A 57671-nucleotide genomic window follows, 5' to 3' on the forward strand; every position below is an offset into this window, starting at 1 on the left:
AAGCAGTTCCAAGCGACACGCGATCGCCAGATATGTCGTGCCTGGCGGGTGGAAAGGCATGACAAAACGGGCCGTCAGCACCGATCAGCACGGTGGGTTTTGGCAATAACGGGCTTGCGAAAGCCAACTTGCACGGGCGAAGGATCAAAAAGTGCTCGCTGGCGGTGATAGGGAAAGTGTCGGCGCCGGCTTCACGGATTCAGGGAACTTTATGGGCAATCTGGGAGAAATCTCGAACCTTCTCACTCAGGGTGAATATAGAGTCTAAATGCGTGTCTTTTGAGTAAATATAATTGTTTTCACTATCAATCGAGTCGCCTAGAATACTTGCAAGGCTTCCTCTGGCATCAAAACAGTTTATGAAAGAATCGAAACTATTGTGATCGAATTCCAGGCTAGCTTGAAGCGTTATATTTTCATTGTCGATCTTCGCAGCACCATTGAAAAGCGCCTCTATTTCACCATATGTGTCAAACAACTGCTCATACAGGGCTTTAAGCTGATCAGAAGCTGCTTTCCCTTGTTCGAGAGTGCTTTTGACCTTCTTGCCTGCTTCTTGAATAGCTCTAAGCTTAGCTTCTTCCCGTTTTTGCGCCTCTAGAAGTCCCTTCAATTCGTTTTGGCTTTTTACTTTAGACGAGAATTTTTCAAGACTTTCCGTGGTATTTATAATTCTTTCATCTAGCGAGCCTATCAAGCTATTAGCGCGGCGAATGTTCTTTCCCGCTTCTATTGGCAGGTCATCAATGATTTTCTGAATCTTAGCCAGTGTTATCTGAACAAGGCGGCTTCCAGTGTGAAACCGTTTTTTTTCTGACTCTTCAGAATTCGTCATAAGAGCTACGTTTCTAAACGAATCTTCCATCTCTCTTACTAATTCATTTTTTAGCTCAGTGTGTATTTCAATATATCTTAAAAGAGACGAACGCCTTTTTTCGCTAACTGACAATCTGTCGCTAAGCTTTTTATAAATTTTTCTTTCGTCAGGAGTAAAACCTGATGATTTTTTTATTTTTTCTATTTTTTCTTTTATTTTTTCTTTTTCATTATTTACCGAGTTCTCAGCTCCTATTTTTTCCTTTTCGCCCTTTTCTTTTGCATACTTGTGTCTGAGCGATACAAGTTTTGTAACCTGTGTGCTGATGCTCTCATTCAACGAATCACATTTTTTAAAAAGCTCTTCAGCACCTAGCTTTATTTCCCTGTCTTGATATAGAATTTCGAGTACAAGCTCATTGAGTTGATCTCGACCACTTTCCTCGGCTAATTTATTTATATATAGCTGAGGTATGTAGGTTATTGGTCGTTGTTCGTTTGTTTCTCTAAAGCTTTGTTTAGTGTTGTCGTTCCAAGTGATTTCAAAGTCGAAATTTGATTCATTTTCAAATTCTGGATAAGTACTTGCCTTTGCTAGATCACACTTCTTTACGGTTTCCTCTTTATTTGCCGTCCTTGAAATATGATAGAGTAAAAGCGATTTCCCTGAGGATTTGCCACCAATAATCGAATTTAAATCCGAATTTAATTCTATTTTATATTCAGGAAAAATATTTTTCCCACTGGAATCTTTGAATCGAACAGAGTCTATAACTTCATAGCTTACCTTATCGCCAGGGCAAGTATCTTGAATAGCAACCCGTGACCTCGGCTCAAATACTACCTGCTTGAGGCCCTCAAAAGTAAGATCAGCCTTTATCCAAGTGTTATTTTCTTCGTCAGGCTCAAAAAGTGTTTCGTATGCATGTGCATCGGAGCCCCATATACAAGCTTTAGGTAAGCCAAACTCTTTTCTGAAAGAGGAAGGATTATCGTGATAATCTCCGAGCAAGAAGCTTCTCGTACGCTTGTTAGATGAGAATATCAGTTGGCTCTGTTGAATAAGTGTCTTCCGCGTACCGTGACCGGCCGAGTTCCAACTTACTCTGCTAAGGTCTTCGTCACAAGGCAAAGCTAACAAGTAGTTTTTTTTGAATCTTCCATCTTCGGTGAGTAGTTCAGCTATTTCGCTTGTATTGACCGACGCATTGCAGATCCCTACCGCAAGGGCAGATTGGCCTCTAAACTCGGGGTGTTCTTCAATTAGTCTGTTACCATATTCTATCAAGTTTTCTTTGGTTAAGACTCTTCGCTCTGCTTTGAGCCCTGTTTCAGCGTGAGTTTCAAACTGTATTCTAGATAAAAACTCGCTTTGGATTAATGTGGGAGACAATTCATTGGAAAGGATAACGTGGAAGTTGGTCCGCCTATTCCATTTTAAGTCGACCTCTTTGCCTACTACTAGTTTGTCCAAGCGAAACTCGAGATTCGGGAAAATAGCAATATTCTTAATTTTCCTGATTTCATCCTCATCAAATAGCTCAGCTAGTTTATCATCGTTGAGAATATAGTCTTCGACTACTTTTTTATAGCCGTCAAGAAGGCAATAGTCGGTCAGGCCAATGGCACTTACATTATGATCTATTGCTGATCGAAAGAGTTTTCTGACGTAATTGTCGAAGTCGTCGCCGAACTGGTTGTTCAGAATTGAAAATGGAGTATGGACATGGAGGTCCCACTTTCTCCAAATTGATCCTTTTGAGCAGTTTTTCACATATCCCTCGCAGTCAACCGTAAGAATTGCTTTTTATTGTCAAACTATCGTATACACAGGTCGGCGCGAATACAAAAAAATCTAGGCCTTTCGACAAGTCTTGTACCCAGAGCATTACGTAGTTCAAGCCAAATACTGTTTGTAATCATCCTCTAAAATAGATGCATAAAGCCCGTCGGAAGGGGACGGGCCTGAATGGTTTTTTGTTTAGGATTCCGGGGGCTGAAGGCCATCGAAGTGCGCCTCCAAATTGTCCAACTGCTTCAGGTTTGCCCTGACGAGACGTCGCATGTGAGTGAGGTTTGCATTCATGATACGCACTATCTCAAACCCGGCTTCGGTCTCCTCAATGATGGGCCTTTCCCAGTCGTGAGCGCGGTTAAATGCGGGTTTTGAGTACCGATGTTTCAGGGCTCGGCGGATGTGTTCACTGAAAACCGCATGCCCTTTACCGTTTTTCACTCTTACGAAGGTGTTGTAATACCAGTGCATCTCCAAGCTGCCGTGCAGCATTCTCACCCGGCAGCCGTGATGGCCAGGGTAGCCTCTCGTTTCCTTGGTTCGATGAGCCTCATTATGTGTCCAGAAATAGTCCGACAGTCGCTGAGCGAGATAGCGTAGGCGTGCTCGCTCCATATCCAGACTTTTGGATAGCGATTGTAGATACTGTCTGCATTGATCAAGCGCCATTCGGCGCCCCTGTTGATGGTCAAACTCCCCGGCGCGAGCCACCTCATGCCACTTATCGGTGATTTCCTGAATGGTTTTGGGTTTGCTCATTAGCATTCTCCTGTTGGTTGATGTTCAAGAGAAATGCTACTGGCCGCAGAGACAAACCCACGGGTCTGTAATTTGCCAATTTGGGCAAAAGTAGCCGTTTACCCCCAGATTATCTGGAATTTTTATCGACCTGGCGGCGTGTTTTAAACTTCCGGTTGAGAAATGCTTCCAGCTTGTCAGCATTCAGGTATGTGATGCCGCAGATCGCCAGGATAACGGCGACAAAGCCGAGGAAAGCAATGAGTGTGACGGACATATCGATCATGTGAGTTCTCCTGTTTTCGTTCTTTGATTGCAAATTGCAGCCTATGCTGCATCTGACTGCTTTTGTTCCTTTGCGACAGAGGCAATCAGATGGCGCGAACAACCCAGGATGTCCTGGATTTCACTATAGCTATGACCGGTGCGCAGTAAACTGGCGATGTGTTGTCGCCTCTTCAGATCAGGTTGGCGACCCTGATACTTACCCTCGCTGCGGGCCTTTTTGATACCCTGATTCTGGCGGCGGCGTCTGTCCTCGTAATCTTTGCGGGCTACCGCTGCCAGCATGTCGAGCATCATGCTGTTGACAGCCTGCAATATGGAATCGGTGAAGCCGGTGTTATCCTTCTTGTCCAGTGCAAGCCAACTCGTGGGCAGTTCTGGCGAGACAATTGCCAACCGTTTGGCTGACAGCTTCTGTTTGAGCGTATCCCAGTCCCGCTGTTTAAGGCGGGCAAGCCGGTCTATCTGCTCCACCAGTACAATGTCACCTTCACCGGATTCGGCAATCAGTCGCATCAGTTCGGGGCGATGCAATGTGGCTCCGGAGACATTCTCGGTATAAAAGGCAGCAATGCGCTGACCGTGTTGCTCGGCAAACTGGATTAGCGATGCTTTGGCCCGCTCGGCATTTTGTTCCTGGGTCGATGCTCTCAAATAGGCGCGTATAAACATTAATGCCTCCTCAGTCTGTTATAAGTGGTTCCGCTTGGCCGGTCTGTTTTAAATGGTTCCTTGTCATGTTGAACGGCCTGAATTGTTGGTTCTCCTGATGTGTACCCATAAGGAACCACCTCAAGAGTCGAAAAACTGCCCGAACGGATCATCCTCCCGGAGGATCGGATTGACTCTGAAGTCATCGAACAGATCGCCTGCGCCTTCTTGACTCCCGGTGTCGGAGGTTGTCGTGCTGCTTGGACCGTTTTCTTCCCTACCACCGCCTCGACTAAACGACGCCATCTTTTTCTCGAATTCAGGAAACGTCATTTCCCCATCGGGTCCCTTGTCGAAAACCGTCTTGTAAGCATCGACTGCGGCCATTGCGAAGCGAATGAGCAGTACGACCACCCAAAGCAGGAACAATAGATACCATGCGTAAAGCGCTGCATCGGTACCCCTTAAGGCGAGCTCCACAACGCCGATCCCGGCGAGCCCCACTGCTACTATTTTTATCACCCTCACCATGGTTTCAGTCCCCGATAGATCTTTACTTCGAAGCTACCAGAACCTGAGAAAATGCAAGTTTTGCCCGACGTCAGGCCGCAGCGGCTTGCCCGGCCAGCCATGGCAGTTTCACCTTGCTGTAGGCATCATTTGTCATCGCCCTCAAATCTTCCGTGTTCAGGCGTGAAACCAGCCACGCAGTGCCTTGATATCGAACGCGCGGATAGTTGGATGGCTGAAATACGCCATGAGGGAGGTCGTCCTCATCACCCAGCCACTGTCTGAGCCGCAGATCGATACACCAGCCCTGTTCGAGCTCAATCCAGCAATGGGGAGCGGTGGCTATTCGGCTCAGCCGGTCCTCTGCGTATCCGATACGACATTGATGGAAGATGCCTTGCTCGCTCAGGGCATTGCTGATCACAAAGGTCATGCAGTCGCTATCGATTTTGGCGTCTTCAAGCGGCAACAGAGCGAACTCAAGTTCATCATGCCAGTCACTCATGATCTGGCTCCTTGAACATCAGTCGCTGGCCCTGCTCGTAAAGCACAGGGTACGGCAGCGGTTCGCTATCCTGGATGACGGTGCCGGGAGGAAAATACATCAACATCCAGGATGGTAAGGCACCACTGACCGTGCGATAGAACTCATCCACAGGGAAGCTGAGTTGCTCACCTGATTGCCGGAAAACGAGGCGAGAATAATTCTCTGGATGATTAGCCGCGATGTTGTAGCTTTCGGGCTCAGCACCTTCCACGTAGGCTGGAGACTTCCAGAGATTCGGCGTTTTGATGTTGTAAGCAACCACACATTGACCTGCACCGCATCCATGCTCAGTGCTTTCAATGGACCAGAGCATCAGTGGATGGCCATCAATCTCAGGCGTCTCCACGTTACTGAGTTTGGTGGCGCTCAACGCCATATCATTGGCAGCTAATCGGATGGCCTGGTCCACCAGATCCACATACTGCTCATATGCCTGAGCCTCCGAAGTGGCCATCGACGCAGGCATCCATCCCATCAGGCTTGGTCTCGCCGACGGATCATCCGGTGTCATCATGATGTCAGTAGCGTTGAACAGAAACGTTTGGCTACCCGAGAGATGTCGAAGCGGTGCATCGAATGAAGTCGCCAGGCTGGCGAGATTCAGTAATGGCACCGACATGCCTTTGCTGTAGGAGCGAGAGCCATCCCCAGAATCACGCAAGTCCATATCGTAGATGCCACCGGCTCTTGCCAGGTTCAAAGCCCGAGACTCTTCTGGATTGTAGGCTCGTGGGGTGGCCGCGCAGCCAACCAGGGCAGCGGCCAGTATTGCTGTAGTTAAGGGTGCTAATCTTTTCATTATGTCCTCCTGCTTTCATTAAATATTCTCATGAGGTTGAGAATATGCAAGAGGAAAACTAAAAATAATTCTTTTAAATCAATAGTTTGTACTAACAGGACAAAGTTCAAAACCGGACGTAGCGAAAAGTTGGCGGGGCAGGCATATCTTTGGCTATAAAAGAAAATAGCACTTTTGATCAGCAGAGGTTACATATGGACAGCGTCGCCGCAATTACTCTGACGGCGGTGGCTGGTGCTATTCTGGATGACCCGAAACCAAGGTCGCGGGGCCATTCTTATTGACTCCGGCTGTTTACTGGTAAGAAAACGCGGTCATTTGTTTTACTGATTAGGAATCTATATCTGATAGGATCAGTCAAATATTCAAAGAAAGATTATTGTGTTTGACTGATTTAGCGTTGGGAGGCATTTATCCAAGTAGAAGAAGAGCTTGCGGCCATCGCATTGAGGTTATCTGAGCTTGAGAAGGAAAAAGTAGCCTTACTTTCCTGGAGGAACGAGCTTCAGCGAGCTGCACAATCACCCACATCAATGCAATTGACTCCCAATCAAAAAGCTGAGTTATTCCGGGGGCTCTTTCGCGGCCGACAGGATGTCTATGCGGTTCGCTGGGAAAGTAGCTCGAATGGACGTTCCGGTTATGCTGTCGCCTGTGCAAATGAGTGGGTACAGGGTATCTGTCAGAAACCCCGGATCAAGTGCGGCGAGTGCCCTCACAAAAAGTTCAAGCCTCTGGATTTCAGTGCAGTGTATGACCACCTGTCCGGCAAGCATGTAGCAGGGTTATACCCATTGTTGCCGGACAGTTCCTGTTATCTGCTGGCTGTAGATTTTGATAAGGAGGACTGGAGAGCAGATGTTCGTGCGCTGGCCCAGGCTTGTCGTGATGAAGGTGTCCCTTATCTTGTAGAGATCTCCCGGTCCGGTGCGGGTGCCCATCTATGGGTCTTCTTTTCGGACGCCGTTCCAGCCTGGTCCGCGAGGGCTTTGGGGTTCAAGCTGCTGGACAAAGCTATGGAACGCCACCCAGGCCTGTCCTTCGATTCTTATGACCGGCTATTCCCCAACCAGGATACGATGCCCGATGGTGGATTTGGCAATTTGATTGCCCTTCCGCTTCAGCATGAGGCGCGAAGTCGTGGATGTACTGTATTCGTCGACGATAAGCTAACCCCGTATCCGGATCAGTGGGCGCTACTTAGTCAGCAAAAGACCGTTTCGCTGGCTCAGCTTCGAGATATGGTTGGAAATGAGCCTGATTCCGATGCGATAGCAGAAGTTGCGTTACCGTGGGAACAAGCTTTACCGGTCGATACTGGGATAATTTCAGGATGTCCCGAGAGCATCACGCTTACCCTGGCCAATCACATTTATATGAAGTTGTCAGACATACCCGGGACACTGGCGGCACGAATAAAGCGCATGGCGAGCTTTGCCAATCCAGTATTTTTCAAAACCCAGGCACTTCGATTTTCAACTCATGGCATCCCTCGTTACATATCATGTGCCCGGATTGAGCAAGGTTATATCTCGGTACCGAGAGGCTGTTTTGATGATCTTCAGGCATTGTTGCACGAACAGGGAATATCGGTAGAAATCGATGACCGCAGAATGCCCGGCCAGTTGCTGCCTGAAGTCAGCCTGAAAGCAACGCTGCGTCGTGATCAGAAAAAGGCTGTGACGGCGCTTGCCGATCACGATACCGGAATACTTCATGCTCCGACCGCTTTCGGCAAAACCGTAACCGCTATTGGCATTGTCGCCAAGCGGCATGTAAACACGCTGATCCTCACTCACAGTCGTCAGTTACTGGATCAATGGAAGGAGCGCCTGGAGACCTTTATTGAGGGTGCCTCCGTAGGTGTGATTGGCGGTGGCAAAAAGAAACCTACTGGTCAGATCGACGTTGCTACCTATCAAAGCCTGATCAACAAGAAAGATAATACGGTCTCAAGTAAAGTCCGGGAATACGGGCAGGTCATCATCGATGAATGCCATCACATTTCAGCTCCCCGTTATGAAATGCTGCTTAACGAAGTCAGCGCCCGATATGTTGTAGGCCTCACCGCAACGCCTGACCGTCAGGATGGCCACCAAAAAATCATGTTTATGGTCGCAGGACCCGTTCGTCACAAAGTCAGGGCTGAACATGGGTCTAAGTTTGTCCAGCGTGTCATCGTTCGAGAACGTCATGAAACGCCACCGACGGACATCTTTCAAAATAACGGTGAACGACCACACATAGCATCCGTCTACCGTTGGCTCTCCCATAGCACTGCCCGGAATCAGGATATAGTTCGGGATGTCGTACGCTGCGTTCAAAACGAGGCCAACTGTCTTTTGCTGACCGAACGAAGAGAGCATGCTAAGACGCTGGCAACATTGTTGGAAGCTAAGTCTATATCGTCGGTTGTTTTGCGCGGCGGGATGCGCGTCAAGGAACGCCGGGCTGCCGAATCGCAGTTGCACGAAGCTCAAGTTATTGTTGCAACCGGGAAATACATTGGTGAAGGTTTTGACTTGCCTCGGCTGGACACTTTGTTTCTGGCTCTGCCCATCGCCTGGAAAGGAACACTGTCGCAGTATGCTGGCAGGATTCACCGGGATGCCGACGGTAAGCAGGAAGTTACTGTCTACGACTACCTGGACAACAGCCTGCCAATGCTTGAACGCATGTTCCGAAAGCGCGAGAAAGGTTACAAGGCGATGGGATACCAGTTTGCCCAATCCGAGCCGCAAACACGGCTACTGTAAACTTTCCAAAGAAAGGGGAAACATGGCTGAAACGAAATGTGCTTCAGGCCTGCTTCAGAGGTAACTCGTGGGGCTTTACGCGTCTCACGTTCTTAGCTTCTTGTTCATAGGCACGATGACGAACATCCCATAACTCAACCGCGTGCTGAATATTCAGCCAGAACTCCGGCGTATTCCCCAAAGCCGCTGCGAGTTTGATGGCCATGGGTGCTGTCAGCGTGCCTTTGTCATGTGCAATCCGGCTGAGTGTATTTCTGTGCACACCCATTGCTTCGGCCAGTTCACTGATTTCTATTTTCATCGGCTCCAGAAACTCGCTGACCAGCATTTCGCCAACTGTCACTGGACGACGTTTTGTATTCCTCATTACCATAACCTCCTCTAGCCCTTGTAAACATGCGGGTCTAGATATGTATCTTGGGCGGTGCCATCTTCCCAGCGAAAAATCAGGCGATACTGTTTGTTAACCCGAATGGAACACCATCCAGAAAGGTTTCCCTGCAAATGTTCAAAACGGTTACCCGGCGGAATCCTCAAGTCTGACTCCTGCGTCGCGGCATCCAGAATCTGAATCTTTCTGAACAGAGCGCCTTCAATAGTGCTGGGTATTTTCTTGTGGCTTTGGTCTTCGTCGTAGAAAGCCTCCAGCCATATATCCCTGAATTCAACCGCCATAGTTACCTGATCGCTTTTTACTCATTATATGCACAACAACGTTGTGCGTCAAGTCCGTTCAAAATGAGAACGGATCCGTTTGGAAAACGATGTTACTATAATTTGGTCTGACAGAAAGGGACTATCGAGCAACTTCAAGGCGCTGATTTCATAGAGATAAAAGCGTATACAAGGCTCCCAGCTTCCCACTTATCCCAGTTTAAAATGGGTCGTCAGGAGCCGACGCAGAGGAAATTTGCCAATATTTTCACTTTTTTTCGCAAATTTCAGCACTCCAATAGTGCTCCACGAGTTTCATAAACTTATGTTTTTAAAGTATTTTATACATTTTGTATCGGCAAATAACCGAGCCACTCGTAACACATCATCCACCACGACTATCCGTCACTACTCGCCCACCAGCCATTTAGCGCGGTAGTGGCTGTCGCTCCCCAGCAGCGGTGTCACCTGCGACATCGCTGCAGCAAGCTGCTCATCCAGCCCCCAGGGCGGATTGATGACCACCATACCGCTACCGTACATCCCGTGCGCACTCTCCCCCGCGGCCCGTAGCAGCAGCTCGCTGTGCCAAATTTTACGAATACCGCTCGCTTCAAGCCCGCTGAGCAACGTTTCGTGATGCCCAGCAGGCAGCAGCGGGTACCAAATCATCAACACGGCGTGGCGCACTTTTTCCAGGGTATAAGCAACCGCGTCGACAACCTCTTGATACTCCGCTTTGCGCTCGTAGCTAGGGTCTACTAACACGCACATTCGTGGCGTCGCCACCGGCACCAACTGTTTCAGCCCCTGCAACCCATCGCCGTATACGCGACGTGCCTGCTTTGGCAGCGTCTGGCCACTCAAATGTTTATGCTCACCCGGGTGTAGTTCAAATAGACGCAGTTGGTCATGGTCACGTAGCGCCTTAGCAAGCCACCAGGGTGACCCCGGGTAGTGAGATAGCACATCAGCGTTGGGTTGTGCTGAATTCAAAGCGGTAAGCCAACGGCTAAGCAACGGGTCGCTCAGCTGCTGTCGGGCCTGCCAGAGCGGAGCGATGCCTTCCCGATACTCTTGAAGCCGCTGGGTCTCTTTGGTGGCTAGCGGATAGAGGCCTCTCCCCGCATGACTATCAACATATGTAATTGCTGATTTTTTACGTAATAAATAATCAGCCACCGCAAAAAGCGTTAAATGCTTCTGGACATCGGCAAAGTTTCCGGCGTGGTAGGCGTGTTGATACGACAGCATGGCAGCTCGCTAGCAATTGAACAAAAAAAAAGCCCGCTATGTGAGCATAGCGGGCGTTGGACGGCAATGCCGAGATTAACGCATATTACTGGCCGTTGCCGGTAGGCGTCAGGGTGATTTCTACACGACGGTTCTGCGCGCGGCCCTGCTCGGTAGCATTGCTTGCCACCGGCTGGTTAGCACCATAGCCCATGGTGTTCAACCGCATGGAGGACACGCCGTTCTGACTCAGGTAGCTACCAACCGACTGGGCACGGCGCTCTGAAAGGCGCTGGTTGTAGCTGGCATCACCGGTACTGTCCGTGTGGCCGGCAATGTTTACACGGGTATCGGTGTACTGAGTGAGAACATTCGCCACTTCGTTCAGGGCGCTGCGCGCATCAGCTGTGAGTTCAGCGGAATCAAACCCGAACGTGACGCTGCTAGGCATGTTAAGCACAATATCATCGCCACGGCGGTCAATTTCAATACGCGAGCCTTGCAGATTGTCACGCAACTGCTGCTCTTGACGGTCCATATAAGCACCCATACCCGCGCCGGCAGCCGCGCCTACTGCGGCGCCAATTAGCGCACGGTCACGACGGCTCGTACTGCCATCACCGGATAAAGCGCCCGCCGCTGCACCAATCGCTGCACCAATGCCGGTGCCCATGGCGGTGCTCGAGCGCTGCGTTTGACCGCCGTAAGGATCGGACGTCGCGCAGCCAGCCAGTAATATCGCCGCTGCCAGTGGGGTCAGTAGTCGAGAAATACGCATCACTCACTCCTTGCTTATGATTGGGTTATTGCCTTATTGATCGCTGGTCACTTGTACTGATCACTTCACTTGTACTGATCACTCTTCGCTGATTAAGGCCAGCAACTCATTTAAGAATAATAGACCTTGAGGCGATGCACGCAGCTTTTCAGGCATTTCCATTAAAAGTCCTTTTTCTTGAGCACTGTGTAAACGCGCAAGTAACAGTGCCTCTGGTTGGCCAGTGTGAGCCGCCCAATCCGCCAATGGTACCCCTTCGGTTAAACGCAGCGCGTTCATGGCAAACTCCAGCGGTAACTCGTTTGGCTCAATGAGCTGCTGGCCTGCTACGAAGCCACGCGGATCATTGGCACGGCGCAAGTACGCATCGGGCTGACGCGTTTTCCAACGCCGTTCGATCTGCCATTTCCCTTGGAAGTCTATGTAGGAGAGCTTTCCATGAGCACCTGCACCGATTCCCAGGTAGTCGCCAAATCGCCAGTAGTTCAGGTTATGGTGGCTCTGTAGCCCCGGGCGGGCATAAGCGGAAATTTCGTAGCGCTTTAAGCCAGCCTGTTCAAGACGCTGGTGACCTGCTTCCTGAATGTCCCACAACGCCTCCTCCTCCGGCAAAGGAGGAGGGTGAGAAAAAAACGCCGTATTGGGCTCCAGGGTGAGTTGGTACCACGAAAGATGCTCAGGATCGAGGGCAAGCGCCTGATCAATATCTTCCATGGCTTGCTCAGGTGTTTGTTGGGGCAAGCCGTGCATGAGATCGATATTGAGGTTATCGAATCCCGCCGCTCTGGCTTCACCGATGGCAGTCACCGCTTCGTTGCCGGTATGAATTCGCCCCAACGCACTCAGTTGAGTGGGGCGGAAACTCTGCACCCCCAAAGACAATCGATTGATACCGGCTTCCCGATAACCAATGAACCGCTGCTGCTCGGTCGTGCCTGGATTGGCTTCCAGGGTGATTTCAATGCTAGGCGAAAAGGCGAGCCGCTCACGAATGCCATCGAATAACAGTCGATAAAACGTCGGCGATAGCAAGCTAGGCGTGCCGCCACCAATAAAAATGGTTTGAAGAGTACGGCCAGACGCCAGCGCCAAATCGCCGTCCAAATCACTCAGCAAGGCGGCCAAATAGGCCGCTTCGGGAAGTTCGCGGTTGTCGGGCTCATGGGAGTTGAAATCGCAGTAAGGACATTTGCGAACACACCACGGCGTATGAATATAAAGCGAGAGCGGCGGCAATCGATTAGCCATGCGCCACCTTCAGAATGTCCACCAACGTGTGTAACGCACGGCCTCGATGGCTCAAGCGGTTCTTCGTTTCACTGGGCAATTCTGCCACGCTCATCCCCTGATCGGGTAGCCAGAACAGCGGATCGTAGCCAAAACCGCCCTCGCCACGCGGATGAGCCAATACTTCTCCTTCCCAACTTCGTTGAACGATCACCGGTACTGGGTCTTCTGCATGGCGTAAATAGACCAACACACACCAGTAACGCGCCGTGCGCTGGCCTTCCGCGCACTCACTCAGCGCTGCCAGCAGTTTCTCGTTGTTACGCTCGTCACTTTTCGGCTCACCGGCATAGCGAGCAGAGTAAATGCCAGGCGCTCCATGCAACGCATCGACCTCCAGACCTGAGTCGTCGGCGAGCGCCGGTAACCCGCTTACGCGACTCGCTTCACGCGCCTTTAACAGCGCATTTTCAACGAACGTTAGTCCTGTCTCTTCGACATCGTGCACATCAAACTCCGCCTGGGGGCGAACATCCAGCCCAAGGGGTGATAGCAACTGATTGAATTCTTTTAATTTTCCAGAATTTCCACTGGCTAAAACGAGCGTATTGGCTGCATTCATAGGGGTGACTCCTTCACATGATGGGGTCAGTTTACGCCTATAGAGAACACAGCTAAAGGCGACTCAATGTTACTCAGTGTATCTTTTCGCTCAGCGCAGTCATGACCACTATCCACTGTTAAATGCATCTAAAAACAATATCTTGAACTATATATTCCAAAAAAGTAATAACAAAGCGCAAATTACTTTTATGATTATTTTGATAACAAATCTTTACGAAATGCATCTTATAGGCAACACTCATTTGGTCACCTACTCACGCTTTACGCTCATGAGGCCTCCCCAATGTCCCAAGAAAAAACGCACGGCTTGGTGTACATCGTCACCGAAAAAAGCCCCCAGTCGCAGCTTTTTGCCGACTATTTACACGAACACACGGGCTGTACGGTCAGCATTCATTCACCGCGCAGGCCGCTGCCTGCCACCCTTCCCAACAAACTGCTGATCCTTATCGATAGCGATCACATCGGCGTAGAGGAGCTACCCGAGTGGCAGGAAAACCTTCCCGATAGCCTGGCCAAAACCTCACTGGCCGCTTTCAACATCCGCGATATGGACCACGCGCTGGAGGCTTTGTCCTGTGCCCAACTCAAGGGGGTCTTTTATCGTAACGAAAGCCTGGAAGTGATTTGTAAAGGTATCCACGCGCTGTTGGAGGGGGAGCTGTGGATGTCGCGGGATTTGATGGCCCGTTTGATTCTTTTTTACCGAAAGTACCAAAGCAACGCGTTTCGCCCTGCCTGCGGCTTGACCAACCGAGAAATGGAGATCATTTCGTTACTCAGTGCAGGCTCTTCCAATCAACAAATTGCCGACAAACTCTTTGTGAGTGAGCACACGGTTAAATCACATCTTTACAACATCTTTAGAAAAATCAACGTGCACAATCGAATTCAAGCGCTCAATTGGATCCATCAAAACCTGGGACCCATTTTGCCTAATATCGAAACGGCGCGCAGCCTGCAGCGGCATCCGCAATGACTCAATGAGAGATAAGCATCATGGCTGCTAAGCATAAAATTTCTATTGCTCTCTTATGGTGTTTAACAAGCATTGCTAACGCTCAATCAAATGAGCCCGTCGATACATCGTCACTTGCTAGAAATGAGCAGGCCGAGGTAGATGCGATTAACCAATTATCGAGCCCGGACGGACCAGAGATACAAGGCCGGTCAACTGGCAGTAGTGAACTGACCGGAATCATGGTGGACCGTACCATCACTATGGCAGGAAAAACGTTCTACCGAGCATTTAGCCAGCGAGCAATGGATAACGTCATCATCGGCAATGCCACTATCACCATTCAAGAGCGCCCTGATGCTCGATGGGGCAGTCAGGTATGGGTCATGGAAGGCAACCGGATGTACTTTAGAACGCAGCTTTCTCCAAGAATCAGCGAGGCTGATCGCGTAGCGGGAGACGCTGTAAAAATCGTCGAAGACGCACTACTCCAACAACAGCTCTCAGCCGCTTTGACCTCGGACAGAGACTTGGGGAAAGAGGAGATATTTTGATGAAAACGTTAAAGAAAGTCGCCAGCATAGGGCTAATGACGATAGCGGTAACGCAAGCACAGGCAGGCAACTTGATCTATCAGCCCATCAACCCTTCGTTTGGTGGTGACCCTTTTGTGGGTAGCTACTTATTAGGTAAAGCACAGGCACAGGACACGACGACGGACCCGAACACACGCAGTGTACAGTCTCTATCATCAACGGAACGTCTACTACAAAACTTGGAGAGCCGGTTGATCTCCCAATTGATTTCTGATGTCAGTCGTGGAGAAGTCGACGAAGGTAGTTTCGATAGCGACGAGTTTGGCGTTGTCGTCAGTGATAGTAGCGGACAGTTAGTGGTTCGTGTCGTCGATAAAATAACCGGCGACGTGACTGAAATTAGCGTAGGCGGTTTATTCAACCCTTAATGATCAAAAGTACGAGTAACAAAAAAGTACGGCTTAAGTTATTCAGGGGAACAACATGAAAATAATTGCCTCGATCGTCATTGCTGGGTTACTCAGCGGATGCGCTGGGATGGTAGCCACGTCGGAAAATTTAGAGGGGGCACAAGCAACGCTGACACCAAGAGGTGCTACCTATCAAGACCTGGTGTCGTTACCACCTCCCGCCGGAAAAATCTTTGTCTCTGTGTATGATTTTCGAGACCAAACCGGACAATATCGACCCGCCCCGGCTAGCACCTTTTCAACGGCCGTCACCCAAGGGGCCGCTGCTATGCTCACCGGCGCGCTCGCTGATTCAGGCTGGTTCATACCACTGGAACGGGTAGGCTTACAGAACCTATTAACCGAGCGACGCATCATTCGCGCTGAGTTCGAGCGTTTTGGCCAGCCCGATACCTTGCCGTCACTACGCGCGGCTTCCGTCATGCTCGAAGGAGGAATCATCGCTTATGAATCCAATATTCGAACAGGAGGAGCGGGAGCGGAGTACTTCGGTATCGGTGCATCAGGTCAATATCAAGTAGACCAAGTAACCGTCAATTTGCGTGCGGTAGAAATATCCACCGGTGAAATACTTGCCAACGTCACCACCACCAAAACTATCTACTCCAAAGAACTCCGAGCCGGCGTGTACCGGTTTATCGACTTTAGGCGTTTGCTAGAGGCAGAGGCAGGTATCACCACGAACGAACCTGTACAGTTAGCGGTGATGTCCGCTATCGAGTCTGCGGTGATTCACTTGATTGCACGTGGGGTGGAAAACCGTCTTTGGAACTTATCACCAGGAACCAATCTACAGGATACGGTTCTAGGTGACTACCTCAACGAACCTATACCTATGCTTTAAGTAGCTATTCTATCTATTAATCAAAGCCGCTTCCTTAAGCGGCTTTTTTATTAAAGGCTTCTATCTTTCAGGCTATAGGTACTAGTATTAAAAAACTCATCAATTAAGATTAAAACCATAACCTATATATTCATAAAAAACACCAACTTTATAAGTTAAGGATTAGAAAAATTTCCGATAGCGCCTTCTTTTAAATCGTCCAAACTCAACACAGGAAACAAAAAGACACATAACGTTTCAAAAGGAAGGCCCAATGAAACCGTTCAACCAATTACCAGCCCATCAAAAGACAGGATCCGTAGCCTCCTGCATGGCATTGGTAATGGGTGTCTTACTAACCAGTTTAAATCCAGAAGCTTCAGCAAACGACCAGTTCATTGACAGCATGTCTAGAGTCACACAATACGTAGAGTCTCAAGATGTCAGCCATTTAAAAGGCAATGTGAGCATCATTCAGCAGCAAGGCATTAACAACAGCGCGAGCGTCGTTCAATCTCGTTCAGCGAATTACCAATTTAAAAACTTCGCTTACATTAAACAAACTGGATATAACAATCAGGCCAATTTGATCCAGCACAATGGCAACAACATTGGCGTGATTGTTCAGCAAGGCTATAACAATAGCGTTACGGCTATTCAAGAAGGGAACAGTGTTGGAGTTGCACTGAACGCTATTCAAATTGGCTTTAACAGTAACCTAATGATTTCACAATCGGGCAGTGGCCTACGCGATGTAAATGTCCACCAACAAAACTACTCGGGCACTTCACGACCGGTCACTATCGATATCAACTGAGTCGCACCTGGCTTCTCAGTTCACCACCAAAGCAAGTTGATCGAAATAAAGGGGAAACACCATGAAACTGCAACTAACCGCTCTTGCTGCCGCTGTTAGCTTAGCTTTGTCCAGCGCTGCTATAGCTCAAACAACAGTAACATCGAATTCAAACCTGAACTATACAAGTATTGGCCAGCCTCAAGGAGGCGGATATGGTGTCGACAATGGAAATTCAACCGTAGATAATGCCGAATGGACAGGTTTTCCGCCATCCCGTGATGGAGCGTTTACTACGTTTCAGGATGAATTGGATAACATGGACGGCTCTACTGCAGGCCCAAATGAAAACTTATCGACCATTGACCAGACAGCTACTGGTACTACAGGCAACCAAGCAAGTGTAACACAGAGTGGTGGTTCACAAAACGAATCAAACGTAACACAAAACAAATTAAGTAGTACTGGCTCAGCATTAAAAGCTGATGTCATCCAAATTGGTAATAGTAACCGATCAGATGTTGATCAAGAGCTTAGCACAGGTGCTATTGCAAATATTTCGCAGCAAGGTGATAGTAACCTGTCTCGAGTAGATCAGTTTGGAGCCGACCGTAATGGCGCGGATGTATCTCAAACCGGTAATGGCCACCAATCGATTATTCATCAGGGAGTACTGACTGGTGGAGCAGCTGATAATAATGCATGGGTAAATCAAACTGGCGAAAGTAACCAAAGTTATATTCGTCAGCAGTGGTCTGATAACTATGCCGATGCTAACCAAAGTGGTATGGATAATATTAGCCATATTAAACAAGCAGGCGATGCTAATATGGCAATGCTGGATCAAAGTGGCGATGAGAATACGTCCTACATTCTGCAAGGTTCGGCGGGGGTTGGCGACTTCAATACCGCATATGTGGATCAGTCCGGTAGTTATAACGACTCATATGTATCCCAACTAAACGGCAATGATAACAAAGCAAATGTTAATCAAAGTGGCACATATGGAGAGTCTAATGTGTTACAAAATGGTAACAGTAACTTCGCTGATATCTCACAATCAGGAGAAGGAGATATCTCTTGGGTAATTCAGAACGGTGACAATAAATCTGCCACTGTCGAACAATCAGGTGTGGGTGTTCCTGGTGCCGAATTTAATGAATCGTTCATTATTCAAAGTGGAGCAGGTGCGCACACAGCATATGTCAATCAAGCACATGCTCCTGCTGGCGGTTGGAATAACATTTCAACTATCACTCAAACTGGTACAGTCAACGCATCTGCGAGTGTGATGCAGACAGGTAGTGGCAACCGCGCTTCCACTATCCAGTATTAATCATTAGCCAGTCCAATATTCTCATACCGCCCCTTCCGGGGCGGTTTTTTTGTGTTGTCACCTAACGCACCACCACCGTCAGCGTGCCGCCCTTGCCTTGGGTTGAGGAGCGCGAGCGGTTGCTGCCTTTGACGATATCCACTTCCAGTCGCTCATCATCACTCAACAACTTGACCGTTCCTTCTAGGGTGTCGCCTTCAAAGGTGAACTCTGCGGGTACAGTGCCGCGGGTTTCAGGATGTTCGACAGTTTCGCCGTTATGGGTAATGCGCCAGTGGGCTGAGAATTCTGCGCCAGGGGAGCCGCTCATGGTGATGTGGATTTGGGTCATATCCTGCTCCTGTGCGGCTAGCCCTGAGATGGGCAAGCCAAGGGTAAGTACGGCGATAAACAGCGTGCCGTATCGTCGTGAAACGTGCCAAGCCAATGATCGTTTCATGTTAGCTACCTCATTAACCACAAGAGCCGCTCAACATGAGCGGCTCTTGCAGTGTAGCAGGCGTTCTAACTACCAGTTACCTAGTGTTACATAACAGCAAAGGCTTTTTCTGCAGCATCCAACGTTAGCTGAATATCTTCCGGTGTGTGGGCACTCGACATAAAGCCAGCTTCATAAGCGGAAGGTGCGAGATAAACACCGTGATCAAGCATGGCACCAAAGAAACGGCGGAAAGCATCGGGGTTACACGCCGTGGCTTGAGCAAAGTTATCCACACGGGACTGCGAGGTGAAGAACACGCCGAACATGCCACCTGCAGACTGGGTCATCATCGGTACCCGCGCCGCGTTGGCACGCTCTTGCAGGCCGTTACATAGCGTTTGCACGCGCTGACTCAGGGCATCGTGGAAGCCCGGCACCTGCAGCTTGGTGAGAAGTGCTACCCCGGCGGCCATAGCCAGCGGATTCCCCGACAGCGTGCCTGCCTGGTACACCGGCCCCAGCGGAGAGATGTTCTGCATGATGTCGCGCTTACCGCCAAACGCGCCGACTGGCATACCGCCACCAACGATCTTACCCAAGCAGGTCAGATCCGGCGTGACACCGTAGTAAGCCTGGGCACCGCCCAACGCGACGCGGAAACCGGTCATCACCTCATCAAAAATCAGGATGCTACCGTACTCGTTACAAACGTGGCGCAGGGTTTCCAAGAAACCTGGCTGAGGCGGAATGCAGTTCATATTGCCCGCCACCGGCTCGACGATGATGCAGGCAATTTGCTCACCGATCTCGGCAAAGCACGCTTCAACGCCTTCCGGGTCGTTGTAGGAGAGTGTGATGGTGTGCTCGGCCAGCGAGGCCGGCACGCCCGGAGAGCTGGGCTCGCCGTGGGTCAAAGCACCGGAGCCCGCTTTTACCAGCAGGGAGTCCGAGTGGCCGTGGTAGTTACCCTCGAACTTGACGATCTTATCGCGACCCGTGGTGCCCCGCGCCAGCCGAATCGCTGACATGGTCGCTTCGGTGCCCGAGCTGGTCATGCGCACCATTTCCATGGAGGGAATCATGTCGCAAATTAGGTCGGCCATGGTGGTTTCCACGGCCGTGGGGGTACCGAACGAGAGCCCGTTATCCAACCGTGCCCGCACCGCGGCCAGTACGTCTTGATCAGCATGACCGGTAATCATCGGTCCCCAGGAGCCGATGTAATCGACGTAGCGGTTGCCCTCGACATCGAAGAGGTAAGCGCCCTGCGCACGTTCCATGAATACCGGCGGGCGGTGCAACCCTTTGAAGGCTCGCACGGGAGAGTTCACGCCCCCAGGAATATGGCGACTCGCGAGGTCAAACAGTTCAGCAGATGTGGTCATGGCATCCTCTATATAAATGTCTTACTACCAATGAGATCAAAAGCGCACGGGGCGTGGCAAGCGATTCGGCAAGCACTGCCCGCTCGGGGGCTGGTAGCCGTGAGACAAGCTCTCCCAGGTAAAGTGCTGCGCCTGTTCACACGCCGTTGGTAAGCGCTCACCTACCGCTAGACGCGCTGCTAAGGCTGACGCGAGCGTACAGCCGGAACCATGAAATACTTCCGGCAGCCGCGGCCATTGCCACTGGCGAGTGGTGTCGGGCGAATGCAGTGTATGCACCACTTGCTGTGCCGTACCGGGTAATGGGTCATCCGTTGCCGTCACCAGCACCGCTTGGCAACCCTGAGACAGTAGTGACACCGCACGGGCGGTATCGTCATAAGGCTCATGGATCTCAGGCGTCAGCGCCGCTAGCTCAAAGCGGTTCGGGGTTAAGATATCCACAAGCGGTAACAGCCGATCACGGTAAAGCGCCTGCAAAGCCTCTGTGGATAACATAGTGCCTCCCCCTGCTTTGAGAACCGGGTCAGCAACCACGGGCACCCCTGGAAAACGGCAAATAATTTGCTCCGCAGCCCGCAGCGTAGCTTCATCCGCCAGCAGGCCGAGCTTGATCGCGGCAATCTGCATATCACCGACAGCTTCGGCCATTTGCCGCATGGCGCCAGGGTCGGCTGGCATTACCCGCGACACGTTATGGCAGTTCTGCACGGTCATCGCCGTGGGGATCGTCACCGCCCAACCGCCACAGGCGGCGATGGCTTCGCTATCAGCGACCAGTCCGGCACCGCCCGTGGGGTCATGACCCGCTAGCACTAAAACAACAGGGGGAAGAGGTTGACGCATCAAAAGGGCTTCACTACCGCCAAAAGAATAATCGCGACCAGTGCAATCACGGGAGCTTCATTGAACCAGCGAAAAAATACGTGGCTCTTGGTACAACGCGACTGGTCAAACTGCTTAAGGTAAATCAAGCAAACGTGGTGGTAAGCAATTAACAGTGCCACCAAGGTAAGCTTGGCGTGCATCCATCCTTGGCTAAACCAGGCGGGCACCAAATAGAGCATCCAGCCCCCAAAAATCAGTACCAGGATCATCGACGGGGTCATGATGCCACGGTAAAGCTTGCGCTCCATGGTTTTAAAGTAAGTGATCGCTTGCTCATCACCTTTGTCGCGTGCCATGGCGTGGTACACATAAAGTCTTGGCAGGTAGAACAGTGCGGCAAACCAAGTAACAACGGCCATCAAGTGAATAGCCTTTACCCATTCGTACATGGTCTCTCCTTAGGCGGTGACGTATGGCTAGGAATCAGTCTCGCGGGCATCTGTTTGCCGAGCGTCAGTGTAGTGGTAATAACGCTCGATCGCGCCCCGGGTAATGATACCTGAAATTCGCTGCTGCTTTGGTCGATAGCCATGCACCACATAAAGCGCCCCAAGCGCACTGTCTTGAAGCTTTAAAAACGCTTCCGATAGTGTTGCCTGCAAACCAATCGGGGCCATTTCCAGCCGCTGGCCGGGAATCTCCAAAAGATCAATTAACTCATCTTCCGGCGGCACTTCTCCATCGAGCGCCTTATCGTGCTCCAGCAGCCAGCGGGCAAGCTCTGCTGCCTTTAGCCCCAGTACCGGCTTATCCTCACTGGAGCGCTCAATCACCAGCCACATGGGATTCGTTTCTAGCAGGCGGCGCGCCTGGTCGAGAGTGATCATGCGCTCGGTACGCACCAGCTGACGCTCCATCACGGCAGGCACCGACACTCGGGAAAGCGCTTGCATCAGCGGCTGCTGTAACGGATGCAATCCATAGCGTACTGAACTAATGAAAAAACCTTCACACCCCGTCAACTGCCGCGACGTTAAGCAGGCCACCACCACGACCAGCATCCCCGGTAGCATAATCGTCGGTGTATGAGTGAGTTCTAGCAGTGCCATCAACGCCGCCAACGGTGCCTGAAGAACAGCCCCCATCATGGCTGCCATACCGAGCATGGCATAAATCCCTGGGTCAGCAGCTTTCTCAGGCCATAGCCAGCCCCCTAACATACCGCCTAGTGCACCAGTGGCCGCCCCAGCGACCAGTACCGGGCCAATAATGCCGATCGGCACGCCGCCTGCAACGGTAATCGCAGTAATCAACAGCTTGGCAACCATCAGCGCCAATAGCACATTGATCGCCAACTGATTATTCAGCGCTGCCGCCACGCTGTCGTAACCAATGCCTTGGATTTCAGGAAACCACCACGCCAATACCCCGGTGCCGACACCCACGACGCCCAATCTCAACCACAGCGGCAGGGTTTGTAGGCGCTGACTTCGTGAAATATGGATGAAGAGGCCTGCCATCAAACCTATGACCAAGCCAATCACCACGATCCAGGGCAGGTTCATCAGCGACCCTAACGCCACCTCAGGAATCCGAAATGCGGGCGCATTGCCATACATCACCTGCGCCACCAGCGCGCCCATGGTGGAGGCTAAAATCACCGGCATAAAGCTCATCAGGGTGTACTCCATCATCACCACTTCCATGGCGAAGATCACCCCAGCAATGGGCGTGTTGAACGAGGCCGAAATACCGGCTGCCGTGCCACAAGCGACCAACACCCGCAAGCTATTATTGGGCAGCCGCAGCTTTAGCCCTAACCCGCTGGAAGCCGCCGCGCCTAAATGAATCGCAGGGCCTTCGCGCCCGGCGGATAAGCCACCCAACACGGAGACGACCCCCACCCACCATTGGTTCAGCCAGTTACGCAGTGGAAAGCGCCCCTGGTGATAGGTGAGACGCTCAATCACATGGCTGACCCCGAGCTTGCGCGCAGCGGAGCGCTGCCGATATAGCAACAGGCCAATCAATGTGACGGCGACGATCGGCAGAAGTGCTCTCAGCCACGGTGACAATCCTTCGAAGGCTTCCGGCTCCCCCTCCGGCATATAGAGCACCGCCCCGGCTTCAAGCAGCAGGCGAAACGCCACCATCACTGCCCCAGTAATCACCCCAGACACCAACCCCAGCACACACAGCTGCGGTAAGGCATCCACGTTCGCCAACTGGCGGCGAAAGCTCTCTAGAGTGAAATCTGACCGAGAAAAACGTGCCACAACGTCCGTCCTTGCGTTTATTGTTCGTTTCATTGTCTCGCGTTGCGCAGCGCTCTTAAGCGCTGGCTCTCTTGTGTATCATAGCTGGATACACTTCAACAGCCTGGCCACACTGATTAGGCTGTTAATTATTCAAGCGTCGATTGCGCGAAGCGCACAAGGAGTGGTTTGTGATTAACGTTGGCATCGTGGGTGGCACCGGTTATACCGGCGTCGAACTTCTCAGACTGCTGGCTCAGCACCCTCAGGTAAACGTCAAGGCCATCACCTCTCGCTCGGAGACTGGCGTAAAAGTGTGCGACATGTACCCCAATTTACGCGGTCACTACGACACGCTGGCATTCAGCGAACCCGACGCCAAGGCGCTAGGCGCAATGGATGCGGTGTTTTTTGCGACTCCCCACGGCGTTGCCCATGCCTTAGCGGGCGAGCTGCTGGCCAACGGCACCCGCGTCATCGACCTCTCTGCGGACTTCCGCCTGCGGGATGCCGACGAGTGGAGCCGTTGGTACGACCAGCCCCACGGCGCGCCGGAGCTGCTTGAAGAAGCCGTTTACGGCCTGCCCGAAATGCACCGCGAAAAGATCAAAACGGCTCGTTTGATTGCTGTCCCTGGCTGCTATCCCACCGCCGTTCAGCTAGGCTATCTGCCGCTGTTAGAAGCTGGCTTAATTGATCCGAACCAGCTGATTGCCGACTGCAAATCTGGTGTGACCGGTGCTGGCCGCGGTGCCAAAGTTGCTTCGCTGCTGGCCGAGGCCAGTGAATCCATGAAGGCCTACGGCGCGGGTGGCCACCGCCATCTGCCGGAAATTCGTCAAGGCTTGGGCGATATGCAGCCCAACCCAGTGGGGTTGACCTTTGTTCCCCATCTAACGCCTATGATTCGCGGCATTCACGCCACGCTTTACAGCACGCTGACCGCCGAGCCAGAAGATCTACAGGCGCTCTTTGAGCAGCGCTACGCCAACGAGCCGTTTGTCGATGTCATGCCCGCCGGCAGCCACCCGGAAACCCGCAGTGTCAAAGGCAACAATACCTGCCGCATCGCGGTCCACCGCCCGGGTAACGGCAATACGGTTGTGGTGCTTTCAGTCATTGATAACCTGGTGAAGGGCGCTTCTGGGCAAGCCATTCAAAACCTTAACTTGATGTTTGGCTTTGATGAGCACATGGGGCTTAACGCCCCCGCGCTGATGCCCTAACGTTTGAGGAATTCCCAGCAATAGTTGACCAATTTGCTGGGAATTACCCATAATCACCCCCTAATACGGATTATTCGTTCTTAAAGCTCGCGGGAGGTACCCATGAGCGGTGCAGAAGCTTTTGTTCCAACCCCTTTATTACTCTCTGATAGCGCCCGTAAGCGTATCAAAGCACTGATGGCAGAAGAGAGTAACCCTGCGCTTAAGCTGCGCGTGTACGTGACCGGCGGCGGCTGTTCTGGCTTTCAATACGGTTTCGACTTCGCGGACAGCGTTGCCGAAGACGACACGCTGATTGAGTTTGGCGATGCCACGCTGGTGGTCGACCCGCTCTCTTATCAGTATTTGGTAGGCTCCACAGTGGATTACGAGGAGGGCCTAGCAGGGGCTCGATTTCGTATCCAAAACCCCAATGCCACTACCACGTGCGGATGTGGCGCCTCGTTTATGGTGTGACCAACGTTGGTGACAACCCCTCCCCATGACTTGACGCCTTGGCGGTTTCTCGCCAAGGTTGAAAGGTCAATAACGGTTGCCTAGCCAATTTATAAGAAAAAAAATTCTATAAATTGCGCGGCTAACCACATAAAACATGGGGAAACTAATGAAACACCTATTCACTACCTCTACTATTGCGGCCGCCATCACACTGGGTTTGGGCAGTACCACTGCGTTTGCGCAAACGCCTACCGTCAACGTGGCCACTGACCCAAGCTTTGTGCCTTTCGAAATGCTCGACCCCGAGACCGGTGAAATGATCGGTTTTGATATGGACATCATCAATGAAGTCGCTGATCGCGCTGGCTTTGACGTCAACCTCACCACCATGGAGTTCTCGGGCATCATTCCTGCGGTGCAAACCGGCAGCCAGGAAATTGCCATTGCTGGCACGACCATCACCGAAGAGCGTGCTCAGGTCGTTGACTTCTCTGATCCCTACTACGACTCCGGTCTGCAAATCATCGTACGTGCTGATAACGAAGAGGTCTCCTCCATCGAGGATCTCGAAGGACTGTCAGTGGCCACCAAAATCGGCTCCACCAGCTACGACTTCTTACAACAAGAGCTTGGCGAAGACGCCGATATCACGCCCTACCCAGGCACCGCTGATATGTACATGGCGCTGCTGGGCCGCAACGTAGACGCCGTGTTTTATGATGCACCAAACGTGGCTTACTTCTCACAAACCCGTGGCGAAGGTCGCACTAAAGTCGTCGGCCCGCTGTACGAAGGTCAGCAGTACGGCATCGTATTTCACAAAGGCAGCGAGTGGGTAGAGCCGACCAACGAAGCGCTGGCCGCTATGCGTGAAGACGGCACCTACGATGAGATCTACACAAAGTGGTTCGGTGAAGCACCCAGCGCTGAGTAATTAGCGCTATATGCCATAACCAACGCTTAAAGCGACTCTCACCACAGGGCTGGGCGGCCATTTACCCCCGGCCCTGTGTCGTTGTTCCCCTTGCCTGGAGATAACGCGTGGACGTTAACTTTCAGTTTGATTGGTCGGCTGCGTTCGGGTCGATCCCCTACTTGTTACCCGGTATTCCCTGGACGCTACTGATTTCATTTGGCGGCCTGGCGATTGGTTTTTTCATCGGTATTTTCTTTGGGTTACTGCGTATTAGCCCGGTACGCTGGCTGCGCTGGCCTGCGGTTGTGTATGTTGAAGTATTCCGCGGCACCCCTATTTTGGTCCAAGTGCTGTTTATCTTTTACGGCTTGCCGCAACTGTTGGGTGGGCCCATCAACGCCCTGGTAGCGGGTATAGCGGCCATTGCCGTCAACTCCGGTGCCTATATCTCTGAAATTGTGCGCGGCGGCGTTCAGTCCATCGAGCGCGGCCAGCGGGAAGCATCGCTATCGCTTGGCCTCTCTCGGGTGCAGGCGTTCCGCTATGTGATCTGGCCGCAGGCACTGCGCCGTATGATTCCACCGCTGGGTAACCAGGGCATTATCAGTATCAAAGATACCTCGCTTTTTTCGGTTATCGGGGTCAGTGAGCTGGTACGCCAAGGGCAGATCTATATCGCCACCACCTTCACCGCGCTGGAGGTCTACTTCATGGTGGCACTGATGTATCTCGCCATTACCTGGACCCTCTCACTGGTGCTGCGCCAAATCGAGCGCCGCGGCCTCGCCGGACAATAAGGAGCGCACAATGACTTCTACTCAAACGCCCATTGTGCGTATGCAAAAGCTCCACAAGCACTTTGGCAGCCTGCACGTACTCAAAGATATCGACCTGGAAATTGTGCCTGGTGAAGTCGTCGTGGTCATCGGGGCCAGCGGCTCGGGTAAATCCACACTCATTCGCTGTATCAACGGCTTAGAAGAGTTTCAGTCAGGCAGCTTGGATGTGGACGGCAATACGCTGCTACCGAACGGTAAAAGCAGTCAGGCGCTACAAACCATCCGCACCGAAGTGGGCATGGTGTTTCAGCAGTTCAATCTGTTCCCGCATCTTAGCGTGCTCGATAACGTCACTCTCGCACCGATGAAGGTGCGTGGCTGGAGCCGTCAGGATGCCGAAGAGACTGCCAAGCGGCTACTTGATCGCGTAGGTATTGCCGACCAGGCAAATAAGTACCCCAGCCAGCTCTCCGGTGGCCAGCAGCAGCGTGTGGCGCTGGCGCGTGCGTTGGCCATGGAGCCGCGCCTCATGCTGTTTGATGAGCCAACCTCAGCCCTTGACCCCGAGATGATTGGCGAAGTGCTAGACGCCATGCGGGAGCTTGCCAAAGAGGGGATGACCATGGTGATTGTTACCCACGAGATGGGCTTTGCACGTGAGGTAGCCGACCGCATCATCTTTATCCATAAAGGCGAAATTGCCGAACAAGGTACCCCTGAGCAGCTCTTCGATTCCCCTCAACACGAACGCACTCAGTCGTTTTTAGCGCGGGTGCTCAAGCACTGATGCGCCCTCGATCTTTGCTCCATTCGGGGTAAACAGAGCACGAAAACAATTCACCCAATGGCCTGTCTTGCTGACAGGCCATTTTTTTTGCCTGTGGATACTATTTTTTACAAACACCCTCTTACATCGCTACAGCCCCCAGCATGAGCACCTCTCCAAGGGATACGGCCGTATCGACCGCCTTGTTCACAGCTACGGTGACAAGCACGGTATCTGTAGGTGGATAACCCGTTGCCAGGCAGAGCTGTGGGTAAGTTGATGTTTAATCCACAGCCCTGCCACCGTTTCTACGCAGGCACTCCGCGCTTTAATCACGCAAAGGTCAACAATTTAGTATATTGATAAATATAAAATAAATTGACTTATCAACAGATTTTGTCCACACCAGTAATTACTACATCAACAGAATTTCTCTTATTTATTTTTATTTTGTTATTAATAAAGACAGAACCCTTAAACCGGGGTGTGGAAAAACCTGACGGTTACCCACAGGAGGTTTATACTGGCGGGCTTATTCCATCAGCGCCGATATGCTGACCACATCATCCGTGCCAACAGGCACAAGACGAGGTGTCACTTGAACTACCCCGACCGCTTTGACGTGATTGTCATCGGCGGTGGCCATGCGGGAACTGAAGCCGCACTGGCCTCTGCTCGTATGGGCTGTCAAACCCTATTGCTAACCCACAACATCGAGACGCTTGGCCAAATGTCGTGCAATCCCGCCATTGGCGGCATCGGCAAAAGCCATTTGGTGAAAGAAATTGATGCGCTCGGCGGTGCAATGGGGCTAGCCACGGATTTAGGCGGCATCCAGTTTCGCGTGCTCAACGCACGCAAAGGGCCAGCGGTGCGCGCAACCCGTGCCCAAGCCGACCGTATCCGCTACAAAGCCGCCATTCGCGGGATGCTGGAAAACCAACCCAACCTGACAATTTTTCAGCAGGCAGCAGGTGATCTCATTGTGGATAACGACACCGTGCGCGGCGTCGTAACTGAAACCGGCATTCGCTTTCACGCGGAATCGGTCGTGCTCTCAACCGGTACTTTCCTCGGTGGCGTTATCCACATCGGGTTGGATCAAAGCCGCGGAGGCCGCGCGGGTGATCCGCCCTCCAACGCGCTGGCAGAACGACTGCGTGCGTTGCCGTTTCACGTTGACCGGCTCAAAACCGGCACGCCGCCGCGTATCGATGCCAAAACCGTCGATTTTTCGCAGTTGGAAGAGCAGCCGGGCGATACCCCAACGCCGGTGATGTCTTACCTCGGCTCGCGGGAGATGCATCCCCAGCAGGTAAGTTGCCATATCGCGCACACCAACGAGCGTACCCACGAGATTATTCTGGGTAACTTGGATCGCTCGCCAATGTACTCTGGCGTGATTGAAGGGATCGGCCCGCGCTACTGCCCCTCAATTGAAGACAAAGTGCACCGCTTTGCCGACAAATCGAGCCATCAGGTGTTCATCGAGCCTGAAGGCCTGGATACCCATGAGCTCTATCCCAACGGCATCTCGACCTCGCTGCCGTTTGATGTGCAGCTGCAGGTGGTGCGCTCGATCAAAGGGTTAGAAAACGCGCACATCACGCGTCCTGGCTATGCCATTGAGTACGATTTCTTTGATCCGCGGGATTTGAAACACTCGCTGGAAACCAAATTTATCCACAACCTGTTTTTTGCCGGACAGATCAACGGCACAACCGGGTATGAAGAAGCGGGCGCTCAAGGGCTACTGGCGGGCTTAAACGCCGCTCGCCGCGCTAAACAGCTCGACGCTTGGTACCCCCGCCGTGATGAAGCCTACCTCGGCGTTTTGGTAGACGACTTAATCACCATGGGCACCAAAGAGCCCTACCGCATGTTTACTTCTCGGGCGGAGTATCGACTGCTGCTGCGTGAAGACAATGCTGATCTGCGTTTAACCGAAAAAGGCCGCGAGCTAGGCTTGGTAGACGACACGCGCTGGGCAGCGTTTAGTCAAAAGCGCGAAGCCATCGAGCGGGAAACTGCACGCTTGGCCACCACTTGGGTGCAGCCCAATAGCCCGGCGGCGGAAAAAATCACTGAAAAAACCGGCAGGCCGCTACCCCGAGAGTACTGCTTAAGCGATTTGCTGAAACGCCCTGAGCTAACGTATGCCGATATTACCTCGCTCCCCGGTATGGAAAGCGGTGACGTACACGACGAAGCCGTGGCCGAACAGGTGCAAATTCAAGCCAAATATCAGGGCTATATTGATCGTCAGCAGGATGAGATCGATAAGCTTAAGCGTCATGAAGCTACGCCGCTGCCTGCGGAACTTGATTATCACCGGGTGGAAGGTCTCTCCAACGAGATTCGCCAAAAACTCAGCGACACCCGTCCAGAAACCCTTGCACATGCAGCCAGGATTTCTGGGGTAACGCCCGCAGCCATATCGATTCTGCTCGTGCATCTGAAAAAACGCCGCCTGATTACCAACGCCGAGGTGGCCAACGGATGAGTCGACTCCAGCCGCTGGTCAACAGCTTACCCAATGGCGTTGCACCACGACTTGATCAAGGCCTATCGGCGCTGGGAGTAATCATCAGCGCTGAACAGAGAGAGCAGCTGCTTGGTTTACTGGCGCTGTTGCACAAGTGGAACCGGGCTTATAACCTCACCGCAGTGCGTGATGTTGAAGAAATGGTCTCGCGTCACGTACTGGATAGCGCCGCCGTTGCTCCCTACGTTCACGGCCCAACGCTGCTGGATGTGGGGGCAGGGCCTGGGTTACCCGGCTTGGTACTCGCGATTATGAAGCCCGAACTTCAGGTGACGCTGCTGGATAGCAATGGCAAGAAAGTCCGCTTCCAGCGCCAAGCGGTGATGGAGCTGTCGCTGACCAACGTGACGCCTACTCAGGCACGGGTAGAGCAGTTCACCGGCCAGCACTTTGATCAGGTGATCTCACGTGCGTTTGCCAGTTTGGTGGATTTCGTGACGCTAACGCGCCCCCTGCCATCTGCAAATGGCCAGTGGCTAGCAATGAAAGGCCCCGGTGCTGATGACGAGCTGCGTAACCTGCCGGAAGGCATTGAACTCAGCGAGCGCCACCTGTTGAATGTACCCTTTGAAACGGCCGAGCGGCAGCTGTTGATCCTGACCCCAAAAGGAGTTGAGTAGTGAGCCAGATCATTGCCCTGACCAACCAAAAAGGCGGCGTGGGCAAGACCACTTCAGCCGTTAACCTGGCCGCCAGCCTGGCTGCTCTTGACCGCCGCGTACTGCTGGTGGACTTGGATCCACAGGGCCATGCCAGCATGGGCAGCGGGATCGATAAGTACGATCTTGAGAAAAGCGTGCTGGACGTGTTGCTTGGTGAAGCCAAAGCAGGAGAGGTTATCGTTCGCGGGCTGCCGGTTCACTACGATGTTCTACCCGGTAACGGCGACCTCACTGCAGCAGAAGTCGAATTACTGGATAGCGATCAGCGTCAAAGCCGCCTATCGCTCGCGCTCGCCAGCGTCGCGGACGATTATGACGTGGTGCTGATCGACTGCCCGCCGTCGCTGAATATGCTGACAGTGAATGCACTCACCGCCGCCCATGGCGTACTGATTCCGCTACAGTGTGAGTTTTACGCCCTAGAGGGGCTCTCGGCGCTGCTGGATACGGTGGAGCAGATCAAACAAAGCGTGAATCCTGAGCTTGCTGTCTCCGGGATTCTGCGCACCATGTACGATAAGCGCACCAGTCTCACCCGCGAAGTAGATAAGCAGCTACGCGATTTTTTCGGCGATGCGCTTTTGAAAACGACGATTCCGCGCAACGTGAAAGTCGCTGAAGCGCCAAGCCACGGCGTACCGGTCACCCAATACGCGCGTTTTTCGCGGGGTAGCCAAGCCTATCGCGTGCTGGCCAAAGAGATGATTCGGCGTCTGTCGTTGTAACGGTTGCCGCTGTAGCGTTCAAAGCACGTAACGTTAAAAGTACGAGGGAAAGCGAATGACGCGTAAACGCGCGCTAGGACGTGGCCTGGATGCCCTGATTGGTGCGGGCGCACGTCGTCGTGACAGTTTAGACCTGACCGGTGGCGCAACGCTTGAGAGCGCCGACGCCCCGATGCCAGACGTGGCGGTGGATGACGCAGATGACGCAATGGCTGAACGCCTGGAGCGTCTGCCACTTGGGCAACTGATGCGCGGGAAGTATCAGCCGCGCCGAGACATCCAGCCTGAAGCCCTGGAAGAGCTTGCCGACTCGATCCGTGCCCAAGGCGTGATGCAGCCCATCGTGGTGCGTCCGGTAGGTAAAGACCGCTATGAAATTATTGCCGGTGAGCGCCGCTGGCGCGCCGCGCAACTGGCCGAGCTGGACGTTATTCCGGCGGTCATACGCCATGTGAGTGATGAAGTCGCGCTGGCCTTAGCGCTGATTGAAAACATCCAGCGGGAAAACCTCAACGCGATTGAAGAAGCGATTGCGCTGAAGCGTTTGGGCGATGAATTTGAGCTCACTCAGCAACAGATTGCTGATGCAGTGGGTAAGTCTCGTACCCAGGTTGCCAACTTACTTCGTCTGCTGGCCCTCGACCCAGAGGTGCAAACCCTGCTAGAACGGGGCGATTTAGATATGGGTCACGCTCGCGCACTGCTCTCGTTAACCAGTGCACAGCAGCGCCAAGTCGCCCATGAAGTGGTCAATAAAGACCTTACCGTGCGCGACACCGAAGCGCTGGTGAAAAAGGTGCAAACCCATCAGGCGCCTGTATCTTCTGCCAAGCAGTCAGCCAAAACACCTGATGTGGCCCGCTTAGAAACCCATCTGGGCGAGCTTCTCGGCGCGCCTGTTTCGATTGATCATGGTCAAAAAGGCAAAGGCCGAGTCACTATTCGTTATACAAGCCTTGAAGAGCTGGATGGAATTCTAGCGCATATTAAATAGCACGCTAATGAAAGATACGGCCTATTTTTAGCCCTTTGGTCGCAAGTCGAGGCTGAAACGCGCGAATTCCGTGCAACTTCGGTTGAAGGTGTGATAGCGCTTCCCTATAATCGCGCAAGATTTGTGCAGGTTGGTGTTAAGTCACCTATCTGCCAAAGCAATAATGGCCGTTCATTTGACGTACTGGGGAAATATGCAGCGAATTGAGACCCAGCGACGTAAAGCGTACATCCTACGGTTGGCCATTATTCAACTGCTAGTGACGCTGATGGCTATGTTGCTTGCGTATTCATCGACACAGCTAGCGGGCGTGACCTCAGTACTGAAAGGCGCCCTTGTCGCATTGTTGCCACATGCCTTTTTTGTCTATCGGATGGGGTTTTTACATACGAACGTTTCTCAGCGGTCAGCGATGCTGCTGCGCGCCGAGGCAGGTAAGTTTGGTTTGACGGTGGCACTCTTTACAGCCGTATTTGTTGCCGTGCCCCCCTCAAACCCAGCTTTCTTTTTTAGCGCTTATGTCGCGATTGTTCTGACACATTGGCTGGCTCCATTGCTGATGCTAAGGCACCGCGCAACTAATTGAGGTGACATGTCTATGGCCGCAGGTAACGAAGTCTCAACGACTTACTATATCCAGCACCACTTGCAGAATTTAACCTTTGGTAAGCACCCAGAGAATGGCTGGTCGTTGGCGCACTCTGCTGAAGAAGCAAGTGAAATGGGCTTTTGGGCGATCCACTTGGATACCATGGGCTGGTCGATTGCCATGGGCTTGCTGTTCATTTTCCTATTCCGTAAAGCCGGTAAAATGGCGACTACTGGGGTGCCTGGCGGTTTGCAAAACGCCGTTGAGATGGTCTTCGAGTTCGTAGAAGACATGATTAAAGGTGCGTTCAAGGGGCACAATCCTATTATTGCCCCTCTAGCGCTGACGCTGTTCGTGTGGATTCTCTTCATGAACACGCTGAAAATCATTCCGGTCGATTACTTCCCGGTGTTGTTCAGCAAGTTAGGCGTCGATTATATGAAAATCGTGCCGACAACAGACGTTAACGCCACCCTAGGCTTAGCGTTGGGCGTCTTTGGCCTCATTCTCTACTACAGCTTCAAAGTGAAAGGCGTAGGTGGATTTGCCAAGGAGCTGTCGTTGACGCCGTTCAACCATTGGGCGCTGATTCCTTTCAACCTGTTGCTTGAAATTGTCGCTCTGCTGGTGAAGCCGTTCAGCTTGGCAATGCGTCTATTCGGCAACATGTTTGCGGGTGAAGTTATCTTCATTCTGATTGCCATGCTGCCGTTCTGGGCAATTTGGCTGTTGGATGTGCCGTGGGCGATTTTCCATATTCTGATCGTTGTCCTGCAGGCATTCATTTTTACTGTTCTGTCCGTCGTGTACCTCAGTGCTGCTCACGAGCATCACTAAGCGCACCGCTTGCGTGAGATTAACCCTTAACCTTAACCCTCAACCTTGCACTTAAACTTGAAAAACTAGGAGCATTACCATGGAACTTATCTACATTGCTGCCTCCATCATGATCGGCTTGGGCGCTTTGGGCACCGGTATCGGTTTCGCTATCCTCGGTGGCAAACTGATCGAGTCCACTGCACGTCAACCTGAGCTGGGCGACCAACTGCAGACCAAAACCTTCCTGATGGCCGGTCTGCTGGACGCCGTTCCGATGATCGGTGTTGGTATCGCGATGTACCTGATCTTCGTTGTTGCCGGTTAATGATTGCATCGCCGAGCGGCTAACCCGCTCGGTTTTGTTTCACTCCGGTCGCCACGAATTTGTCAGAGGTACATCCCTGTGAATATCAACATGACGCTTATCGGGCAGACGATCGCCTTCGCGATCTTTGTCTGGTTTTGCATAAAGTATGTGTGGCCTCCGATCAGCAACGCGCTTCACGAGCGTCAAAAGAAAATTGCTGATGGCTTGGACGCAGCTAGCCGTGCTACCCGTGATCTTGAGCTAGCTCAAGAGCGTGCTGAACAGACGCTACGCGAGAGCAAGGAACAGGCATCTCAAATTCTCGAGCAAGCGAATAAGCGCTCTGCCCAAATGATCGAAGAGGCACGTGAACAAGCGCGTGCTGAAGGCGAACGTTTAGTGGCTAATGCTCGGTCAGAAATTGAGCAAGAAATTAATCGCGCGAAAGACGAACTGCGTGCACAGGTTTCCCACCTTGCGATCGTAGGCGCTGAGCGTGTTCTTGAAGCCTCTGTTGACGAGAAAGCGCACCGCGACTTGCTTGATAAGCTTGCCGCTGAACTGTAAGGAGGTGACCCATGGCGGAACAATCTACCGTCGCTCGTCCTTACGCCAAAGCGGCGTTTGAATACGCGCGCGATCACCAAGCGCTTGACGCTTGGTCGCAGGCACTGGCAATGGCGGGATCAATCGTCATCGATCGCCAAGTTGCTGGCCTGCTAGGTAGCCCCAAACTCAGCAGTGAACAGAAAGTGTCGTTAGTAGCAGACATACTGGGCGACAACGCAGACGATGCGTTTAAACGCTTTCTGACCACCTTGGCCGATCAGCGTCGCTTAGCGGCGTTGGATGCTATTGCTGACCAGTTTGAACACCTTCGCGCAGAGCATGAACAGCGTATCGACGTCACTGTGGTTTCAGCTTATAAGCTGGACAGCAAGCAGAAGACCAAGCTAGGCAACGCGCTCAAGAAACGTCTAAATCGCGAAATCTCCATTACTACTCAGGTGGACAAGTCGCTTATCGGCGGTGTCATCCTGCGTGCCGGCGACACCGTCATTGACGGGTCGGTGCGTGGTCGATTGAACCGGCTTTCCGAAGCGCTGACCGCTTGAGTCTGAGGGACATGGCATGCAGCAACTGAATCCTTCCGAGATCAGCGACATCATCAAGCAGCGAATTGAGAAGCTTGACGTCGCATCCGAAGCCCGTAATCAGGGCACCATCGTCAGCGTTTCCGACGGTATCGTGAAAATTCACGGCCTCGAAGACGCGATGTTTGGTGAAATGATTGAATTCCCCAACAGCATTTTCGGCATGGTACTGAACCTGGAGCGTGACTCCGTCGGTGCTGTTGTCCTGGGTGACTACCTGCAGCTTGAAGAAGGTATGACCGCTAAATGTACCGGTCGTATCCTTGAAGTACCGGTAGGTCCTGAGCTGATTGGTCGTGTTGTCGATGCGCTGGGTAATCCCATCGATGGCAAGGGCGGTATCAACGCTAAAATGACCGACGCGGTAGAAAAAGTAGCGCCCGGCGTTATCACCCGTCAGTCCGTTGATGAGCCGATCCAAACTGGTTTGAAATCTATCGATGCCATGGTGCCAATCGGTCGTGGTCAGCGTGAGCTGATCATCGGTGACCGTCAGATTGGTAAATCTGCCATTGCCATCGATGCGATCATCAACCAGAAAGGCAAAGGCGTGACCTGTGTCTACGTAGCGATTGGTCAGAAGCAGTCGACCATTGCTAACGTTGTTCGCAAGCTCGAAGAGCACGGCGCGTTGGAACACACCATCATCGTCGCTGCAGGCGCTGCCGATCCGGCACCGATGCAGTTCCTGGCCGCTTACTCTGGTTGCACCATGGGCGAGTACTTCCGTGACCGTGGTGAAGACGCACTGATCGTGTATGACGATCTTTCCAAGCAGGCCGTTGCATACCGTCAGGTATCGCTGCTGCTGCGTCGTCCGCCGGGCCGTGAAGCTTACCCGGGTGACGTTTTCTATCTCCACTCACGTCTGCTGGAGCGCGCTGCGCGTGTTAACGCTGACTACGTTGAGAAGTTCACCAACGGTGAAGTGAAAGGCAAAACCGGTTCCTTGACCGCACTGCCGATCATCGAAACACAAGGTGGTGACGTATCGGCGTTCGTTCCGACCAACGTTATCTCCATCACCGATGGTCAGATCTTCTTGGAAACCAACCTGTTTAACTCCGGTATTCGTCCGGCGATTAACGCAGGTCTCTCGGTTTCTCGTGTAGGTGGTGCTGCGCAGACCAAAATCATCAAGAAGCTGGGTGGCGGTGTTCGTCTAGCCCTGGCTCAGTATCGTGAACTGGCGGCGTTCTCGCAGTTTGCCTCTGACCTTGATGAAGCGACGCGCAAGCAGCTCGAGCACGGCCAACGCGTGACCGAACTGATGAAGCAGAAGCAGTACTCGCCGATGTCAGTGGCGGAAATGGCGCTGTCTCTGTACGCCGCTAACGAAGGCCACCTGGACGACGTGAGCGTCGATAAGGTGCTGGACTTCGAACGTGCTCTGCACGATTACATGAAGTCTGAGCACAGCGAGCTGCTCGATAAGATCAACCAGACCGGCGACTACAACGGCGAGATTCAGGACGGCTTGAAGTCAGGTCTCGAGAAGTTCAAGGCGACTCAGAGCTGGTAATGTCCGGCCCGCCTGCGGGTGGGCTTGCATGCTTTCTGAGAGCCACGAACGAAAGGTAGATCGCTATGGCAGCTGCAAAAGAGATACGCACCCAGATCGGGAGCATTAAAAATACGCAGAAGATTACCAGTGCCATGGAAATGGTGGCTGCATCGAAAATGCGTAAAGCGCAAGATCTGATGAAGGCTGGCCAGCCGTACGCCAAGCAGATTCGTAACGTGGTAGGCCACATTGCCGACGCAAACCCCGAGTACAAGCACGACTATATGGTCGAGCGTAACGAGGTAAAGCGTGTTGGTTACATTGTGGTCTCCACCGATCGTGGCCTGTGTGGCGGCTTGAACGTCAACCTGTTCAAGGCAGTGGTGAAAGACGCCGTTGCCTGGAAACAGCAAGGCGCTGAGCTGGACTTCTGTGCCCTCGGTTCGAAAGCCGGTGCTTTCTTCCGTAACTATGGCGGCAACTTGATTGCGGCCAAGAGCGGACTGGGGGAAGCACCGACCGTCGAGGGTCTGATCGGTAGTGTCAAGGTCATGCTCGAAGCGTATGACGAAGGACGCCTGGATCGTCTGTACGTGGTGTATAACGAGTTCGTCAACACCATGACCCAGCGGCCCGTCGTGCGTCAGCTTCTTCCGCTGTCGCCTGACATGGGCGATGACGCTAAGCATGACGAAGAAAACGCCCGTCCCGGAAGCTGGGACTACCTGTATGAACCGGATGCCAAGGCGTTGTTAGACGGCCTGTTGGTTCGATTCATCGAATCGCAGGTGTATCAGGCGGTAGTCGAAAACGGTGCGTGCGAACAGGCCGCCCGAATGATCGCTATGAAGAGTGCCACTGATAACGCGGGCAACCTGATCGACGATCTGGAGATGGTGTACAACAAGGCCCGTCAGGCCGCCATCACCCAGGAAATTTCCGAGATCGTCGGCGGCGCTTCAGCCGTATAACGCCAAGGGAGCCTGCCATCGCTAAGGTGGCTCCCGGCAAACAGGTTTCATTTGCAGGTTTTTGAGAGGAACCAAGATGAGCGGACGTATCGTACAAATCATCGGCGCGGTGATTGACGTAGAGTTTCCGCGGGACTCTGTGCCCAAGGTCTACGACGCGCTGAAGGTCTCCAACGTTGAGACCATCCTCGAAGTCCAGCAGCAGCTGGGCGACGGCGTAGTACGCGCCATTGCCATGGGCTCCACCGAGGGCTTGAAACGTGGCTTGGACGTAACCAACACAGGTGCCGCGATTTCCGTACCGGTCGGTAAGGAAACGCTGGGTCGCATCATGAACGTACTCGGCGAGCCGATCGACGAAGCAGGTGAGATCGGTGAGCAAGAGCGTATGCCGATCCACCGAAAAGCGCCGAGCTATGCCGATCAGGCAGCGTCTAACGAGCTGCTCGAGACCGGTATCAAGGTCATCGATCTGGTCTGCCCCTTCGCGAAAGGCGGTAAGGTTGGTCTGTTCGGCGGTGCGGGTGTTGGTAAAACCGTTAACATGATGGAGCTTATCCGCAACATCGCCACCGAGCACAGCGGCTACTCTGTATTCGCTGGTGTCGGTGAGCGTACGCGTGAGGGTAACGACTTCTATCACGAAATGACCGAATCCAACGTTATCGATAAGGTAGCGCTGGTCTACGGTCAGATGAACGAGCCGCCCGGTAACCGTCTTCGCGTGGCGCTGACCGGTTTGACCATTGCGGAAAAATTCCGTGATGAAGGCCGCGACGTTCTGCTGTTCGTCGACAACATCTACCGTTACACCCTGGCCGGTACCGAAGTATCCGCCCTGCTGGGTCGTATGCCGTCTGCGGTAGGTTATCAGCCGACGCTGGCCGAAGAGATGGGCGTTCTGCAGGAACGTATCACCTCGACCAAAACGGGCTCTATCACTTCCGTACAGGCCGTTTACGTCCCGGCGGATGACTTGACCGACCCATCGCCAGCCACCACCTTCTCGCACCTAGATGCGACCGTGGTACTGGCGCGTTCCATCGCCGAGCTGGGTATCTACCCCGCGATCGACCCGCTGGACTCCACCTCACGTCAGCTGGACCCGCTGGTCGTCGGTGAAGAGCACTACGACGTAGCGCGTGGCGTGCAGAACGTTCTGCAGCGTTACAAGGAACTGAAGGACATCATCGCGATTCTGGGTATGGACGAGCTGTCTGACGAAGACAAGCTGGCCGTTGCCCGTGCGCGTAAGATCCAGCGCTTCCTGTCGCAGCCGTTCTTCGTGGCCGAGGTCTTCACGGGCTCGCCCGGTAAGTACGTGTCGCTGAAAGACACCATTCGTGGCTTCCAGGGCATCCTCGCGGGTGACTACGACGATCTGCCGGAACAGGCCTTCTACATGGTCGGCTCCATCGACGAAGCTGTCGAAAAAGCCAACCAGATGAAGAAGTAATCCCGTCCATTAGGGGGATTCGCTATGGCGAATAGCTTCACTTGCAATATCGTCAGCGCAGAAGCATCCATCTTCTCAGGTAAGGTTGAGCAGGTGATTGCTTCCGGGATGATGGGTGACCTCGGCATTTTGCCGGGGCACGCCCCGCTGCTGACCGAGCTTCAGCCGGGCCCGATCCGCGTGATCCACGATGATGGCAAGGAAGAGAACTTCTTTGTCTCTGGCGGCTTCATGGAAGTCCAGCCAGATGTCGTGACGATCCTGGCAGACGCTGCGGCGCGTGCCAGCGACCTCGACGAGGCCGCTGCCGAGGAAGCGCGTCAGCAGGCGCTGAAAGCCTTTAACGAGAAGTCAGCGGAGCTGGATTATACCCGTGCTGCCGCTGAACTTGCCGAAGCCGTTGCACAGCTGCGAACGATTCAGCAGCTGCGTAAAAAGGCGGGTAAAGGCTAGTTAGACGCTCTGCGTAATCAAACGCCCCTTAAACCCGATTCAGGGTTTAAGGGGCGTTTTTTTTGTCTGTTAATATGCGGGTGAGTCATCCCAGAGTTGAACGTCTCAGGAGCGAGCGATGGCGCTAAACGAAGAAGCCTTACAGGCGTTGAAGACCGAGCTTCTCGATGAGCTGGTCAAGGAAGATCCCAGTAAGTCGCAATTGGCGGAACGCCTCGCCGAAATCCGCTCGGCTGATATTGGCGAAGTGCTCGAAGAGCTGATCGAAGAGGATGAGGAGTTAAGCGCCGCTTTGACGGTGTTGGACATTCTCTCCACCGAGCGAGCCGCCAATGTGTTGGGCTATCTACCCAAAGAGAGCCAGCTCGAGGTGGTGGGAGAGCTGTCCGATAGCCAGGTGCTCAAACTGCTCGAAGAGATGGGCTCCGACGAGCGGGCGGATTTGTTCAACCGGCTTGGGGAAGACCGTCGCGAAGCGCTGTTGCGTCGTATGGCGCACCAGGAGCGCGAGGATCTCAAGCGCTTGGCGAGCTATGAAGAGGGCACTGCCGGCGCCATCATGACCTCTGACTATGTTGCCATAGCCAGTGGCATGACGGTGTCACAAGCAATGATGCGCGTGCGCCAAACCGCCCCTGATGCGGAAACGGTCTACCAGCTTTACGTGCTGGATAATGATGGCCATCTGATCGGCACCATGTCGCTGCGTCAACTGATGGTCGCGCGCCCTGGGGCGTTGGTGGATGACATCATGATCAAAGATGTCATCAAAATCCCTGTGGATAAAGCGCAGGAGGAGGTGGCGAGAATTGTGGCTCGGTATGACTTACTGGCGCTGCCCGTGGTTGATGCCGATGGCCGTATGGTAGGCATCGTGACTCACGATGATGCCATGGATGTTGCTGAGTCAGAGGCCACCGAAGATATCCACAAAGGGATGTCCATCGGGCAGTTAGAGGATGGCGTGAGCCGAGTACCGCTGTGGAGCCTTTATCGCAAGCGGGTGTTCTGGCTGGTTCTGCTGGTGTTTGCCAACCTCTTTTCAGGGGCCGGCATTGCCTATTTCGAGGACACCATCGCCGCGCAAGTGGCGCTGGTCTTCTTCTTACCACTACTGATTGGCAGCGGTGGCAATGCGGGGGCGCAGGCAGCGACGCTGATGGTGCGTGGCATGGCCACTGGAGATGTGGGCGTAAAGGATTGGAGCAAGATGCTCGGACGTGAGCTGTTGGTGGCGGGATCATTAGGGCTGACCATGGCGATTGCCGTTGCCCCGATTGGGATTGTGCGCGGCGGTGAAGCGGTGGCCATCATCGTCGCGCTCAGTATGGTGACCATCGTGCTGTTTGGCAGCTTGATCGGCATGTGTTTACCGTTCGTGCTGGAGCGCTTCAACGTGGACCCGGCCACCGCGTCTGCGCCGCTGGTGACCACGCTCATCGACGCCTCGGGGGTGCTGATCTATTTCAGCATTGCCACCGCCGTGCTGGCCAGCGCCTAGCCGAACCTAGCGCATGGCGCTGCTGGCAGCACGGGTGATGAACATGACCTCCACATGACCCAGCCACTCGATGTCGCTGGCGAGCGCCTTGAGCTGGCTCGCCAAACACTGAGGCGGCTGGTGAACGGCGTCGCCAATAATCAGCGATACCGATACCTTATCTTCTAAGTAGTGGAGCTGTAGCTCGTTCAGCGTGCGCCATACCGGATGTTTGTACCAGCGCTCGTTCAGCGCCGCTTCCACTTCTGGACGCAGCGGCAGGCCGGGCAAGCGGCTGGGGTCGCCTTCACCGGCGTCATCTTCTGGGTCAACGTGGAAGATAACATCTGTGAGCAAAGGAAACTCGTGGCGCAAACGGCGGCTCACTTCATTACCGATTTCATGAGCTTCCGAGACGGTAATTTTAGGCCCCACCACCACATGCAGATCGACCATCACCCAACCTGCCGATTGACGGGTGCGCAGGTCGTGCACGCTATCCACGCCGGGGACGCTACACGCCACGTCATGCATCTGCTGCTGTACTGTTTCGGGGAGTGCGGTGTCGACCAGTTCGCGAGCGGACTCCCACAACAGGTCTAAACCCACTTTACCGACCATCAGGCCAACGATAATGGCGGCCACAGCATCTAGCCAGCCCAAGCCAAACTGTGCGCCTACTAAAGCCACCAGCACCACGGCGGTTGAAAGTGCGTCGCTGCGCGAGTGCCAAGCGTTGGCTTCTAAAAGCTTGGATTTCAAGCGTTTCGCGACCCGCATGGTGTAGCGAAAAATCCACTCTTTGCTAATCAGTGCCAGTATGGCGATGACGATCGCAAGCGCCCCCGGGGCGCCCACTTCTGTGCCGCTCAACAGGCGATCCACGCTTGACCACGCAATACCCCCCGCCACGAAGATTAGGACGCTGCCTAATAGCAGCGTGGTGAGGGTTTCGATTCGGCCATGGCCGTAGTGGTGGTCGTTGTCGGGCTCCTGGCGGCCATAGTGAATGGCTGCCAGCACGAACCCATCGGTCACAAGATCAGAGAGCGAATGGATACCATCGGCAATCAGCGCAGCAGAGCCGACAAAAAAACCAACGGCGACTTTGATAATGCTCAGCAAACCGTCCAGCCAAGCGCCGATATAGGTTACGCGCTTAGCCTCTTGGCTATCTAACTCGCGATTGGGAACCACTGGCGTTTCTACGGTCTGAGTCATGAGGTACCTGCAGGGACGCATACTTCCAATAGACGCCCATTGTAGCTTACCGCCGGGCAAGCTCTATACCCTCTTGTGCATTCTCAGGCGTTACCGGTGCGGACAATGAAAGTTGGGATGTGTATCCTAAGCGCCGCTGCAGGTGAGACGACCTCATTTCATAACGCAACACAGAACATAGACAGGACGACCTATGGATTGGCTCCAAGTGGTAGTATTGGCGGTGGTGCAGGGGCTCACTGAATTTCTTCCGATTTCCAGCTCCGCTCATCTGATTTTGGTGCCGGTGCTCACCACCTGGGAAGATCAAGGTCTCGCGTTCGATGTGGCACTCCACTTGGGTAGCTTGAGCGCCGTCGTCCTCTATTTTCGCCAGGAAATTTGGCAAATGATCGCCAGCAGCCTCACGGCGGTAAGAGGCAATGGCGTCAATGAGGATGCGCGTCTAGCGTTTTGGGTAGTCGTGGCCACCTTGCCGGTGTGCATCGTCGGCTTTCTCCTCCATGACCTGATCGCAGGCTACATGCGCTCGACGCTGATCATCGGCCTTAGCCTGATAGGGTTCGGCTTACTGCTAGGCTACGCCGACTGGAAAATGCGCGGTACCCGCAGCGAGTATCAGTTGACGCTAAAAGACGCACTGATCATCGGCGGCGCTCAGGTATTAGCGCTGATCCCCGGTACGTCGCGCTCGGGGATCACGATGACCGCGGCGCTGATGGTTGGCATGAATCGAGAAGGCGCCGCGCGCTTCTCGTTTTTGCTCTCGATTCCCGTCATCGTGCTCGCCGGTGGCCTCGAAGCGGTGAATCTCGTCAAAGCGCCTCACTCGATCGACGTACCCGCTATGCTAATAGGGGTGCTTTTATCGGGTATCAGCGCCTTCGTGTGTATTCACTACTTTCTCGTCGTAATCAAAAAGCTGGGGATGCAGCCGTTCGTGGTATACCGCGTGCTGTTTGGTGCCTGGCTACTCTGGTTTTTTCATTTCTAACCCGCGCGTTCAATGAAGGACATCGGATGAAAGGCTATCAAACTGCGTGTAGGCGACTGGGCGTCGTGGCGCTGGTGGGCGTTTTGCTGGCGGGCTGTTCAGAAAATGATCGGCCGCTGGAGTCACCAGTGCGCTTTGAAGGCGGTATTTTTGGCACCTATTATCAAATTACTCTGGTCGACCCGCTGACGCAGGGCGAAGCCAATGCTTTGGAAGAGGGCATATTGGCCGAGATGGAAGACGTTGACCAAGCGATGTCGACCTACCGTGACGATTCAGAACTAGTCGCCTTTAACGACGCGCCGCTCAACGAGTGGCAGCCGCTCTCTAACGAGCTGATCGAAGTGCTGGCGATAAGCCGCTCGGTGTCGGAAGCAAGCAAAGGGGCGTTTGATATCACCATTGGCGATGTGGTGAATCTATGGAGCTTTGGTCCCGAGGCACGTCCCGAAGAGGTGCCTAGCGAGGCCGAGTTAAGCGAGCGCATGGCCACGATTGGGTTCGATGCAGTCGAGGTGGATACCCAGCGGATGCAGGCGCGTCGCCTCCGGGATGTATTTGCCGATCTCTCTGGCGTCGCCAAAGGCCACGCTACCGATCGCGTGGCGGCGTATCTGGATCAGCAGGGCATCGATAATTACCTGGTCAATATCGGTGGCGGGCTGATTGCCCGTGGTTACCGGGACATCGAAGATCAAACGCCTTGGCGTGTCGGCATTGAAGTGCCGCAAAGCGGGGTACCGGAAGCGCAACATGTGATTGCGTTGGAGGGCATGTCGGTGGCTACCTCCGGTGATTACCGTAACTACTTTGAAGTCGATGGTGAGCGTTTCTCGCATCTTCTGGATCCGCGAACCGGTCAGCCCATCAAGCATCGGCTAGCGTCGGTATCGGTGTTCCACCCCTCCAATGCCTGGGCCGATGCTTGGGCCACGGCGCTCACCGTCGTGGGGACCGAGCAGGGTATGCAGCTGGCCGTCGAAAACAACCTCAATATTTTGATGTTAGTACGTGAGGGGGAGCGTTGGCGTAGCTTGGCGAGCCCCGCCTTCGTCAACTATTTCGGTGATGCGCTGATCGATGAACTGGGCATCGAGCCCTGGACGGCCTCCTCAGCGAATCGCCAAATGCAAACAGGTGAATGACATGCACGACCTCGATATCGTCATCTTAGCCGCAGGTAAAGGCACACGGATGCGCTCTCAGTTGCCCAAAGTACTGCACACGCTAGCGGGTAAGCCCATGGTAGAGCACGTACTGGCAACGGCCAGTGGCCTGAACCCGAGTCGTACCCACGTGGTGATTGGCCATGGTGCTGACCAACTTCGCGACGCGTTGGCGGAGTATGATGTCTCGTTTGCACTGCAAGAAGAGCAAAAAGGCACCGGACATGCAGTGGCTCAGGCGCAGCCTCAGTTGGGCAGCGGTATCGTGTTGGTACTGTATGGCGACGTGCCGCTAATTCGTCGCGATACGTTGGCCGACCTGCTGGCCAAGGTGGATGAGCAGCACATGGGCCTGCTCACCGTCACGCTGGAAGACCCCAGTGGCTATGGGCGTATCGTGCGCGATGCCGAGGGCCACGCCGTGGCGATCGTCGAGCAGAAAGATGCTAATGAGGAGCAGCTGGCGATTAACGAGTGCAACACCGGCATCATGGCCATGACCAGTGCCCAGTTGAAGCGCTGGTTGCCCCAGCTATCAGCGGAAAATGCCCAGGGCGAGTACTACCTGACGGACGTTATCGCCATGGCAGCCAGCGAAGGCGTCAAGGTCGCCACGGCGCAGCCCCATAACGCCACCGAGGTAGAGGGGGTCAATAACCGCTCGCAAATGGCCCGCTTGGAGCGTGCTTACCAGCAGCAGACGGCAGAGACGCTCATGGCCCAAGGCGTTGCCTTGGCTGACCCAGCGAGAATTGATGTGCGCGGTAAGCTTACCTGCGGCCACGACGTCTTCATCGACGTAGGCTGTGTTTTTGAAGGGGACGTCGAACTTGGCGAAGGCGTGCGGGTGGGCCCCTACTGCATTATCAAAAACAGCACCATTGGCGCAGAGAGTGAGATTCACAGCCACAGCGTGATCGACACGGCCGTGGCGGCGGGTCTTAACCAGGTCGGCCCCTACGCACGGCTGCGTCCTGGCACGCGCTTAGCCGTGAAAGCCAAGGTGGGCAATTTTGTCGAAACCAAAAATGCCGACGTGGGTGAAGGTAGTAAAATCAACCATTTAAGCTACGTGGGTGATGCGCGCCTGGGGCGCGATGTGAACGTGGGCGCGGGCACCATTACCTGCAACTACGATGGCGTGAACAAACATCGCACCGAAATTGGCGATAACGCCTTCATCGGCTCCAACACTGCCTTAGTGGCACCTGTCACGGTAGGTAAGGGTGCCACTGTGGGCGCTGGTTCCACGATTGCAAAAGATGTGACTGAGTATGCATTAGCGGTCACCCGCAGCCGGCAGCTAGAGAAGCCCGACTGGCCGCGCCCGGTTAAAAAGGTTAAATAAACGTATTAGCACGTTGGATTACACGGCGTGAGAGCGCCTTAGGAGAACAAGTTATGTGTGGCATCGTCGCGGCGGTTGCGCAGCGTAATGTGCAGGGAATCTTGTTGGAAGGGCTGAAACGCTTGGAGTATCGCGGATACGATTCTTCTGGCATGACGGTGCTTAACAGCGGTGTGTTAACGCGTCACCGGGCTTTGGGCAAAGTCGCGGCACTCGCTGAACAGTTGGACGCCGCCGCGCTGCCAGGCAACAGCGGTATCGCGCACACGCGCTGGGCCACCCACGGCAAACCCTCCGAGGCCAATGCCCATCCGCACCACAGCAGCGATAACGTCGCCGTGGTGCATAACGGCATTATCGAAAACTACGAGCAGATTAAAGAGACGCTGCAAGGCAGCGGTTACACGTTCACTTCGGAAACCGATACTGAAGTGATCGCCCACCTGCTGGCGGACAAACTCGCTACGGGCAAGACGCTGTTTGAGGCGACACAAGAGATTGTTAGTGGCTTGGGCGGTGCCTACGCCCTGGGTGTAATGAGTGCGGCCGAGCCCGGCGTGGTCGTGGGCGCACGCCAAGGCAGCCCCTTGGTGGTAGGTGTTGGTATTGATGAAGCCTTTTTAGCCTCTGATCCGCTGGCGCTGCTTCAAGTGACCGACCGCTTTATCTATCTGGAAGAGGGCGATTTAGTCGAGCTGCGTGAGCATGGGGTGATTCGCATTGTTGATCGCCAAGGCAATGACGTCGAGCGCCCTATCCATACCTTTGAACATGGCGACGGTGCGGCTAGCAAAGGCGAATATCGTCATTACATGCTCAAAGAGATTTTTGAGCAGCCCGCCGTTATTAGTGCCGCGCTGGAAGGGCGTTTAAGTAGCCACGGCGTGTTGGTAGAGAGTTTTGGGCCGGATGCGCTGGCGCTGTTCCAGAAAACGCGCCATGTGCATATTATTGCCTGTGGCACCAGCTACCATGCAGGCATGGTCGTGCGTTACTGGTTGGAGCGCTATGCTGGGGTGCCGGTACAGGTCGAAGTGGCGTCGGAATATCGCTACCGCCACCCGGTGGTGCCGGAAGGCACGCTCTTTGTAACGCTGTCCCAGTCTGGAGAAACGGCCGATACGCTGGCGGCGCTGCGCTTTGCTAAAACGCTCAACTATGTCGGCTCGCTGGCGATCTGCAACGTGCCCGGAAGCTCGCTGGTGCGGGAGTCGGACATGTCGCTGATGACCCGCGCAGGCCCCGAAATTGGTGTGGCCTCGACTAAAGCCTTTACCACTCAGTTGATTGCGCTGATGCTGTTGACGCTATCGGTCAGTAAAGCGAAAGGCCAGCCAGAGCAGCCAGAGATCATTGGCGCCCTGCAGGCACTGCCCGCGCTCTGTCAGCAGGTGTTGGGTCTCGATCGGCAGATCGAAGTGCTTTCTCAGGCATTTGCAGAGAAGCATCACGCGCTCTTCCTGGGTCGTGGGGCGCACTACCCCATTGCTTTAGAAGGCGCGCTGAAGCTCAAGGAGATTTCCTATATCCATGCGGAAGCCTATCCTGCCGGGGAGCTTAAGCACGGCCCGCTGGCGCTGGTGGATAGCGAGATGCCGGTAATTTCAGTAGCCCCGAATGATGACCTGTTGGAAAAGCTGAAATCCAACCTTCAAGAAGTGCGCGCCCGCGGCGGCCAGCTATTTGTGTTTGCCGATCAAAAGGTAGGAATCAGCTCTCAAGATGATATCCGTGTGTTGGAACTTCCTGAAGTACACGAAGCACTGGCACCACTGCTCTACACTCTACCGTTGCAGCTGCTGAGCTATCACGTAGCGGTGCTCAAAGGCACCGATGTGGATCAACCGCGTAACCTTGCCAAGAGTGTGACCGTCGAATAAGTGCCGTGTCACAATTAATTGCAGTTGGATGAATAAAGCGCTTTACAAGATGCGGCAAATAGTCGCATCTTATGCGCCATCGCTGCGTTGCAGCACATAGTTAGTGTGCTTATTATCGTGGCGGTATTCTCTAACCCTGCCAGGATCACGCTGCTATGAAACCACCTAACGTCCTTGCAACTCGGCATCCCGCTTGCCGCGTTGCTTGGTTGTTGACCGCACTCTGCCTCTTCGCTTTTCCTTCTCTTGCTTTTGCTGCTGCTGGCCCCCTCGATCTCACCACCTCACTTGCCGGTATTGTCTCCGTGACCATTTTCATTCTGGCCTATGCCCTGGTCATGAGTGAAGAAATCATCCACATGCGTAAATCCAAACCGGTTCTGGTGGCTGCTGGCCTGATCTGGGCTATGGTCGCGTGGGTCTACGTACAAGCAGGTATGCCCCATGAGGCAGAGAGCGCCTTCAAAGAGACGCTGCTCGAGTATACCGAGCTGCTGCTGTTCCTCCTGGTGGCGATGACGTACATCAACGCCATGGAAGAGCGTCGTGTGTTCGATGCACTGCGTGCGTGGCTGGTGCGCAAGGGGTTTAGCTACCGGAGCCTATTCTGGATTACCGGCTGTTTGGCGTTCGGTATTTCGTCCATCGCCAACAACATGACGACTGCCATGCTGATGTGTGCGGTGGTGCTAAAGGTCGCCGAGGGGGATAACAAGTTTATCAGCCTCTGCTGTGTCAACGTGGTGGTGGCCTCCAACGCCGGTGGTGCGTTCAGCCCGTTTGGCGATATCACCACACTGATGGTGTGGCAAGCCGGTCAGGTGCCTTTCGAAGGCTTCTTTGCACTGTTGGTACCTGCCATCGTGAATTTCATGGTGCCTGCGGTGATCATGAACTTTTTCATCGTCAATCGTCAGCCCGCTGCGCTCACCGAGAACGTATGGTTGAAGCGGGGCGCCCGGCGCATCATCGTACTGTTCTTGATCACCGTGGCGATCTCTGTGCTGTGCCACTCGATTCTGTACCTGCCGCCCGCTATGGGCATGATGTTTGGTCTAGGCCTGCTGCAATTCTTTGGCTATTACCTGCGTCGCAGTTTGCCCCGTTCGCTGGAGCGCAAACGTGAGCGTTACTCCCGCCGCGGAGATTGGAAAAAGCTGGAGCAGCTAGGCAGCGTGGTGCCGTTCGATATCTTCAGCCGTATCGCCCGCTCCGAGTGGGACACGCTGCTGTTCTTCTACGGGGTGGTGATGTGTGTGGGTGGCCTGGGGTTCATGGGCTATCTCAGCCTGCTTTCGGAAACGCTTTACGGCGGCTGGGACCCGGTGTGGGCCAACGTGGTGCTGGGGCTGATCTCAGCGGTGGTGGATAACATTCCAGTGATGTTCGCCGTGCTCTCCATGGCGCCGGATATGTCGGAAGGCAACTGGCTGCTGATCACTCTGACGGCCGGTGTGGGGGGCAGCCTGCTCTCCATGGGATCGGCTGCCGGGGTAGCGCTGATGGGGCAAGCCCGTGGTATCTACACGTTTGCGGTGCATTTGCGCTGGGTGCCCGCTATTTTGTTAGGTTACGTAGCCAGTATCGTGGCACACCTGCTGATCAACGCCAGTCTTTTCTAAGGCGGTTGGCTATCCTGCCTAGCCGCCAAAGGCCAAATAGGCGCGGTAGAAAGTGATGGACCGTGGCGTTGTGTTGATGCGCGAAACGCGCCTGTATCAACTGTTTTAGCTGCGTTTGATCATGTCTGTTAAGCGCTTCTTGCCAGCGCAAAGACGTTAAGGGCAGTGAACGTAGATGAGCCATCGGGCAATCTCCATCGTATTTCCCGATACTCTCGTTGACATTACTTAACGAAAACTTAAACCTTGTAAAAAGGCATATTATCCTTTCGTAGGCTTATTAAGCCTTAAAGTGATTAAGCCTTAGGGTTACTAAATAAGGAGAGTCGTTGTGACATCCGACGCGCAGCGCCACCACGCTAGCCGCTATCAGGTGGTGCCCTGTCCCGCACATCGACGACGCGAAGCGCTGCTGCATTTAGCGGCTGTCCACACTCCTTCCCTGCAGGCTGGCTTGCAGCAGGCCTTAACGGCGTCGACTGAGTCTGATTGGCAGGGTTTGTGGGTGGCGATGGAAGGCGAATATATACGCGCGACTGCCTGGGTACAGCCGCTGGCAAACCAAACGGCGCAGCTATGGCTGCCCAGGCATAACGATGCCGCCGCCCAGGCTCTGTTGAGTGCCCTGCCGGGGTGGGTGAAGCAGCAGCCGATCATCCTTTGCCATGTGGTGCTCACTGAGCCGTGGGCAGCGTGGGAAGACACGTTAATTAAAAGCGGTATGCGTGCGATGGCCACCCTAGAGCATCGTGCGTGGCCATGCCGAGCAGCCCTAGCGCCTCAACAGCCGTTGAGATTACGCCCTTTCAAGGCGTTAACGCTGGCTGAACAGCAGGCGTTACTGGCGCGGGTAGGTGAAGATTCTCTGGATTGCCCAGCGCTGCGCCATGCGCTGCCGGTTAGCACGCTGCTAGCTGGGTTCCAATCTCAGGCGACTTCGGCTTATCCACAACACTGGTATTGGCTGGAATACCAAGAAGAGCCGGTAGGAGTATTGTTGCTCGCCACCCCCTCTTTGCAGTGGAGCCTGCAACTTATGGGGCTGGTTCCGGAATGGCGCGGGCAGGGGCTGGGGCACGTTATTATTGAGCATGCCCAAAGCTTGGCTGCCCAGGCCGGGGCGCAGTGCTTAACTCTCACGGTGGATGAACAGAATACGCCTGCTCAGCGGGTTTATGCCCAAGCGGGGTTCATACAACTGGGGCGCGAGCGCTTGTTAGGGTGGTATTAATCTGGCCGTTCAGTAGCGTCATCCTCCGCTTATCGGCGTTGTAGGTTGAATTGCCGCGCTTAGTAGCATTTTCTTACCCTTTATGTTCTCGGTATACTAACTCTATACGTATGTCTTGGCGTTTCGGTGGCCGCGGTAGCACCATAGAGCGTGGCACGGCCGCACCCAAGGGCAAGAACGGTGTCTCCAGGCGCTAGGTATCCAGCATAAGCAAGAAACGGACGCACTCGTTTTGAAGCGCAACGCGTTTATTACATAAAACTCAAGAGGTGGTGAGAGTGAAATCTAAGCTGATCATGAGCGGGCTGGCGGCCCTCGGCGTCATGGCAGGCACATCCGGTGCTTATGCCCAAGATGCAGCGCGTGACGCAATCGCTGAGCGCCTAGCGCCGGTAGGACAACTCTGCCTTCAAGGCCAAGACTGCGGCACGGCAGCAGCCCCCGCGGCTTCTAGCAGTGGCGGTGATGGTGAAGTAGATGGCGAGGGTATCTACAACAATGTGTGTATGGCGTGCCACGAAACAGGTGCGGCCGGGGCTCCGGTACGCGGTGACGAAGCCGCTTGGGCCGAGCGCACCGAGCAAGGTTTTGCCACCCTGCTAGACCATGCCATTAACGGCGTTGGCGCAATGCCTGCCCGTGGCGGCAACCCCAACTTGTCAGACGAAGAAATGGAAGCGGTGACAGCGTATATGGTCGAGCCTGTCATGGAAGTTCCTGAGCTAGGTGGCGGTGATGAAGGCGCGGCTGCCGAAGCAACTGACGAGAGTAGTAGCGACGAGATGGCGACGGCAGATGCTGTGGCCAGCGAAGATGAAGCAGTCGCCAGTGAAGAAGACGCTTCCAGCGGTGGCAGCGGTTTAGACGGTGAAGCGCTTTACGCCAGTGTGGGCTGTGTGGCGTGTCACGCCGCTGGCGTGGCGGGTGCACCGAAGATTGGCGACGCTGAAGCTTGGGGCCCGCGTATTGAGCAGGGTACCGATGCACTCTACCAAAGCGTCTTCAACGGTAAAGGCGTGATGCCGCCGCGTGGTGGTAGCAGCGCTTCCGATGAAGAGATTATGGCCGTGGTGGATTACATGGTCTCACAAGTACAGTAAGCGTTAGCAGCCCGCTCTCATGGGGTGGGGAGGCCAGGCGTTATAAAATATCCACAGGTGGGTGCTCCAAACCCTCTGTGGATATTTTTTTGCGCGATACATAGCGCTTGCTCAGCACGCTTATCCCAGCAGCGAGCGCAGCCCAGCAATGGCATCCTTGCCGCGTGCCTGCTTTTTCTCCGGGTCCTCTTTATCAGCGCGGCCCTCCCACTCCAAATCATCCGCGGGCAGCTCATCCAAAAAGCGGCTGGGTTGGCAGTCCATCAGCTCGCCATAGGCCTTGCGCTGGCGCGCCAGGGTCAGCGTTAGCGTGCGTCGGGCGCGGGTAATGCCCACGTAGGCTAAACGCCGTTCTTCTTCCACGGTACCCATCTCGATGGCGTTACGGTGGGGCAGCAGATCCTCCTCCAGGCCCATCAAGTAAACGTGGGGGAACTCTAGCCCTTTCGAGGCGTGCATGGTGAGCAGCTGCACCCGGTCAGAGTCATCCTCTTCGGCCTGTTGCTCCAAAATATCCCGCAGCACTAAGCGTGAAATGGCCGCTTCTACGCCGTCGGTTTCTGTTGCGGTAGAGTCATCTGCGTCTTCCGGGTCGCGGTTGAGCGACTTCTCTAATTGATCAATCAAAATCCATACGTTGGCCATGCGCCGCTCGGCAATAGTAGGGGTGCTGGCGTTTTGGTAGAGCCACGCCTCGTAATCCATATCCCGCAGCATATCGCGGATCGCGGCAATGGCATCGCCCTGGTCCATCCGTTTGCGCACGCCATCGATGAAGTGCGTAAAGCGCGACAGCCGCTCCACGGCGCGGGTAGGCAGGGTTTGTTCAAGCCCTAGCTCATGGCAGGCAGCAAACAGCGAGATCGAGCGCTCGGTGGCATAGTTGGCGAGCTTTTCCAGCGTGCCGGGGCCAATTTCCCGCCGGGGCACGTTGACGATGCGCAAAAAGGCGTTGTCGTCGGCGGGATTGATCAGCAGGCGCAGATACGCCATGGCGTCCTTGATCTCGTTACGCGAGAAAAACGACGTGCCGCCGGAGAGCTTGTAAGGGATCTGATAGTGCTGCAGCTTCAATTCCAGCAGCCGCGCCTGGAAGTTGCCTCGGTAAAGCACCGCAAAATCGCGCCATTCGGCGTTTTCTTTAATGCGACGCGTCAGCATCTCGCTAGCCACCCGCTCAGCTTCGGCCTCCTCATGACGGTTCACCACCACGCGAATCGGCGCGCCGTCGCCCATCTCCGACCACAGGGTTTTGTCGTAGACGTGGGGGTTGTTGGCAATCAGCGTGTTGGCGGCGCGCAGTATCGTGCCGGTAGAGCGGTAGTTCTGCTCCAGCTTGATGACTTTCAAACGGGGGAAATCCTCCCCCAGGGTGACCAGGTTTTCCGGCCGTGCGCCCCGCCAGGCGTAAATCGACTGGTCGTCGTCGCCGACCACGGTAAAGGTGGCGCGTTCGGCCATCAGCAGCTTTACCAGCAGGTACTGGGAGACGTTGGTGTCTTGGTACTCATCCACCAGCATATAGTGGATTTTTCGCCGCCAGCGGGCCAGTGCTTCCGGGTCACGCTGCAAGAGCACCACGGGCAGCAGAATCAGGTCGTCGAAATCCACCGCGTTGTAGGCTTTCAGGTGGCGAACGTAGGCTTCGTACACCCGTGCCGCGAAATGCTCGTCGTCATCGGCAGCGAACGAAAGCGCATCCCCTGGCAGCACCAGGTCGTTTTTCCACTGGGATATCTTGGCCTGCACGGCGTTGATCTGCTCGGCATCGACCTGAGCGTCTTTATTCATCAAGTCGCGCAGCAGCGCCTTGGCGTCTTCCGGGTCGAACAGCGAAAACCCCGGCTTGTAGCCCAGGGTCTTCAGTTCGCCGCGAATGATGTTGAGCCCCAGGTTGTGGAAGGTCGAAACCGTCAGCCCGTGGCCCTCTTTGCCCTTCAGCATCTGGCCCACCCGCTCTTTCATCTCTCGGGCGGCCTTGTTGGTAAAGGTCACTGCGGCAATTTTGCGTGCGCTCATGCCACACTCTTGCACGAGGTAGGCAATCTTGGTGGTGATCACGCTGGTTTTGCCCGACCCCGCACCCGCCAGTACCAGGCAGGGGCCATCGATATAGCGCACCGCTTCTTGCTGGCGTGGGTTGAGCCCTTTGATACGGCTAAGAATGCTCTTTGGCGGTTGGGGCGTCATGGCGAAGGGTGACCTCTACAAGTGTTTCGGGGCAATTTCTATTACAATCAGCGGCGCTGACGAAGGCGCAGCAGGCTAATACAGCAGGTAACTCATAGGCAGGTGGTGATGTTTGAAGTAGCGCTATTCGAGCCGCGCATGGCTCCCAATACGGGCAACATTATGCGCCTAGTGGCGAACAACGGCTGCCGTCTCCATTTGATCGAGCCGCTGGGCTTCGATCTCGAAGAGAAAAAGCTGCGCCGCGCTGGTTTAGACTACCGCGACCTTGCCAACGTGACCCGTCACGCGGATTTTACGGCGTTTTACACCGCCATGCAGGGGCGCACCATCTGGGCGATTACCACCAAAGGCACCCGCGCCCACAGTGATGCCAACTTCGCACCGGGGGATGTGCTGCTGTTCGGCTCCGAAACCGCCGGGCTCTCTCCAGAAGTGCACGCCATGCTTCCGGCGGAACATAAACTGCGCATCCCCATGCAGCCTAATAACCGTAGTTTGAATCTCTCCAACGCGGTAGCGGTGGTGAGCTATGAAGCGTGGCGCCAGCAGGATTACGCCGGCGCCCTCGCGATCTAGACTTACCCGGCAATGCCGTATTGGTCGCGGTAAGCGCGTACTGCATCGGCGTAGGCGAGCATCTCGCCGCCCGCGTGCTCTTCCAGATACGAGAGCACTTGCTCAAGCGACACGATGCTGACCACCGGCACGCCATACTGGGACTGCACTTCCTGGATGGCGCTCTGCTCGCCCTGGCCACGCTCCTGGCGGTCCAGGGCAATGATCACCCCACCGGCACGGGCACCGCTCTGCTCAATCAGGCCCATCACTTCACGGATCGCGGTGCCTGCGGTGATCACGTCATCAATGATCAAAATATCGCCTGAAAGCGGCGCGCCCACAATGTTGCCGCCTTCGCCGTGGGTTTTGGCTTCTTTGCGATTGAAGGAGTAAGGCATATCCAGGTCGTGGTGGTCGGCCAGCGCCGCCGCGGTGACCGCCGCCAGCGGAATGCCTTTGTAGGCCGGGCCAAACAGAACGTCGGCTTTCAAGCTACTATCTACAATAGCCTGGGCGTAAAAGCGGCCTAGCTTGGCCAGCGCCCGACCGGTTTGGAACAGCCCAGCATTAAAAAAGTAGGGGCTAACGCGGCCAGATTTCAGCGTAAACTCGCCAAACTTAAGTACGCCCTGTTCAATGGCAAAAGCAATGAAATCGCGCTGGTAGGGTTGTAGAGTGGTGGCCACGGCATTCCTCACTAAGCGGTAGGTTTCAATCGGCACGAAAGCAACAATAAAAGTAGGGTAAATGGCAAGTTTTACTCGCTGCCTTTACCCAAACGTCTAAACGTCGGGTATCATACAGCAGCGACGCAAAAGGGACGATTTATGAAAATTGCCAGCATCAATGTCAATGGTATACGTGATGCCGTCGACCGTGGCTTCCTGGACTGGCTGGCTCAGCAGGATGCCGACGTGGTCTGCGTGCAGAACATCAAGGCGAAAAGTTTCGAATTGGGTGACCACATCCTCTATCCGGAAGGCTACGAAGGCTACTTCCTGGATGCTGAGGAGGATGGTTTCTCCGGTGTGGCACTCTATTGCCGCAAAATCCCCAAAGCCATCATGTACGGCCTGGGGTTTCCTCAGTGCGATCACGAAGGGCGCTTTCTGCAAGCGGACTATGACCGTTTCAGCATTGCCACGTTCTTGATGCCTGATGGAAGTGACCAAAAAGCCAAACAGGCGTTTATGGAGCAGTACCAAGAGTACCTGACGAAGATGTCCCGCAAACGACGCGAATACATCATCTGCGGTACTTGGCACATTGCCCATAAAACCATCGATTTGGCCAACTGGTCGGACAACCAGCTCACCTCGGGCTTCCGCCCGGAAGAGCGTGCCTGGATGGATCAGGTGCTTGGCCCCACCGGCTTTATCGACACCTTCCGCGAAATTAATCGCGATGCAGGCGAGTACACCTGGTGGCCAAAACTTGACCAAGACGTGCCCCGTGATCGTCAAGAAGGCTGGCGGATCGACTACCAACTGGTCGGCCCCAACTTCCGTCGTCACGTGGTGGACGCGTGGATTGATTACGATGCGACCTTCTCCGAGTTCGCACCGCTGATCGTTGAGTATGATTTAGCGCTCTAAGCGTTAGCTACTTCCCGCGTCGCACCGGCAACAGGCCAGCTTACCGCTGGCCTGTTGCGTTCAGGACTCCGTAATACCGAGTTCCCTTAACCGCGGATGCCCAGCGCTTCACGCTGCTTCTCGCGCAGCTCTTCACCGGCTTTTTCGGCCAGGTCCAGCATGGCGTTCAGTTCCTGGCGGCTGAACGCGCCCGCTTCAGCGGTGCCCTGCACCTCTATCAGCTCGGCGTTTTCGGTCATCACCACGTTCAGGTCGGTGTCGGCTTTACTATCTTCGGGGTAATCCAGGTCCAGCACCGGCACGCCCTTGTAAATACCCACCGAGATTGCGCTGACCAGCTGCTTGAAGGGATCGCCTTTGATCTTCTTTTCCCGCTGCAGGTAGCGAAGCGCATCCACCAGCGCCACGCAGCCGCCGGTAATGGCCGCCGTACGCGTGCCGCCATCGGCCTGGATCACATCGCAATCCACGGTAATGGTGAACTCGCCCAGCTTCTTCAAATTCACCGCCGCGCGCAGGCTACGGCCAATCAGCCGCTGAATCTCCAGCGTGCGACCACCCTGCTTGCCTCGGGTCGCCTCACGGCCACTGCGGGAGTGGGTGGCGCGGGGCAGCATGCCGTATTCGGCAGTAATCCAGCCCTGATTTTTACCGCGCAGCCAGCGCGGCACGCCCGTTTCCACGCTCGCGTTGCACAGCACCTTGGTATCGCCAAACTCCACCAGTACGGAGCCTTCCGCATGGCGGGTGTAGTCACGGGTCAAGCGAATCTCACGGAGCTGGTCGGCCTCGCGACCGCTGGGGCGAACAACATCAGGACGCATAGCACCTCACATCATGTTAAAAGTGGAAAGCCCTCTATTGTACACGTCTGAGCGTGCGTGGATGGGCCTATCGGTTAGACTGTCCGGAATCACATTGAGAGATAGGATGCTCACTTATGGCCGCTTCCCGCCACGTACATAGCATGACCGCTTTTGCCCGCACCGAGCAGGCCGCCCCGTTTGGCACCCTGCAGGTCGAGATTCGCTCGGTGAACCAGCGCTACCTAGAGCCGCACTTTCGCCTACATGAAAGCCTGCGAGATTTAGAACCGGTGCTGCGCGAAGCACTGCGCACGCGCCTGGCGCGTGGCAAGGTAGAGTGCAGCGTGCGGTTCGAGAGCGCCGACACCGCCCAAGCACCGGCCGTGAACGCCCAGCGCCTAAAAGAGATTGCCGATGCCCTGGCCGCCATCCAGCAGCAGGTGCCCAGCGCCGTGCCGCCCACCACGCTAGCGCTGCTCAACCAGCCCGGCGTGATGGAAACCCAGCACCTCGACCAAGACGCCATCAAAGCCGCCGCCAAAGCGCTGTTTAACCAAGCCCTGGATGAACTGATCGACGCCCGCGCCCGGGAAGGCGAAAAACTGGCCGAGATGATCACCACCCGCCTGGACGCCGTCAGCGAGCAAGTGGCCTCCGTACGCAGCCTGCTGCCGCAAATCCTGGAACGCCAGCGGGCCCAGCTGCTGGAGCGTTTAGAAGTCGCCAAGACCGAACTCGACCCCCAGCGCCTGGAAGCCGAGCTGGTACTGGTGGCCCAAAAAGCCGACGTGGACGAAGAGCTTGATCGCCTCACCGCGCATATAGACGAAGTACGCCACCAGCTCGCCCAAAAAGGCCCCAAAGGCCGCCGCCTGGACTTCCTGATGCAAGAGCTCAACCGCGAAGCGAATACGCTCTCATCGAAATCGGTGGTAGCAGAGACGACCCGCTG

At 54.3% G+C, this 57671-nt stretch carries 58 protein-coding genes (1 of these 58 running past the window's edge); 36 read left to right on the forward strand and 22 right to left on the reverse strand.

Annotated features, from left to right (window positions below; genetic code table 11):
• Positions 1-199: 199 nt before the first annotated feature.
• The 7 genes from AC13CN_RS09445 to AC13CN_RS09475 all read right to left on the reverse strand — a co-directional run bounded on the left by AC13CN_RS09445 (position 200) and on the right by AC13CN_RS09475 (position 6141).
• Entirely contained in the window at positions 200-2590 is a 2391-nt protein-coding gene (locus tag AC13CN_RS09445; protein WP_483053124.1) for a TrlF family ATPase, read from the reverse strand.
• A gap of 207 nt (positions 2591-2797) precedes the next feature.
• A complete protein-coding gene (gene mobI / locus AC13CN_RS09450; protein WP_034819437.1) occupies positions 2798-3370 on the reverse strand; it encodes a conjugative transfer protein MobI(A/C) in 573 nt (190 codons plus the stop codon).
• A gap of 109 nt (positions 3371-3479) precedes the next feature.
• A complete protein-coding gene (locus AC13CN_RS09455) occupies positions 3480-3635 on the reverse strand; it encodes a hypothetical protein (RefSeq protein WP_162838081.1) in 156 nt (51 codons plus the stop codon).
• Positions 3636-3676: 41 nt separating this feature from the next.
• A complete protein-coding gene (locus AC13CN_RS09460; RefSeq protein ID WP_034819439.1) occupies positions 3677-4306 on the reverse strand; it encodes a recombinase family protein in 630 nt (209 codons plus the stop codon).
• A 120-nt stretch (positions 4307-4426) separates the two neighbouring features.
• Positions 4427-4816, reverse strand: a complete 390-nt coding sequence (locus AC13CN_RS09465; protein WP_034819441.1) for a hypothetical protein — start codon at positions 4814-4816, stop codon at positions 4427-4429.
• Between the two features lie 70 nt (positions 4817-4886).
• Entirely contained in the window at positions 4887-5300 is a 414-nt protein-coding gene (locus AC13CN_RS09470; protein ID WP_034819443.1) for a hypothetical protein, read from the reverse strand.
• Positions 5293-6141, reverse strand: a complete 849-nt coding sequence (locus AC13CN_RS09475; protein WP_054641673.1) for a hypothetical protein — start codon at positions 6139-6141, stop codon at positions 5293-5295. The genes AC13CN_RS09470 and AC13CN_RS09475 overlap by 8 nt, the downstream gene beginning before the upstream one ends.
• A gap of 533 nt (positions 6142-6674) precedes the next feature.
• On the opposite strand from AC13CN_RS09475, the gene AC13CN_RS09480 reads away from it, so the two are divergent.
• The gene (locus AC13CN_RS09480; RefSeq protein ID WP_233420293.1) at positions 6675-8897 is read left to right on the forward strand and encodes a TOTE conflict system archaeo-eukaryotic primase domain-containing protein; all 2223 of its coding nucleotides are present in this window, start codon (positions 6675-6677) and stop codon (positions 8895-8897) included.
• Positions 8898-8940: 43 nt separating this feature from the next.
• On the opposite strand, the gene AC13CN_RS09485 is transcribed toward AC13CN_RS09480, so the two are convergent.
• The 6 genes from AC13CN_RS09485 to rdgB all read right to left on the reverse strand — a co-directional run bounded on the left by AC13CN_RS09485 (position 8941) and on the right by rdgB (position 13411).
• Positions 8941-9264 carry a HigA family addiction module antitoxin gene (locus AC13CN_RS09485; protein ID WP_054641672.1) on the reverse strand — a complete coding sequence of 108 codons (324 nt, stop codon included), beginning with the start codon at positions 9262-9264 and terminating at the stop codon, positions 8941-8943.
• A 14-nt stretch (positions 9265-9278) separates the two neighbouring features.
• Positions 9279-9572, reverse strand: coding sequence for a type II toxin-antitoxin system RelE/ParE family toxin (locus AC13CN_RS09490; protein ID WP_044628576.1), 294 nt, complete (start codon positions 9570-9572; stop codon positions 9279-9281).
• A gap of 387 nt (positions 9573-9959) precedes the next feature.
• A complete protein-coding gene (locus tag AC13CN_RS09495; protein WP_054641671.1) occupies positions 9960-10805 on the reverse strand; it encodes a 23S rRNA (adenine(2030)-N(6))-methyltransferase RlmJ in 846 nt (281 codons plus the stop codon).
• An 85-nt stretch (positions 10806-10890) separates the two neighbouring features.
• Entirely contained in the window at positions 10891-11562 is a 672-nt protein-coding gene (locus AC13CN_RS09500) for a YiaD family glycine zipper/OmpA-like lipoprotein (protein ID WP_062361041.1), read from the reverse strand.
• Positions 11563-11640: 78 nt separating this feature from the next.
• Positions 11641-12810: a radical SAM family heme chaperone HemW gene (hemW, locus tag AC13CN_RS09505; RefSeq protein ID WP_054641670.1), complete on the reverse strand. Its 1170-nt coding sequence runs from the start codon at positions 12808-12810 to the stop codon at positions 11641-11643.
• Entirely contained in the window at positions 12803-13411 is a 609-nt protein-coding gene (gene rdgB / locus AC13CN_RS09510; protein ID WP_054641669.1) for an RdgB/HAM1 family non-canonical purine NTP pyrophosphatase, read from the reverse strand. Before rdgB ends, hemW begins: the two co-directional genes overlap by 8 nt.
• A 285-nt stretch (positions 13412-13696) precedes the next feature.
• Between rdgB and AC13CN_RS09515 the strand changes: the two genes are divergently transcribed.
• From AC13CN_RS09515 to AC13CN_RS09540, 6 genes are all read left to right on the forward strand, one after another.
• On the forward strand, positions 13697-14392 hold the full coding sequence (locus tag AC13CN_RS09515; RefSeq protein ID WP_044628581.1) for a LuxR C-terminal-related transcriptional regulator: 696 nt from the start codon (positions 13697-13699) through the stop codon (positions 14390-14392).
• A 20-nt stretch (positions 14393-14412) separates the two neighbouring features.
• Positions 14413-14925 carry a CsgE family curli-type amyloid fiber assembly protein gene (locus AC13CN_RS09520; RefSeq protein WP_062361043.1) on the forward strand — a complete coding sequence of 171 codons (513 nt, stop codon included), beginning with the start codon at positions 14413-14415 and terminating at the stop codon, positions 14923-14925.
• Positions 14925-15335 (forward strand): curli assembly protein CsgF, encoded by a 411-nt coding sequence (locus AC13CN_RS09525; RefSeq protein ID WP_044628583.1) that lies wholly within the window; start codon positions 14925-14927, stop codon positions 15333-15335. Before AC13CN_RS09520 ends, AC13CN_RS09525 begins: the two co-directional genes overlap by 1 nt.
• Positions 15336-15390: 55 nt before the next feature.
• Positions 15391-16221 (forward strand): CsgG/HfaB family protein, encoded by an 831-nt coding sequence (locus AC13CN_RS09530; RefSeq protein ID WP_044628584.1) that lies wholly within the window; start codon positions 15391-15393, stop codon positions 16219-16221.
• A gap of 253 nt (positions 16222-16474) precedes the next feature.
• Entirely contained in the window at positions 16475-17017 is a 543-nt protein-coding gene (locus AC13CN_RS09535; protein ID WP_052509917.1) for a hypothetical protein, read from the forward strand.
• Positions 17018-17078: 61 nt separating this feature from the next.
• A complete protein-coding gene (locus AC13CN_RS09540; RefSeq protein ID WP_058577318.1) occupies positions 17079-18332 on the forward strand; it encodes a hypothetical protein in 1254 nt (417 codons plus the stop codon).
• A 61-nt stretch (positions 18333-18393) separates the two neighbouring features.
• Here the strand turns inward: AC13CN_RS09540 and AC13CN_RS09545 are convergent, their stop codons facing one another.
• From AC13CN_RS09545 to AC13CN_RS09565, 5 genes are all read right to left on the reverse strand, one after another.
• Positions 18394-18771, reverse strand: coding sequence for a hypothetical protein (locus tag AC13CN_RS09545; protein WP_054640712.1), 378 nt, complete (start codon positions 18769-18771; stop codon positions 18394-18396).
• Between the two features lie 86 nt (positions 18772-18857).
• Positions 18858-20138 (reverse strand): glutamate-1-semialdehyde 2,1-aminomutase, encoded by a 1281-nt coding sequence (gene hemL / locus AC13CN_RS09550; protein ID WP_058577319.1) that lies wholly within the window; start codon positions 20136-20138, stop codon positions 18858-18860.
• Positions 20139-20174: 36 nt separating this feature from the next.
• Positions 20175-20984 carry a bifunctional hydroxymethylpyrimidine kinase/phosphomethylpyrimidine kinase gene (gene thiD / locus AC13CN_RS09555; RefSeq protein ID WP_054644923.1) on the reverse strand — a complete coding sequence of 270 codons (810 nt, stop codon included), beginning with the start codon at positions 20982-20984 and terminating at the stop codon, positions 20175-20177.
• Positions 20984-21415: a protoporphyrinogen oxidase HemJ gene (gene hemJ, locus AC13CN_RS09560; protein WP_058577321.1), complete on the reverse strand. Its 432-nt coding sequence runs from the start codon at positions 21413-21415 to the stop codon at positions 20984-20986. The genes thiD and hemJ overlap by 1 nt, the downstream gene beginning before the upstream one ends.
• 27 nt (positions 21416-21442) lie before the next feature.
• A complete protein-coding gene (locus AC13CN_RS09565; protein WP_062361044.1) occupies positions 21443-23242 on the reverse strand; it encodes a chloride channel protein in 1800 nt (599 codons plus the stop codon).
• 170 nt (positions 23243-23412) lie between these two features.
• Here AC13CN_RS09565 and argC point away from each other — a divergent pair, with 170 nt between their 5' ends.
• The 19 genes from argC (at position 23413) to mgtE (ending at position 41026) form a co-directional block, all read left to right on the forward strand.
• On the forward strand, positions 23413-24447 hold the full coding sequence (gene argC, locus AC13CN_RS09570; RefSeq protein WP_062361047.1) for an N-acetyl-gamma-glutamyl-phosphate reductase: 1035 nt from the start codon (positions 23413-23415) through the stop codon (positions 24445-24447).
• A 102-nt stretch (positions 24448-24549) separates the two neighbouring features.
• A complete protein-coding gene (erpA, locus tag AC13CN_RS09575; protein ID WP_062361049.1) occupies positions 24550-24903 on the forward strand; it encodes an iron-sulfur cluster insertion protein ErpA in 354 nt (117 codons plus the stop codon).
• A 148-nt stretch (positions 24904-25051) separates the two neighbouring features.
• On the forward strand, positions 25052-25819 hold the full coding sequence (locus tag AC13CN_RS09580) for a transporter substrate-binding domain-containing protein (RefSeq protein WP_062361052.1): 768 nt from the start codon (positions 25052-25054) through the stop codon (positions 25817-25819).
• Positions 25820-25926: 107 nt separating this feature from the next.
• Complete coding sequence (locus AC13CN_RS09585) at positions 25927-26598, forward strand: amino acid ABC transporter permease (protein ID WP_054640716.1); 672 nt, start codon at positions 25927-25929, stop codon at positions 26596-26598.
• A gap of 10 nt (positions 26599-26608) precedes the next feature.
• Positions 26609-27367 (forward strand): amino acid ABC transporter ATP-binding protein, encoded by a 759-nt coding sequence (locus AC13CN_RS09590; protein WP_054644921.1) that lies wholly within the window; start codon positions 26609-26611, stop codon positions 27365-27367.
• Between the two features lie 577 nt (positions 27368-27944).
• Entirely contained in the window at positions 27945-29849 is a 1905-nt protein-coding gene (gene mnmG / locus AC13CN_RS09595; RefSeq protein ID WP_253556801.1) for a tRNA uridine-5-carboxymethylaminomethyl(34) synthesis enzyme MnmG, read from the forward strand.
• On the forward strand, positions 29846-30511 hold the full coding sequence (rsmG, locus tag AC13CN_RS09600) for a 16S rRNA (guanine(527)-N(7))-methyltransferase RsmG (protein WP_253556800.1): 666 nt from the start codon (positions 29846-29848) through the stop codon (positions 30509-30511). Before mnmG ends, rsmG begins: the two co-directional genes overlap by 4 nt.
• Positions 30511-31278, forward strand: a complete 768-nt coding sequence (locus tag AC13CN_RS09605) for a ParA family protein (RefSeq protein ID WP_044628598.1) — start codon at positions 30511-30513, stop codon at positions 31276-31278. The genes rsmG and AC13CN_RS09605 overlap by 1 nt, the downstream gene beginning before the upstream one ends.
• Positions 31279-31333: 55 nt before the next feature.
• On the forward strand, positions 31334-32272 hold the full coding sequence (locus tag AC13CN_RS09610) for a ParB/RepB/Spo0J family partition protein (protein WP_253556799.1): 939 nt from the start codon (positions 31334-31336) through the stop codon (positions 32270-32272).
• A 193-nt stretch (positions 32273-32465) separates the two neighbouring features.
• Positions 32466-32858 carry an ATP synthase subunit I gene (locus tag AC13CN_RS09615; RefSeq protein ID WP_172515150.1) on the forward strand — a complete coding sequence of 131 codons (393 nt, stop codon included), beginning with the start codon at positions 32466-32468 and terminating at the stop codon, positions 32856-32858.
• A gap of 12 nt (positions 32859-32870) precedes the next feature.
• On the forward strand, positions 32871-33698 hold the full coding sequence (atpB, locus tag AC13CN_RS09620; protein WP_172515718.1) for a F0F1 ATP synthase subunit A: 828 nt from the start codon (positions 32871-32873) through the stop codon (positions 33696-33698).
• Between the two features lie 79 nt (positions 33699-33777).
• Positions 33778-34005, forward strand: coding sequence for a F0F1 ATP synthase subunit C (atpE, locus tag AC13CN_RS09625; RefSeq protein ID WP_038479860.1), 228 nt, complete (start codon positions 33778-33780; stop codon positions 34003-34005).
• A 78-nt stretch (positions 34006-34083) separates the two neighbouring features.
• Positions 34084-34554, forward strand: a complete 471-nt coding sequence (locus tag AC13CN_RS09630) for a F0F1 ATP synthase subunit B (protein WP_054640721.1) — start codon at positions 34084-34086, stop codon at positions 34552-34554.
• An 11-nt stretch (positions 34555-34565) separates the two neighbouring features.
• The gene (locus AC13CN_RS09635) at positions 34566-35102 is read left to right on the forward strand and encodes a F0F1 ATP synthase subunit delta (RefSeq protein WP_213262504.1); all 537 of its coding nucleotides are present in this window, start codon (positions 34566-34568) and stop codon (positions 35100-35102) included.
• Between the two features lie 16 nt (positions 35103-35118).
• Positions 35119-36663, forward strand: coding sequence for a F0F1 ATP synthase subunit alpha (atpA, locus tag AC13CN_RS09640; protein WP_074211249.1), 1545 nt, complete (start codon positions 35119-35121; stop codon positions 36661-36663).
• 65 nt (positions 36664-36728) lie between these two features.
• Entirely contained in the window at positions 36729-37616 is an 888-nt protein-coding gene (gene atpG, locus AC13CN_RS09645) for a F0F1 ATP synthase subunit gamma (protein ID WP_089675879.1), read from the forward strand.
• A gap of 76 nt (positions 37617-37692) precedes the next feature.
• Positions 37693-39072: a F0F1 ATP synthase subunit beta gene (gene atpD / locus AC13CN_RS09650; RefSeq protein WP_058577336.1), complete on the forward strand. Its 1380-nt coding sequence runs from the start codon at positions 37693-37695 to the stop codon at positions 39070-39072.
• Positions 39073-39096: 24 nt separating this feature from the next.
• The gene (locus tag AC13CN_RS09655) at positions 39097-39525 is read left to right on the forward strand and encodes a F0F1 ATP synthase subunit epsilon (RefSeq protein WP_089675878.1); all 429 of its coding nucleotides are present in this window, start codon (positions 39097-39099) and stop codon (positions 39523-39525) included.
• Positions 39526-39643: 118 nt separating this feature from the next.
• Positions 39644-41026, forward strand: a complete 1383-nt coding sequence (mgtE, locus tag AC13CN_RS09660; RefSeq protein WP_172416705.1) for a magnesium transporter — start codon at positions 39644-39646, stop codon at positions 41024-41026.
• Between the two features lie 6 nt (positions 41027-41032).
• On the opposite strand, the gene AC13CN_RS09665 is transcribed toward mgtE, so the two are convergent.
• The gene (locus AC13CN_RS09665; RefSeq protein ID WP_044628608.1) at positions 41033-42226 is read right to left on the reverse strand and encodes a cation diffusion facilitator family transporter; all 1194 of its coding nucleotides are present in this window, start codon (positions 42224-42226) and stop codon (positions 41033-41035) included.
• Between the two features lie 193 nt (positions 42227-42419).
• Here AC13CN_RS09665 and AC13CN_RS09670 point away from each other — a divergent pair, with 193 nt between their 5' ends.
• From AC13CN_RS09670 to AC13CN_RS09700, 7 genes are all read left to right on the forward strand, one after another.
• On the forward strand, positions 42420-43220 hold the full coding sequence (locus AC13CN_RS09670; RefSeq protein WP_044628609.1) for an undecaprenyl-diphosphate phosphatase: 801 nt from the start codon (positions 42420-42422) through the stop codon (positions 43218-43220).
• 26 nt (positions 43221-43246) lie between these two features.
• Positions 43247-44365, forward strand: coding sequence for an FAD:protein FMN transferase (locus AC13CN_RS09675; protein WP_253556798.1), 1119 nt, complete (start codon positions 43247-43249; stop codon positions 44363-44365).
• A 1-nt stretch (position 44366) separates the two neighbouring features.
• Positions 44367-45734 (forward strand): bifunctional UDP-N-acetylglucosamine diphosphorylase/glucosamine-1-phosphate N-acetyltransferase GlmU, encoded by a 1368-nt coding sequence (gene glmU / locus AC13CN_RS09680; protein WP_044628611.1) that lies wholly within the window; start codon positions 44367-44369, stop codon positions 45732-45734.
• A gap of 53 nt (positions 45735-45787) precedes the next feature.
• Positions 45788-47614, forward strand: coding sequence for a glutamine--fructose-6-phosphate transaminase (isomerizing) (gene glmS, locus AC13CN_RS09685; RefSeq protein ID WP_172515145.1), 1827 nt, complete (start codon positions 45788-45790; stop codon positions 47612-47614).
• Positions 47615-47769: 155 nt separating this feature from the next.
• Positions 47770-49236 carry a sodium:proton antiporter NhaD gene (gene nhaD, locus AC13CN_RS09690; protein ID WP_044628613.1) on the forward strand — a complete coding sequence of 489 codons (1467 nt, stop codon included), beginning with the start codon at positions 47770-47772 and terminating at the stop codon, positions 49234-49236.
• A gap of 331 nt (positions 49237-49567) precedes the next feature.
• On the forward strand, positions 49568-50467 hold the full coding sequence (locus AC13CN_RS09695; protein ID WP_044628614.1) for a GNAT family N-acetyltransferase: 900 nt from the start codon (positions 49568-49570) through the stop codon (positions 50465-50467).
• Between the two features lie 278 nt (positions 50468-50745).
• Positions 50746-51567 (forward strand): c-type cytochrome, encoded by an 822-nt coding sequence (locus AC13CN_RS09700; RefSeq protein ID WP_228219278.1) that lies wholly within the window; start codon positions 50746-50748, stop codon positions 51565-51567.
• A 120-nt stretch (positions 51568-51687) separates the two neighbouring features.
• Here AC13CN_RS09700 and rep read toward each other — a convergent pair whose 3' ends face one another.
• Positions 51688-53757: a DNA helicase Rep gene (gene rep, locus AC13CN_RS09705; protein ID WP_228219277.1), complete on the reverse strand. Its 2070-nt coding sequence runs from the start codon at positions 53755-53757 to the stop codon at positions 51688-51690.
• A 108-nt stretch (positions 53758-53865) separates the two neighbouring features.
• Here rep and AC13CN_RS09710 point away from each other — a divergent pair, with 108 nt between their 5' ends.
• A complete protein-coding gene (locus tag AC13CN_RS09710; RefSeq protein WP_137094592.1) occupies positions 53866-54336 on the forward strand; it encodes a tRNA (cytidine(34)-2'-O)-methyltransferase in 471 nt (156 codons plus the stop codon).
• 2 nt (positions 54337-54338) lie between these two features.
• On the opposite strand, the gene pyrE is transcribed toward AC13CN_RS09710, so the two are convergent.
• Positions 54339-55004, reverse strand: a complete 666-nt coding sequence (gene pyrE / locus AC13CN_RS09715; RefSeq protein ID WP_253556797.1) for an orotate phosphoribosyltransferase — start codon at positions 55002-55004, stop codon at positions 54339-54341.
• 141 nt (positions 55005-55145) lie between these two features.
• Here pyrE and AC13CN_RS09720 point away from each other — a divergent pair, with 141 nt between their 5' ends.
• Positions 55146-55913 carry an exodeoxyribonuclease III gene (locus AC13CN_RS09720; protein ID WP_054640729.1) on the forward strand — a complete coding sequence of 256 codons (768 nt, stop codon included), beginning with the start codon at positions 55146-55148 and terminating at the stop codon, positions 55911-55913.
• An 86-nt stretch (positions 55914-55999) separates the two neighbouring features.
• Here the strand turns inward: AC13CN_RS09720 and rph are convergent, their stop codons facing one another.
• On the reverse strand, positions 56000-56737 hold the full coding sequence (rph, locus tag AC13CN_RS09725; protein WP_253556796.1) for a ribonuclease PH: 738 nt from the start codon (positions 56735-56737) through the stop codon (positions 56000-56002).
• A gap of 116 nt (positions 56738-56853) precedes the next feature.
• Between rph and AC13CN_RS09730 the strand changes: the two genes are divergently transcribed.
• A protein-coding gene (locus AC13CN_RS09730) for a YicC/YloC family endoribonuclease (RefSeq protein ID WP_253556795.1) crosses the window boundary here: on the forward strand, positions 56854-57671 show its 5' portion. Its footprint extends 61 nt past the window's final position; 818 of the gene's 879 nt are visible here — the first part of the coding sequence; it begins with the start codon at positions 56854-56856; the stop codon falls past the right edge of the window.

The organism is Vreelandella sp. L-25, assembly GCF_056857535.1.

Excerpts from the sequence above, each read along its gene's own strand:
- AC13CN_RS09520 (WP_062361043.1), top strand. The coding sequence starts at position 14,413 with ATGGCTGCTAAGCATAAAATTTCTATTGCTCTCTTATGGTGTTTAACA.
- mobI (WP_034819437.1), bottom strand. The coding sequence starts at position 3,370 with ATGAGCAAACCCAAAACCATTCAGGAAATCACCGATAAGTGGCATGAG.
- hemW (WP_054641670.1), bottom strand. The coding sequence starts at position 12,810 with ATGGCTAATCGATTGCCGCCGCTCTCGCTTTATATTCATACGCCGTGG.
- AC13CN_RS09635 (WP_213262504.1), top strand. The coding sequence starts at position 34,566 with ATGGCGGAACAATCTACCGTCGCTCGTCCTTACGCCAAAGCGGCGTTT.
- AC13CN_RS09530 (WP_044628584.1), top strand. The coding sequence starts at position 15,391 with ATGAAAATAATTGCCTCGATCGTCATTGCTGGGTTACTCAGCGGATGC.
- atpG (WP_089675879.1), top strand. The coding sequence starts at position 36,729 with ATGGCAGCTGCAAAAGAGATACGCACCCAGATCGGGAGCATTAAAAAT.
- AC13CN_RS09580 (WP_062361052.1), top strand. The coding sequence starts at position 25,052 with ATGAAACACCTATTCACTACCTCTACTATTGCGGCCGCCATCACACTG.
- AC13CN_RS09495 (WP_054641671.1), bottom strand. The coding sequence starts at position 10,805 with ATGCTGTCGTATCAACACGCCTACCACGCCGGAAACTTTGCCGATGTC.
- AC13CN_RS09525 (WP_044628583.1), top strand. The coding sequence starts at position 14,925 with ATGAAAACGTTAAAGAAAGTCGCCAGCATAGGGCTAATGACGATAGCG.
- glmS (WP_172515145.1), top strand. The coding sequence starts at position 45,788 with ATGTGTGGCATCGTCGCGGCGGTTGCGCAGCGTAATGTGCAGGGAATC.
- AC13CN_RS09710 (WP_137094592.1), top strand. The coding sequence starts at position 53,866 with ATGTTTGAAGTAGCGCTATTCGAGCCGCGCATGGCTCCCAATACGGGC.
- AC13CN_RS09545 (WP_054640712.1), bottom strand. The coding sequence starts at position 18,771 with ATGAAACGATCATTGGCTTGGCACGTTTCACGACGATACGGCACGCTG.
- rph (WP_253556796.1), bottom strand. The coding sequence starts at position 56,737 with ATGCGTCCTGATGTTGTTCGCCCCAGCGGTCGCGAGGCCGACCAGCTC.
- AC13CN_RS09460 (WP_034819439.1), bottom strand. The coding sequence starts at position 4,306 with ATGTTTATACGCGCCTATTTGAGAGCATCGACCCAGGAACAAAATGCC.
- AC13CN_RS09490 (WP_044628576.1), bottom strand. The coding sequence starts at position 9,572 with ATGGCGGTTGAATTCAGGGATATATGGCTGGAGGCTTTCTACGACGAA.
- hemL (WP_058577319.1), bottom strand. The coding sequence starts at position 20,138 with ATGACCACATCTGCTGAACTGTTTGACCTCGCGAGTCGCCATATTCCT.
- AC13CN_RS09465 (WP_034819441.1), bottom strand. The coding sequence starts at position 4,816 with ATGGTGAGGGTGATAAAAATAGTAGCAGTGGGGCTCGCCGGGATCGGC.
- atpD (WP_058577336.1), top strand. The coding sequence starts at position 37,693 with ATGAGCGGACGTATCGTACAAATCATCGGCGCGGTGATTGACGTAGAG.
- AC13CN_RS09665 (WP_044628608.1), bottom strand. The coding sequence starts at position 42,226 with ATGACTCAGACCGTAGAAACGCCAGTGGTTCCCAATCGCGAGTTAGAT.
- AC13CN_RS09480 (WP_233420293.1), top strand. The coding sequence starts at position 6,675 with ATGCAATTGACTCCCAATCAAAAAGCTGAGTTATTCCGGGGGCTCTTT.
- rep (WP_228219277.1), bottom strand. The coding sequence starts at position 53,757 with ATGACGCCCCAACCGCCAAAGAGCATTCTTAGCCGTATCAAAGGGCTC.
- hemJ (WP_058577321.1), bottom strand. The coding sequence starts at position 21,415 with ATGTACGAATGGGTAAAGGCTATTCACTTGATGGCCGTTGTTACTTGG.
- AC13CN_RS09655 (WP_089675878.1), top strand. The coding sequence starts at position 39,097 with ATGGCGAATAGCTTCACTTGCAATATCGTCAGCGCAGAAGCATCCATC.
- atpA (WP_074211249.1), top strand. The coding sequence starts at position 35,119 with ATGCAGCAACTGAATCCTTCCGAGATCAGCGACATCATCAAGCAGCGA.
- AC13CN_RS09670 (WP_044628609.1), top strand. The coding sequence starts at position 42,420 with ATGGATTGGCTCCAAGTGGTAGTATTGGCGGTGGTGCAGGGGCTCACT.
- AC13CN_RS09720 (WP_054640729.1), top strand. The coding sequence starts at position 55,146 with ATGAAAATTGCCAGCATCAATGTCAATGGTATACGTGATGCCGTCGAC.
- glmU (WP_044628611.1), top strand. The coding sequence starts at position 44,367 with ATGCACGACCTCGATATCGTCATCTTAGCCGCAGGTAAAGGCACACGG.
- AC13CN_RS09675 (WP_253556798.1), top strand. The coding sequence starts at position 43,247 with ATGAAAGGCTATCAAACTGCGTGTAGGCGACTGGGCGTCGTGGCGCTG.
- rdgB (WP_054641669.1), bottom strand. The coding sequence starts at position 13,411 with ATGAATGCAGCCAATACGCTCGTTTTAGCCAGTGGAAATTCTGGAAAA.
- AC13CN_RS09500 (WP_062361041.1), bottom strand. The coding sequence starts at position 11,562 with ATGCGTATTTCTCGACTACTGACCCCACTGGCAGCGGCGATATTACTG.
- AC13CN_RS09590 (WP_054644921.1), top strand. The coding sequence starts at position 26,609 with ATGACTTCTACTCAAACGCCCATTGTGCGTATGCAAAAGCTCCACAAG.
- atpE (WP_038479860.1), top strand. The coding sequence starts at position 33,778 with ATGGAACTTATCTACATTGCTGCCTCCATCATGATCGGCTTGGGCGCT.
- thiD (WP_054644923.1), bottom strand. The coding sequence starts at position 20,984 with ATGCGTCAACCTCTTCCCCCTGTTGTTTTAGTGCTAGCGGGTCATGAC.
- AC13CN_RS09455 (WP_162838081.1), bottom strand. The coding sequence starts at position 3,635 with ATGATCGATATGTCCGTCACACTCATTGCTTTCCTCGGCTTTGTCGCC.
- AC13CN_RS09610 (WP_253556799.1), top strand. The coding sequence starts at position 31,334 with ATGACGCGTAAACGCGCGCTAGGACGTGGCCTGGATGCCCTGATTGGT.
- mgtE (WP_172416705.1), top strand. The coding sequence starts at position 39,644 with ATGGCGCTAAACGAAGAAGCCTTACAGGCGTTGAAGACCGAGCTTCTC.
- AC13CN_RS09535 (WP_052509917.1), top strand. The coding sequence starts at position 16,475 with ATGAAACCGTTCAACCAATTACCAGCCCATCAAAAGACAGGATCCGTA.
- AC13CN_RS09470 (WP_034819443.1), bottom strand. The coding sequence starts at position 5,300 with ATGAGTGACTGGCATGATGAACTTGAGTTCGCTCTGTTGCCGCTTGAA.
- rsmG (WP_253556800.1), top strand. The coding sequence starts at position 29,846 with ATGAGTCGACTCCAGCCGCTGGTCAACAGCTTACCCAATGGCGTTGCA.
- nhaD (WP_044628613.1), top strand. The coding sequence starts at position 47,770 with ATGAAACCACCTAACGTCCTTGCAACTCGGCATCCCGCTTGCCGCGTT.
- AC13CN_RS09485 (WP_054641672.1), bottom strand. The coding sequence starts at position 9,264 with ATGAGGAATACAAAACGTCGTCCAGTGACAGTTGGCGAAATGCTGGTC.
- erpA (WP_062361049.1), top strand. The coding sequence starts at position 24,550 with ATGAGCGGTGCAGAAGCTTTTGTTCCAACCCCTTTATTACTCTCTGAT.
- AC13CN_RS09475 (WP_054641673.1), bottom strand. The coding sequence starts at position 6,141 with ATGAAAAGATTAGCACCCTTAACTACAGCAATACTGGCCGCTGCCCTG.
- AC13CN_RS09615 (WP_172515150.1), top strand. The coding sequence starts at position 32,466 with ATGCAGCGAATTGAGACCCAGCGACGTAAAGCGTACATCCTACGGTTG.
- AC13CN_RS09540 (WP_058577318.1), top strand. The coding sequence starts at position 17,079 with ATGAAACTGCAACTAACCGCTCTTGCTGCCGCTGTTAGCTTAGCTTTG.
- atpB (WP_172515718.1), top strand. The coding sequence starts at position 32,871 with ATGGCCGCAGGTAACGAAGTCTCAACGACTTACTATATCCAGCACCAC.
- AC13CN_RS09515 (WP_044628581.1), top strand. The coding sequence starts at position 13,697 with ATGTCCCAAGAAAAAACGCACGGCTTGGTGTACATCGTCACCGAAAAA.